Below are 45,321 nucleotides of genomic sequence, written 5' to 3'. Positions count from 1 at the left end.
TGCCGGCACTTAGCGGTGTCATAACAGAAAATCCCGAAAAGAAGCTAGCTATAGCCGTTACAATCAGTAGTATGAAAAACGATTTTCGTGCAATAGGAGAAAAGAAGAACAAGCCAATTGAGGTGGCGAGCCATGCAATGAAAAGAGACCAGTAGATTGCGATGTGACTTGGGATATATGAGCCGAAGCCGGCTGCTGCGGCTAAATCAAGTTCATCTGGAGATAACCACAGGTAATCGAAAAACGGCAGTAGCCAAAGCGCTACAAAAAATGCTGTTGATATCGCCACTATATACCTGAATAGAGATTTCATATTTTGTAGTGCACCTAACGTTTGGTTAAGGGGCGGGCTTTAGCCCGTCCCAGTGAGCGAAGCGAACGATTTGAACCACTAGTTAGGTGCTGCACAGAACCTAGTTGAATTGGCGGGCATATGCAATAACGTGCTCGGGAAACAGTTTTTCATAGAGGGCGGATGGAATGCCAAGGACATTGACCTCTATAAGCGATGAGTCAGCTTCAGCAGAGTAGTCGAGTATGCTTACCCCAGAGCACTGAATGACTACGCCTGCTTCGCTACGAACAGAAAGTTTGAGCGCAGATTGATTAGCGTGGTTTGTGATGCACTCACGTTGAATCGTGATGTAAGCATTTGATGGCGTGAAAGTACCGAACGCCACCCCCATAGGTGGATCGCCGCTCTCGAGTTCGGAGTAGCCAACTACTTCGTCTCTTGAATAAACAGCGTACTTGGCCATGTTTGCACCTAACTATTAATTAGGCGACATTCATGTCGCGTTTCCACGCGACACCTGTCGCATAACCTTCCTAATCGTCCTGCAAGTCCTTGTTTCGCTTGAGGGTGGTCGCGTGAAACGCGACAGCACCTAGGGAGAAACGCGACATGGATGACAGCAAGCCACCCTGCTGGATCACTGCACCAACAGAACCAAGCCAGAACCTATTCCATCCACCGCTGCGCTGTCCATGCGTCGCGGGCGAAATGCCATGTGGGGTATTTCCCACTGGAGAAACGGCGATCAAGACCTTCCCAAACCCACCCACAATTTCTGTTAACAGCGCTGTGGATAACCTTTGCAAAAGCCCTCTGCACCTAGCATTCAAGCGGGTCTCACAAGACCGTTCAGTTTTTGCCCAATGACGCTTTGCTGGCGTTATTGCCAGGTGGAATATCGCTTTTAATCAATCACTTGGCTCGGGTTTTGAACAGTAGGACAGGGCTGGAGTGTGTTGCCGGGTGTCGTGCACAGAATCTGGGGAAAGTGCTGTGGATAAGATGCGGGAAAACTCTTCCAGCCCAGGTGGGGCAAGGGCTGCGCGGGGCTGTTGGTTTTTCGTTCGATGTCGTGCGGTTGTCATGTTTCGTGGCTATAGTGGCCGGTCGATTTATCAGCCGCTGGAGCACTCCGATGTCCGATTCGCCTGAACGTCCCGCCCCGGTCAGTTTGTTGCAGGCCTTCTGGTTCTGGCTGAAGCTGGGGCTGATCAGTTTCGGTGGGCCGGCGGGGCAGATTTCGATCATGCATCAGGAGTTGGTGGAGAAGCGCCGCTGGCTGTCCGAGCGGCGTTTTCTGCATGCGCTGAACTACTGCATGTTGCTGCCGGGGCCGGAGGCGCAGCAGTTGGCCACTTATATCGGCTGGCTGATGCACCGCACCTGGGGCGGGGTGATCGCCGGGGCGCTGTTCGTGCTGCCGTCGCTGCTGATCCTGGTCGTGCTGTCCTGGGTCTATCTGGTATTCGGCGACGTGCCGCTGGTGGCCGGGATCTTCTATGGCATCAAGCCGGCGGTCACGGCCATCGTGGTGCAGGCGGCCTGGCGTATCGGCGGGCGGGTGTTGAAGAACGCCTGGTTGTGGGCCATCGCGGCGGCGGCCTTCGTTGCCATTTTCGCGTTGCAGTTGCCGTTCCCGCTGATCGTGCTGGGTGCCGCGCTGGTGGGGTACATCGGCGGGCGGCGGGCGCCGCAGCACTTCGCGGTCGGTGGTGGCCATGGCGAGAAGGGCGGGACGCATGCGCCAGCCTTGATCGATGACGATACGCGTCTGGCGCATACGCATTTTCGTTCCGGTCGCCTGGCGTTGATTCTGCTGCTTGGCGCGGTGCTCTGGCTGTTGCCCATGGGCCTGCTGACCCTGGCGTTCGGTTGGCAGGGCACGCTGACGCAGATGGGTTGGTTCTTCACCAAGGCGGCGCTGCTGACCTTTGGTGGCGCCTATGCGGTGCTGCCCTATGTGTATCAGGGCGCGGTGGGGCACTACGGCTGGCTGACGCCGACGCAGATGATCGATGGCCTGGCACTGGGCGAGACCACGCCGGGGCCGCTGATCATGGTGGTGGCTTTCGTCGCGTTCGTTGGCGCCTACGCTCAGCCCTTGCTCGGCGGCGATTCGGCTTTCGCTGCCGGTGCGTTGGCGGCGGTGCTGGTCACCTGGTTTACCTTCCTGCCGTCGTTCCTGTTCATCCTCGCCGGCGGGCCGCTGGTGGAGTCGACCCACGGCGAACTGAAGTTCACCGCGCCGCTGACCGGCATCACCGCCGCCGTGGTCGGGGTGATCCTCAACCTGGCGTTGTTCTTCGGTTATCACGTGCTTTGGCCCGAGGGCTTCGCTGGTACGTTCGATTGGGTGTCGGCGCTGATCGCCAGCGGGGCGGCGCTGGCCCTGTTCATGTTCAAGCGTGGAGTGATCGAGACCATCATCGGTTGCGCCGTGGTGGGCTTGGTGGTGCATCTGTTGGTTTGAGTGTTTGGCTTGCGGTCGGCTGGTGAGTTACGCGGCGCTTGAGGTGGGGGCGCGGTTGTTGGAGCTGTGTTCTGCGCCGCTAACCCACCCTACGGGTGCGCGCTGCTAGGGCTTTTGTGGGAGGGCTTTCGGCTCGGGCATCCTGCTTCGCTCTACCTCCTGCATCCATGTAGTCACAGCCGCGAGGCTTGGATAAGTCGCCGCTGAAGCGCCTCCCACAGGCCGGCCCCACTGCATCAATACGCTTTCTTTACGCCCCGGCGGCGGGGCGCCAATCGAATCTTTACGGCCAGCCTTTCGACAATGCTCGCGAGCGGACTTCCCGCATCGTGGAGCTTTGAACATGAACGCAATCGATGGTGTGTCGCTGATCCTGGTGGTCGGCCTCTTCGCCTACCTGCTGGTGGCCCTGCTCACCGCCGGGCGTGGTTGAGGAGACGGCCATGCATGATAACGACTGGCTGCTGCTGGCAGCCTTCTTCCTGCTGGTGCTGGCGCCAGCACCTTTTCTCGGACGCTACTTCTATCGTGTGATGGAGGGCCAGCGCACCTGGCTCAGCCCTGTGCTGCTGCCGGTGGAGCGCCTGTGCTACCGCGTGGCCGGCGTCGACCCGGAACGTGAGCAAAGCTGGCGCGGCTACGCCCTGGCGCTGCTGGCCTTCAGCCTGGTCTGCCTGTTGGCGCTGATGAGCATTCTGCTGCTGCAGGGCGCCTTGCCGCTCAACCCGCAGCAGGTGGCGGGGATGAGCCTGCCGCTGGCGTTCAACACGGCGGTGAGTTTCGTCACCAACACCAACTGGCAGGCCTACAGCGGCGAGGCGCAGCTCAGTTACTTCAGCCAGATGCTCGGCCTCGGCGTGCAGAACTTCGTCAGCCCGGCGGTGGGCCTGGCGGTGCTGGTGGTGCTGTGCCGGGGTTTGGCGCGGCAGTCCAGCGACCGCCTGGGCAACTTCTGGGTGGATATCACCCGCGCCGTGCTCTACGGCCTGTTGCCGCTTTGCCTGGTGCTTGCCGTGCTGCTGGTGTGGCAGGGCGTGCCGCAGAACTTCAGCGACTACATCTCGGCCACCACGCTGCAGGGCAGCGAGCAGAGCCTGCCGATGGGACCGGCGGCCAGCCAGATCGCCATCAAGCAACTGGGTACCAACGGCGGCGGCTTCTTCGGCGTCAACTCGGCGCATCCGTTCGAGAACCCCACGGCGCTGAGCAACCTGCTGGAGCTGGCATCGATCCTGCTGATCCCGGCGGCGCTGGTGTTCACCTTCGGCCACTACGTGCGTGATTTGCGCCAGAGCCGGGCGATCCTGGCTAGCATGCTGCTGCTGTTCGTCATCGGCCTGGGTATCTGTGCCTGGGCGGAGCTGCAGCCGAACCCGGCGCTGGCGGGGCTGCCCATCGAGCAGGTCGGCTCGCTTGAGGGTAAGGAGGCGCGCTTCGGCAGCTTCGCCTCGGCGCTCTGGGCGACCACCACCACGGCGGCGTCCAACGGTTCGGTGAACGCCATGCACGACAGCTTCAGTGCTATCGGCGGGCTGGTGCCGCTGGTCAACATGCTGCTCGGTGAGATCGTCTTCGGCGGCGTCGGCGCGGGCCTCTACGGCATGTTGTTGTTCGTGCTGGTCGCAGTATTCCTCGCCGGGTTGATGATCGGTCGCACGCCGGCCTACCTGGGCAAGAAGCTGGAGGCGCGCGAGGTACGCCTGCTGGTCGCCACGCTGCTGGTGATGCCGGTCGGTGTGCTGGTGCTCGGCGCACTGGCGGTGAGTTTCCCCGGGCCGGCGGCGTCCATCGGCAACCCCGGCCCGCATGGTTTCACCCAGGTGCTGTATGCCTACGGCTCCGGCACAGGTAACAACGGTTCGGCCTTCGCCGGCTTTGGCGCCGACACGACCTACCACGATCTGATGATCGGCCTGGCCATGCTGCTTGGGCGCTTCGGCTTCATTCTGCCGGTGCTGGCGATTGCCGGCAGCCTGGCGGCCAAACGCAGTGCGCCGTTGGGGCAGAACAGCTTCCCCACCCATGGGCCGCTGTTCGTGGTGCTGCTGACGTTGACCATCCTCCTGGTGGGTGGCCTGACCTTCATGCCGGCGCTGGCCCTGGGCCCGCTGGCCGAATACCTGGCGTTCTGAAGGAGAAACCGTGATGAATGCCCCCGTAACGGCGCAACGCAGCGCCAAATCATCCAATGGCCCCGCGCAAACCGGTCTGAGCTCGTTGTGGCGCCCGGCCCTCAAGCAGGCCTTCGTCAAGCTCGACCCGCGCCAGCTGGTGCGCTCGCCGGTGATGCTGGTGGTCGAGCTGACGGCGCTGGTCACCAGCGTGCTGTGCTTTGTCCCCAACCCTGCGGTGAGCACCGCCCTGGGCGTGCAGATCGCCCTGTGGCTGTGGTTCACCGTGCTCTTCGCCAACTTCGCCGAGGCCCTGGCCGAGGGCCGTGGCAAGGCCCGCGCCGACAGCCTCAAGTCCGGCAGTCAGGGCCTGATGGCGCGCAAGCAGGTCGGTGCGCAGTTCCAGTCCGTGCCGGCCAGCAGCCTGCGCAAGGGCGACGTGGTGCGGGTCGAGGCCGGTGAGCTGATCCCCGGTGACGGCGAGGTGATCGAAGGTGTCGCGGCGGTCAACGAGGCGGCGATTACCGGTGAATCTGCGCCGGTTATTCGCGAGTCCGGCGGTGACCGCTCGGCCGTCACCGGCAACACCCGGCTGGTGTCGGACTGGCTGCTGGTGCGCATCAGCGCCAACCCCGGCGAGTCCACCCTTGATCGTATGATCGCCCTGGTCGAAGGCGCGCGCCGGCAGAAGACGCCCAACGAGGTAGCGCTGGATATCCTGCTGATCGGCCTGACCCTGATCTTCCTGCTGGTGGTGGCCACGCTGCAGCCGTTCGCCCGTTTTGCAGGCGGCGACCTGCCGCTGATCTACCTGGCGGCGCTGCTGGTGACGCTGATCCCGACCACCATCGGTGGTCTGCTCTCGGCCATCGGCATCGCCGGCATGGACCGCCTGGTGCGCCTCAACGTCATCGCCAAGTCCGGCCGCGCCGTGGAGGCCGCCGGCGACGTGCACACCCTGCTGCTGGACAAGACCGGCACCATCACCTTCGGCAACCGCCGTTGCAGCGCCATGGTCAAGGCGCCGGGCGTCGCCACGCCGGAGCTGGCCGAGGCGGCGCTACTGGCCTCGCAGGGCGACGACACGCCCGAGGGCAAGTCCATCGTCGAATACCTGGCGTCGCTGCACCCGATGGACGTGCCCAGCCGGGACGGTATGACGCTGATCGCCTTCAGCGCCGAGACGCGCTTGTCCGGTGCCGACGTAAACGGCGTGGCCTATCGCAAGGGCGCGGTGGACGCCGTGCTGGCCTACCTCGGCCTCGGCCGTGACGAGTTGCCGGCGCCGCTGGCGCGCGAGGTGGAGAAGATTGCCCAGAGTGGCGGCACGCCGCTGCTGGTGGCCGGGGCCGGGCGTCTGCTCGGCGCCATCCACCTCAAGGACGTGGTCAAGCCGGGCATTCGCGAGCGCTTCGCCGAGCTGCGGGCCATGGGCATCCGCACCGTCATGGTGACCGGCGACAATCCGCTGACCGCCGCTGCCATCGCCGCCGAGGCGGGGGTTGACGACGTGATCGCCGAGGCCACGCCGGAGAAGAAGCTGGCGCGCATCCGCGCCGAGCAGGCCGAAGGCAAGCTGGTGGCGATGTGCGGCGATGGCGCCAACGATGCCCCGGCACTGGCCCAGGCCGACGTCGGCCTGGCCATGAACGACGGCACCCAGGCCGCCCGCGAGGCCGCCAACCTGGTCGACCTGGACAGCGACCCGACCAAGCTGATCGACGTGGTGCAGGTGGGCAAGGAACTGCTGGTGACGCGCGGCGCGCTGACCACCTTCTCGGTGGCCAACGACGTGGCCAAGTACTTCGCCATCCTCCCGGCGTTGTTCGCCGGCATCCACCCGCAACTCGGTGCGCTCAACCTGATGCAGTTGCACAGCCCGCAGAGCGCGATCCTCTCGGCCATCGTGTTCAACGCCCTGATCATCGTTGCGCTGATCCCGCTGGCGCTGCGCGGCGTGCGTATTCCCGCACTGGACGCCGGCCAGTTGCTGCGGCGCAACCTGCTGATCTACGGCCTCGGCGGGCTGCTCGCGCCTTTCGTCGGGATCAAGCTGCTCGACCTGCTGCTGGTGGGGTTGGGCTGGGTTTAACAGTGTTGTCTGAAGGTGCTGTAGGAGCGGATTCATCCGCGAAATGGTCGGGCACGATGCCAAGACAATCGCGAATGAATTCGCTCCTACACAAGCAACGAATCGATACCGGAGATTGATCATGTTCGAACATATTCGCCCCGCCATCACCACGCTGGCCTGCATGACCCTGCTGCTCGGGGTCGCCTACCCCTTGACCGTCACCGGTGTGGCGCACCTGGCTTTTCCCGATCAGGCCGCCGGCAGCCTGGTACGCGACGACACCGGCGAGGTGCGCGGCAGCCGCCTGATCGCCCAGGCCTTCGATGGTGATCAGTGGTTTCAGTCGCGCCCCTCGGCTGGTGACTACGCCACCGTGGCCAGTGGTGCCAGCAACCTGGCGGCCAGCAACCCGGAACTGCACACCCGCATCGAGCAGGCCAGTGCCAACCTGAACGGCCAGGCGCCGCTGCCGATGCAACTGGCGACCACCTCGGGCAGCGGCCTCGACCCGCACTTGTCGCCCGAGGCGGCCGCCTGGCAGGTGTCGCGCATCGCCCAGGCCCGTGGCCTGCCGGAAGTGCAGTTGCTGCGCCTGGTCGAGGCGCACACCGAGCGCCCGCTGTTCGGTCCGGCAGTGGTCAATGTGCTGGCCCTGAACCTGGCGCTGGTCGACAATCCGCGCTTCACGACTCAATGACGGGATTGCCATGAACGACAGCCTGCGCGCCGAAGCGCTGCTCGCCGACCTGCCCCGCGAGGGACGTGGCCGGCTCAAGGTGTTTCTCGGCGCGGCGCCTGGCGTGGGCAAGACCTACGCCATGCTCCAGGCTGCTCACGCACAACTGCGCCAGGGCATGTTGCTGCGCGCCGGGGTGGTGGAAAGCCACGGCCGCAGCGAGACCGAGGCGCTGCTGCTGGGTCTGCCACAGCAGCCAGCGTTGCGCCTGCCGTATCGCGGTCTGGAACTCAGCGAGATGGACCTCGACGGTCTGCTCGCCGACCCGCCCAAACTGGCGCTGGTCGACGAGCTGGCGCACAGCAACGCCCCCGGCAGCCGCCACGCCAAGCGCTGGCAGGACGTGCAGGAGCTGCTCGCTGCCGGCATCGACGTCTACACCACGGTCAACGTCCAGCACCTGGAAAGCCTCAACGACCGCGTGCGCGACATCACCGGCGTGCAGGTGCGCGAGACGGTGCCGGACTGGGTGCTGCAGGAAGCCGACGAGATCCAGCTGGTCGACCTGCCGCCGCGCGAGCTGCTCGAACGCCTGCGCGACGGCAAGGTGTACATGCCCGAGCAGGCGCGTGCGGCCATCGACGCCTTTTTCTCGCCGACCAACCTCACCGCGCTGCGCGAGCTGGCCATGCAGACTGCCGCCGCGCGGGTCGATGCCGATCTCGACCAGCGCTATCGCCAGCTCGGCCAGGCCGCGCCCAGCGTGCTCGGGCGCCTGCTGGTGGGGGTGGACGGCGACGGCGAGGCCGAGCGCCTGGTGCGCCACGCCTGCCGGGTGGCCGAGCGTCGTCATCTGCCCTGGTCGGTGGTGCATGTGGACGGCCGCCGGGCCATGGACGAGGAACAGCGCGGCCGTCTGCAAGCCGCGCTGCGCCTGGCCGAGCGCCTTGGCGGCGAGGTGGTGACGCTGCATGGCGACTCGGTGGCGCGCACGCTGCTCGACCACGCCCGCGAACGCCGCGCCAGCCTCATTCTGGTCGGCAGCAGCACGCGGCGTCTGCGCCGACGCTGGTTCGGTCGCGGCCTCGGCGAGCGTCTGCTGGCCGCCGGGGCCGGGCTGGAGGTGAGCGTGCTGGATGCGGCGGGTGATCAGCCACAGGCTGGTCGGCGCGCGCGTATCGCGCCGCGCTGGCGTGACTACCTGCTGGCCACACTGGCAACTGCCTGCGCCACGCTGATCTCCCTCGGCCTGGCGCGGGTGCTGGAGTTGCCGAACATCTCCCTGGTGTTCCTCGCTGCCGTGCTGCTGGTGGCGGTGCGCAGCAGCCTGGGGCCGGCGCTGGCGTGCTCGGGGCTGTCGTTCCTGGCCTACAACTTCCTGTTCATTCCGCCGACCCTGACCATGCAAATCCAGCGTCAGGAGGACGTGCTGACCCTGCTGTTCTTCCTGCTCATGGCCGGCCTGACCGGCAACCTGGCCAGCCGCCAGCGGCGCCAGGTACAGGTGCTGCGTCAGGCGCAGGGCGAGACCACGGCGCTGCTCGAGTTGTCGCGCAAGCTCACCATCGCCGCCGACCGTCAGGCCGTGCTGGCCGTGGCCGAGCAGCAACTGGGTGGCTGGGCGGGCATGCAATTGACCCTGCTGTCACGCAGCGCTGATGGGCAATGGCGCCATGAAGGGGGCCTGCACGCCGAGCTGCCCGACGCCGAGCGCGCGGCCGCCGACTGGGCCTGGCAGCACGAGCAGCCGGCGGGCCTCGGCACCGATACCCTGCCCGCCAGCCATTGGTGGTGGTGGCCGCTGTGCGCGGAGGAGGGGCCGCTGCTGCTGATCGGCCTGCAGAGCGCCGACGGCACGCCGCTGGCGGACGAGCGGCGGCGCCTGGTCGCTGCCCTTGGCCAGCCGCTGGCGCAGGCTCTGGCCCGTGCGCAACTGGCCGAGGAGCTGGAGGCGGCGCGCCTGCACGGGCAGACCGAGGAGCTGCGTAGCGCGTTGCTGGCCTCGGTCTCGCACGACCTGCGCACGCCGCTGACCGCCATGCGCGGCTCCATCGACAGCCTGCTGGCGCTGGGTGAGTCGATCCCCATGGCTGATCGTCGTGAACTGCTCGAAGGCACCCGCGACGAGGCCGAACGCCTTGATCGCTATATCCAGAACCTGCTCGACATGACCCGCCTCGGCCATGGCGGGCTCAAACTGGCGCGCGACTGGGTGGCGCCCAGCGACATCGTCGCCAGCGCCCTGCAACGCCTGCGCGCGGTGCTCGCGCCGCTGCAGGTCGAATGCGTGCTGCCGCCGGAGCCGCCGCTGCTGCACGTGCATGCGGCGCTGATCGAGCAGGCGCTGGTCAACGTACTGGAGAACGCCGCGCGCTTCTCTCCGCCCGCTGGCCGTCTGCGTGTGGCGCTGGAGTACGACGCGCAGGAGCTGCGCTTCGTCGTCGCCGATCAGGGCCCTGGCATTCCCGAGGCGGAACGGGCGAAGATCTTCGACATGTTCTATACCGCAGCGCGAGGGGATCGCGGCGGCCAGGGCACCGGCCTGGGCCTGGCGATCTGCCAGGGCATGGTCGGTGCCCACGGCGGTCGCGTCACGGTTGGCGAGGGCCTCGACGGCCGTGGCGCCAGCCTGACCCTGCACCTGCCATTGACCGCGCAACCGCAAGCCGCCGAGGAGGACTGATGAGTCAGGGGCCAAGCATTCTGCTGATCGACGACGAAGCGCAGATTCGCAAGTTCCTGCGCATCGCCCTCAGCGCCCAGGACTACCGGGTGCTGGAGGCGGCGAATGGCGAAGAAGGCCTGGCCCAGGCGGCGCTGCACAACCCGGATGTGGTGGTGCTCGACCTCGGCCTGCCCGACCTCGATGGCCAGCAGGTGCTGCGCGGCCTGCGCGAATGGAGCCAGGTGCCGGTGCTGGTGCTCTCGGTGCGCGCCAGCGAGGGCGAGAAGGTGCTGGCGCTGGATGGCGGTGCCAACGATTACGTGACCAAGCCGTTCGGCATTCAGGAATTTCTCGCCCGGGTGCGCGTGCTGCTGCGCCAGGGGCAGGGCCGCGAAGCGCTGCCGGCGAGCATCGCCTGTGGCGCGCTGAACATCGACCTGGCCTACCGCCGCGTCACTGTCGACGGCAGTGAGGTCGCCCTGACGCCCAAGGAGTACGCCGTGCTGGCGCTGCTCGGCCAACATCTCGGCAGGGTGGTGACCCAGCAGCAGCTGCTGCGCGAAATCTGGGGCCCCAGCCACATCGGCGACAGCCACTACCTGCGCGTGGTGGTCGGCCACCTGCGGCAGAAGCTCGGCGACGACCCGGCCGCGCCGCGCTACCTGATCACCGAAGCGGGGGTGGGCTATCGTCTGCGCGAGCCTGCCTAAAGCTCCAGCGCCAGGCGCAAACGATCCCGATGCTGCAGGCCATTCTCGAACAGCGGTTCGGGGTAGTGCTGCAGGAAGTAATCCGGCTCCACCGCCACCACGCGAAAGCCGGCGCGCTGGTAGAAGGTCAACTGGTGGCCGAAGCTGCCGGTGCCCAGCTCCAGGCGCTGCGCCCCGAGCTGCCGGGCCTGGTCGATGGCGTGACGTAGCAGCAGGGCGCCGATGCCCTGGCCCTGCCGCTCGGGCGCCACGGCGATATTCATCAACTCCCAGGTCTCGGCGCTCAGGGCCTTGATCACGTAGACGCCGACGATTGCCTCGTCCAGGCGTGCGACCACGCAATGGCCATCCTGCAGATAGCGGGCAATGATGGCGGCGCTGGGGTCGGCTTCCAGCAGCAGCGCCATCGGCGCCTGTTCGCTGGGAACCTTGTGCAGGCTTGGGATGGTCATGATGAACCTTCCTTGAATGAATTTTTGGTTATAAATAAATCATTATTTATTCTTTTTGTTTCGATTGGTTCCTGAGCATAGTGAGCACCACGCAAGCTACTGCCAAGGAGCACGATCATGAGCATCCGTCTGGGCGACATCGCCCCTGACTTCGAACAGGATTCCAGTGAAGGCCGCATTCGATTCCACGAGTGGCTGGGCGACAGCTGGGGCATCCTCTTCTCCCACCCGGCTGACTTCACGCCGGTGTGCACCACCGAACTGGGCTTCACCGCCAAGCTCAAGGATGAATTCGCCAAGCGCGGCGTCAAGGCCATCGCCCTGTCGGTCGACCCGGTGGACTCGCACCTGAAATGGATCGACGACATCAACGAGACGCAGAACACCGCGGTCAACTTCCCGATCATCGCCGATGCCGACCGCAAGGTGTCCGATCTCTACGACCTGATCCACCCGAACGCCAACGACACCCTGACCGTGCGTTCGCTGTTCGTCATCGACCCGAACAAGAAGGTGCGCCTGACCATCACCTATCCGGCCAGTACCGGGCGCAACTTCAATGAAATCCTGCGCGTGGTCGATTCGCTGCAACTGACCGACAACTACAAGGTGGCCACGCCGGCCAACTGGCAGGACGGTGAAGAGGTGGTGATCGTGCCGTCGCTGAAAGACGAAGCCGAAATCGCCCAGCGTTTCCCCAAAGGTTATCGCGCCGTGAAGCCCTATCTGCGTCTAACGCCACAGCCCAACAAGTAAGGATCGAGCATGCATGTCGTATTGCTCTCCGGCAGTCCTGCGGCGCGTTCGCGTACCGAAGTGCTGCTGGACCATGTACGCCAGCGTCTGGAAGTGCAGCAGGTGGAAGTGAGCCTGCTGCGGGTGCGCGACTTTCCCGCTGAGGATCTGCTGCATGCCCGCTTCGACAGCCCGGCGGTGCAGCAGCTGCAGGCTGTGGTGGCCAGCGCCGATGGCCTGGTGGTCGGCACGCCTGTGTACAAGGCGTCGTTCACCGGTGCGCTGAAGGTACTGCTGGACCTGCTGCCCGAGCGTGCCCTGGCACACAAGGTGGTATTGCCACTGGCCAGTGGTGGCAGCCCGGCGCACCTGCTGGCGGTGGACTACGCGCTCAAGCCGGTGCTGGCCGCACTGAAGGCTCAGGAAATGCTCTCCGGCGTGTTCGCCGTGGACAAGCAGATCGCCTACCCGGAAGGGGACAGGCCCGTGCAGATCGACGACGAGCTGCGCGCACGCCTCGACGAGGCGCTGGAACAACTGGGCGCAGCCCTGGCGCGACGGCCGCAGCCGATCGACCCGAACCTGCTCAACGACCGGCTGGTAAACGCCCGCTGGAGCATCTGATCCATCTGTAACACCCCGCCTTACTCGCCCGCCAACGGGCAAGCAGGTAGCCAACCAAGACATCACCGCAAAGGGAGAGCGCCATGCGCACCATTACTTTGCGTCGAAGCCTGGTCGCCCTGTTTGCCGCGGCCATTTCCTTCGGCGCCATCACTCACGCTCAAGCCGAGACGCTGCGTATCGGCTATCAGAAATACGGCACCCTGGTGCTGCTCAAATCCAGCGGCGCGCTGGAAAAACGCCTGGCCGAAAAGGGTATCGAGGTGCAATGGACCGAGTTTCCCGCCGGCCCGCAGCTGCTCGAAGGGCTCAACGTCGGCTCCATCGACTTCGGCACCACGGGCGAGACGCCGCCGGTATTCGCCCAGGCAGCCGGCGCCGATCTGCTCTACGTGGCCTTCGAGCCGCCAGCGCCGCTCAGCGAGGCGATCCTGCTGCCCAAGGATTCGCCGATCACCTCCGTGGCCGAACTCAAGGGCAAGAAGGTCGCCCTGAACAAGGGCTCCAACGTGCATTACCTGCTGGTGCGCGCGCTGGAGGAAGCCGGCCTGAGCATCACCGACATCACCCCCGTGTACCTGCCGCCCGCCGATGCCCGCGCTGCCTTCGAGCGTGGCAGCGTCGATGCCTGGGTGATCTGGGACCCCTTCCAGGCAGCCGCCGAACAGCAGCTGCAGGCCCGTACCCTGCGCGACGGCCAGGGTCTGGTGAGCAACCACCAGTTCTATCTGGCCGCGCGTCCCTTCGCCGAAAAGCACCCCGAGGTAGTGGTCGCTCTGGTGGACGAGATTCGCAAGACCGGCGAGTGGACTCGCGCCAACGTCGACGAGGTCACCGCCCAGGTCGCACCGCTACTGGGGCTGTCCCCCGAGATCACCCGTGCTGCGGTTGAGCGGCAGAGCTACGGCGCGCAGCTGATCACCCCGGAAGTGGCGAGTGCACAGCAGAAGATCGCCGACACCTTCAGTGATCTGAAGCTGATCCCCAAGCGCCTGAGCATTGCCGAGGTGATCTGGCGGCAGCCGGCCAAGGTCGCCCAGGCCCAGTAACCCGTAGGCCGGATTGCATTCGGGCTACGTCAACGCTTTCGCAAAAGGAGACCACTGCATGAGCCTCAATATCTTCTGGTTCCTGCCTACCCATGGTGATGGCAAGTACCTGGGCACCGCCGAAGGCGCGCGCGCCGTCGACCACGGCTACCTGGTCCAGGTAGCCCAGGCCGCTGATCGCCTCGGCTACGGCGGTGTGCTGATTCCCACCGGGCGCTCCTGCGAGGACTCCTGGCTGGTGGCGGCCTCGCTGATCCCGCTCACGCAGAATCTGAAGTTTCTCGTCGCCCTGCGTCCGGGGATCATTTCGCCGACCGTGGCTGCGCGCCAGGCGGCGACTTTGGATCGCCTGTCGAACGGCCGTGCGCTGTTCAATCTGGTGACCGGCGGCGATCCGGACGAGCTGGCCGGTGACGGTCTGCACCTGTCGCATGCCGAGCGTTACGAGGCTTCCGTCGAATTCACCCGCATCTGGCGCCGCGTGCTGGAGGGCGAAACCGTCGACTACGCCGGCAAGCACATCCAGGTGAAGGGCGCCAAGCTACTCTACCCGCCGATCCAGCAGCCGCGTCCGCCGCTGTATTTCGGTGGCTCGTCCGACGCAGCCCAGGATCTGGCCGCCGAGCAGGTCGAGCTGTACCTGACCTGGGGCGAACCGCCGGCTGCCGTGGCCGAGAAGATCGCCCAGGTGCGTGAGAAGGCTGCTGCGCAGGGCCGCCAAGTACGCTTCGGCATTCGCCTGCACGTGATCGTGCGCGAGACCGATGAGGAGGCCTGGGCGGCGGCAGATCGCCTGATCAGCCATCTGGACCAGGACACCATCGACCGTGCCCAAGCCTCGCTGGCGCGCTTCGACTCGGTCGGTCAGCAGCGCATGGCCGCCCTGCACGGCGGCAAGACCGACAACCTGGAAGTGTCGCCGAACCTCTGGGCCGGTGTCGGCCTGGTGCGCGGCGGCGCCGGCACCGCGCTGGTGGGCGATGGCCCGACGGTGGCGGCGCGGGTCAAGGAATATGCGGAGCTGGGCATCGACACCTTCATCTTCTCTGGCTACCCGCACCTGGAAGAGTCGTACCGGGTCGCCGAGCTGCTGTTCCCGCACCTGGACGTGGCCGCGCCTGCGCGTCCGGAAAGTCGCGGTTATGTCAGCCCGTTCGGCGAAATGATCTCCAGCGACATTCTGCCGAAGGCGGCTTCGGCGAGTTGAGGGTGGTGCAGTCACTGGTTGCCCCGCATTGCATCCGGGCTACGGACTGAATCGTAGGGTGCGCTGCGCGCACCGCGATGGACTGCGGTCTCATTGGTGCGCATGGCGCACCCTACGGATCGATGTTCCTCCGGCTCTCCCATTGATGGGGGAGAGGGGGGTTGTAGCCCGGATGAAATCCGGGAGCACAGGTTCGAGTAAACAGGACTCTTCGAGGCAAAAAATGCGCAACACGACCCTTAACAAACTGGCCCTGCGCGCCGCGCCCTGGGCCTTGCCGCTGGGGCTGCTGGCCGCCTGGCAACTGGCGGTGGCCAGCGGCTGGCTGTCCAGCCGCATCCTGCCCGCACCCAGCGCCGTGCTCGCCGCCGGCTGGGACCTGCTGGCCTCCGGCGAGATCTGGCGGCATTTGGCGATCAGTGGCCAGCGTGCCGGGATCGGCTTCGCCATCGGCGGCGGTATCGGCCTGCTGCTGGGCTTTATCACCGGTCTGTCGAAATGGGGCGAGCGCTTTCTCGACAGCTCGGTGCAGATGATCCGTAACGTGCCGCACCTGGCGCTGATCCCGCTGGTGATCCTCTGGTTCGGCATCGATGAGGCAGCCAAGGTGTTCCTGGTCGCGCTCGGCACGCTGTTTCCCATCTACCTCAACACCTACCACGGCATCCGCAACGTCGACCCGGCGCTGGTGGAGATGGCGCGCAGCTATGGCTTGTCCGGGTTCTCGCTGTTCCGTCAGGTGATCCTGCCCGGTGCGCTGCCGTCGATCCTGGTCGGCGTGCGTTTCGCCCTCGGTTTCATGTGGCTGACCCTGATCGTCGCCGAGACCATCTCGGCCAGCGCCGGTATCGGCTACCTGGCGATGAACGCCCGTGAGTTCCTGCAGACCGACGTGGTGGTGCTGGCGATCCTGCTCTATGCGGTGCTCGGCAAGCTGGCCGATGTCGCCGCCCGTGGTCTCGAACGCGTCTGGCTGCGCTGGCACCCGGCCTATCAGGCCAAGGCAGGTGGGCAATGACAGCGCTGCATAACATTCGTCGGGGCATCCCCCTTGCCATCGAGAAGATCGAGAAAGCCTTCGGCGAGCGCCAGGTGCTCAAGGGCGTTGACCTGCACATTCCCGTTGGCCAGTTCGTCGCCGTGGTCGGCCGCAGCGGTTGCGGCAAGAGCACCTTGCTGCGCCTGCTGGCCGGGCTGGATCAACCTAGCGGCGGTCAGCTGCTGGCCGGCAGTGGTCCGCTCAACGCGGTGCGCGATGACATCCGCCTGATGTTTCAGGACTCGCGCCTGCTGCCCTGGAAGCGGGTGATCGACAACGTTGGCCTGGGGCTTTCTGGCAACTGGCGCAAACAGGCCGAGGAAGCGTTGGCGGCGGTCGGCCTGGCGGATCGTGCCCATGAGTGGCCGGCAGCACTGTCCGGCGGGCAGAAGCAGCGCGTGGCTCTGGCCCGAGCGCTGATCCATCGCCCGCGCCTGCTGCTGCTCGACGAGCCGCTGGGCGCGCTGGATGCGCTGACCCGCATCGAGATGCAGCGCTTGATCGAGCGCCTGTGGCAGCAGCATGGCTTCACCGTGCTGTTGGTCACCCACGACGTCGCCGAAGCGGTGGCCGTAGCGGACCGGGTGATCCTGATCGAGGACGGCCAGATCGGCCTCGACCTCGACGTGCAACTGATTCGCCCGCGCCCACATGGCTCGCCGCTGCTGGCGGCGCTGGAAGCACGCGTGCTCGACCGCGTGCTGGCGCAGCCGCAGTTGCCGACGCCACCTGAACCCGTATCACCCCTGCCCACGCAATTGCGTTGGGCACTGTGAGGCCGTAGCCGGATGCCATCCGGGAGCGGTTATGCAATTTCCCCGGATTTCATCCGGGCTACATCAGTGGACCATCAGGAGAAACACCATGACCATCAAAGCCATCAACGTGCGTAACCAGTTCAAGGGCAGCATCAAGGAAATCGTCATCGGCGACGTGCTCTCGGAAATCGATGTGCAGACCGCCGCCGGCATCGTTACTTCTGTAATCACCACCCGTTCCGTGCGCGAGCTGGAACTGCAGGTTGGCAGTGAAGTGATCGCCTTCGTCAAATCTACCGAAGTGTCCATCGCCAAGTTGTAGGTGCTCGGCGCCGCCCAGCCCTCGGAGACGGGGGCTGCATGGCCTTTGGAAAGAAAAGGCAGTCTGGTTATAAGTGGTAAATAAAAAGATATTTTTCAGCTATATGATTTTTCTGCAAAATCGCGCCATCAAATAGCCTGCCTGCAGGCTCCTCTCTCGATAAGGACGCCTTAGATGCTGAAGAAGATCGTTCTGGCCACCGTGGCCAGCGCCACCCTGCTGACTGGCTCGCTGAGCCATGCCGCTGCCGATACCCCATTCCACAACGCCTCCTACGACATCGCCCGTGAGCTGTTCGGCGAGATCAATCCGCTGTTCGTCGAGCACTGGAAGCAGCAGAGCGGCAAGGAGGTGAAGATCATCCAGTCCTTCGCCGGTACCTCGCGCCAGGCGCAGGACATCATCCAGGGCAAGAAGGTCGACGTGGTCACCTTCAACCAGGTAACCGACGTGGACATCCTGGCCAAGCGCAAGCTGCTGCGCGAGGACTGGGCCGAGCAGTTCCCCAACAACAGCTCGCCGTACTACAGCACCACCGCCTTCCTGGTGCGCGAAGGCAACCCGAAGAACATCAAGAGCTGGGACGACCTGATTCGCGATGACGTGAAGCTGGTATTCCCCAACCCGAAAACCTCCGGTAACGCCCGTTACAGCTACCTGGGTGCCTGGCTGTTCGCCAACGAGAAATTCAACGGCGACCAGGAGAAGGTCAAGGCCTTCGTCGGCAAGCTGCTGAAGAACGTCGAGAACTTCCCCACCGGCGGCCGTGGCGCCACCGTCGCCTTCGCCCAGAACGGCCAGGGCGATGTGCTGCTGACCTTCGAATCGGAAGTGATCAATATCGCCAACGGCGAGGAATTCAAATCCGCCAAGCTGGACATCGTGGTGCCGGAGGTCAGCGTGCTGGCCGAATTCCCGGTGGCCATCGTCGACAAGGTGGCCGACGAGCGCGGCACCCGCGAGCAGGCCAAGGCCTTCCTCGACTTCCAGTACAGCAAGGACATTCAGCAACTGCTGACCCGCTACAACTACCGCGTGCACAACCCGGAAGTGGTCGAGGCGACCAAGGCGCAGTTCGCTCCGGTACGCCTGATCAACCCGACCGAGGTGCTGGGCACCTGGGACGAGATCACCGCCAAGCATTTCGACAACGGTGGTATTCTTGACCAGCTTCTAGCCTCCGGCCGCTGAGCGCTCGTCAACGATCTGCTGCGCGTCGGCCCTGCGGCGTTAAAAACAGGCTCGGAAAGCCGCTTGCGGCTAACGCACTTTAAGTGCGGCCCCGTAGGGGCGAACGGAGTGAGTAATGCTCATGTACAAAAGTACACTCCGCTCCCTCGCCTGTTTTTGCCTTGCAGGGCTCTAGCTCGCGAGATCTCACATGGGCTGTATTCGTCGTGGGCTATTGAGTTTCTGGTCCGTTGGCCGCCTTATTGGCGGCCAACTGCATTTGTAGAGCCGAGCTTTTCGTGAGTAAACCGACGCTGTTCTTCCTGCAGACTCCGCTGCTGCCCGGTTTCGGCCTGAGCTTCGGCGTCAGCGTGCTGTATCTCTCGCTGGTGATCCTGCTGCCGCTGTCGGCGCTGCTGCTGTACGTCAGCGACATGACCTGGGGCCAGTACTGGTTCGCCATCAGCGATCCGCGCGTGGTGCAGACCTACAAGGTGACCATCTCTGCCGCGCTCTACTCGACCCTGGCGGTGCTGGTGATCGGCCTGCTGCTGGCCTGGATCATCACCCGTTACGACTTCCCCGGCCGGCGCATCGTCGATGCGTTGGTCGACCTGCCCTTCGCCCTGCCGACCTCGGTCGCCGGTCTGACCCTCGCCGCGCTGCTGGTGCCCAATGGCTGGATCGGCCAGTGGCTGGGCTTCAAGGTGGCCTACGCCTACGCCGGCATCATCGTGGCCATGGTGTTCACCAGCATTCCCTTCGTGGTGCGCACCGTGCAGCCGGTGCTGCAGGATCTCGGCGCGGAGTACGAAGAGGCCGCGCGCACCCTCGGTGCCAGCCGCGTGCAGACCTTCCGCAAGGTGATCCTGCCGACCCTGGCGCCAGCACTGGTCACCGGTGGCTCACAGGCGTTCATTCGCAGCCTCGGTGAATTCGGTGCGGTGATCATGATCGCCGGCAACATTCCCTACCAGACGGAAGTCAGCTCGCTGATGATTTTCGTCCGTCTGCAGGAGTTCAACTACCCGGCAGCGGCGGCTATCGCTTCGGTGATCCTGCTTGCCTCACTGGTTCTTCTGTTTCTCCTGCAGGTCGTGCAGGGGCGTCTGTTCGCATGGCAACGGCAAGGTCGATGAAAAAGCCCCAAGGTTGGCGCCAATGGGCGCTGGTAGTTCTCGGTTTGGCCATGGTGGCGCTGATTCTGCTGGTGCCGCTGGCGCTGATCTTCAGCAAGGCGCTGGCTGGCGGGCTCGACCTGCTGTGGAGCAATCTGAACGAAGACTACATGCTCCACGCCATCGGCCTGACCCTGCTGGTCGCGGTGATCACCGTGCCGCTGAACCTGTGCTTCGGCATCTGCCTGGCCTGGTGCGTGACCCACTACGACTTCCGTGGGCGCAAGCTGCTGACCACCCTGATCGACATTCCCTATGCGGTGTCGCCGGTGGTCGCTGGCCTCTGCTACCTGGTGGTTTACGGCCTGGAGAGTTTCATTGGCCGCTGGTTCTACGATAACGGCATGCAGCTGATGTTCGCCTGGCCGGGCATCGTCATGGTCACCGTGTTCGTCACCGCGCCCTACGTGGCGCGCATCCTGATTCCGGTGATGCAGGCCCAGGGTCAGGACGAGGAAACCGCCGCCATGTGCCTGGGCGCTAGCGGTTGGCAGATCTTCCGCCGCATCAGCCTGCCGAAGATCAAGTGGGCGCTGCTGTATGGCGTGGTGGTGACCAACGCCCGTGCGGTCGGTGAGTTCGGCGCGGTGTCGGTGGTCTCCGGCAGCATCATCAACCAGACCCTGACCCTGCCGCTGTTGGTCGACCAGCTCAACAACGATTACAAACCCGCTGCGGCCTTCACTGCCGCCGGCCTGCTGGCGTGCATGGCGTTGCTGACCCTGTTCCTGAAAACCTTCATGGAGTGGCGCCAGCGCCGCCTGATGCAGCGCGCCGAGGCCTGATCAGGGTGGCATTGGCGGGCGACACCCCGCTATAGCCTTTATGACCTATCGCGGCTGAAGCCGCTCCCACGGGGAGAGGTGTAGGAGGGGCTTCAGCCGCGATGCTCTTCCGACGCCGCCACCTGCACCTGATTACGGCCACCATGCTTGGCCGCATACAGCGCCTTGTCGGCGCGCTCGCGTAGTTGTTCGGCTTGGCTGTGCACATCGGTGCCGGCGATACCGGCACTGAGAGTGCAGGAGAATTCGCCGCCGTCGGCGATGAAGCGCAACTCGGCGAAGCGTTCGCGAATCTCGTCGACGATCTGTTTGGCCTGCTGCGGCGTGCAGTCCGGCAGTACCGCGAGAAACTCCTCGCCACCATAACGTCCCAGGCTGTCGACCCGACGCAGGCGCTGGCGCAGCAGGTTGGCCAGGGCGCGGATGACGTTGTCGCCGGCGGCGTGGCCATGCTCGTCGTTGACCCGCTTGAAGTGATCGATATCCAGCATCACCACGCTGGCGCGGTCACCGCTGCGTAGCGCGCGCTCCAGCTCGATGGCCACCTGTTCCTTGATATCGCCATGCTTGAGCAGGCCGGTGAGACTGTCGCGGGCCAGGGCGTTGGACAGCAGGCGTGCGCGCTGAGCGCGGGAGAACACGGTGGCGACCAGGGCGTTGTCGGAAATCGGCTTGGTGACGAAGTCGTCGCCGGCCTTGATCAGCGCATTCATCTGCTTGCCGATATCGGTTTCCGCCGATAGGTAGATGATCGGGATGCGCAGCCAGTCGTCGTTGCAACGGATGATCTGCGCCAGCTCAGGGCCGGTACAGTCCGGCATGTTGACGTCGAGCAGCACTACCTCGGGATTGAAGTCGCGCAGATGCTCGAAGATCTGCGCCGGGTCCTGGAGAAATTCCACCAGCATGCCGGCATCGCGCAGCACCAGACTGTAGCGGCTGGCCAGATCGCGGTCGTCGTCGACGATCAACACCCGGTAGGGCTCGCCGCTCTGCTGGGCGAAGCAGCGTTCCAGGCGGCTTTCCAGTTGCGGAATGTCCACCGGCTTGGCGAAGAAACCCAGCGCGCCGGCACGCACCGCCTGCAACTGGGTGCCGAAGTCATCCTGGTGGGTCAGCACCAGCAGCGGCAGGGGCACTTCCAGGCGCTGTTGCACACGTGCGGCGTAGTCCAGGCCGCTGCAGTTTTCGTTGGCCAGGTTGACGTCGACGATCAGCGCGTCCGGTATCTGCCGCTCCAGGGCCGCATCGAGAGCGGCGATGGTGTTGAAGTGCTCGGCCTGATAGCCGAAGTTGTTCAGCGTCAGGCGCATGTTTTCGCCCACGGCCATCTCATCCTCGAGGATGTAGATCAACCGGGACTCGGTTTCTCCGCGTGGTGCCTGCTGCCTCTGCTGCTGCGGTGCGCCGGGTGCCTCGCTGCTTGAGGTCTGGTTGCCCAGGCATTGCAGCGCCGCGATGAATTCGTCGAGTTCGTGTTGCAGGCGTTGTTGGTGTTCCAGCCAGCGTTCGGCTTGTTGTTCCAGCTCGCGGGCTTGCTGGCCGAGCTGGTCGAAACCGAAGGTGCCGGCAGTGCCGGCGAGGCGGTGCAGCTGGTCGCGTAGCGTCTGCAACAAGGGGCCGCGCTGCTGGTCGCCGACCTGGCGCAGTTGCTCGCCCTGTTGCGCCAGCTGCGGCAGCTCCTGGCGCAGGCGTTCGGCAAACTGCTGGCCGAGTTGCTGCAGATGCTCCTGCAGGGTCTGAGGGATGGCGTTGCCGTCGCGTTTATCCATGCCGTTGGCTCCAGATCTGCCGGATCTGGGCGGCGAGCTGCATGGGATCGAAAGGTTTCACGATCACGTCGAGCGCGCCCAGGCTGCGGTAATGGGCCACTTCGCCGGGTTGCACCTTGGCCGTCATGAAGGCGACCGGCACCTCGCCGATGTCTACCAGTTCGCGCAGCCTCTCCAGCGTTTGCGGACCGTCCATGCCGGGCATCATCACGTCGAGCAGGATGAAGTCGGGCGCGAAGCCCTGCACCTGATCGAGCGCTTCCTGGCCGCTGGCGCAGCTCAGCACCTGGAAGCCGCCGACGGCTTCCAGAGCGACCTTGGCCACGGCCTGGATCGAGGGATCGTCCTCGACGTGAAGGATGCGCTTGAGCTCAGTCATGGCGGGTCTCCTTGGCGGGTAACAGACGGTTGAGCATGTGCAGGAAGTGTTGTCCATCATTGCGCGATTTGGCCAGTGTCGCACTCACCCCGGCCAACTCATGACCATCCATCTCGCTGGCCGAGAGCACGGCCACCGGTAGCCCTGGCCGCTGGCGCTGCAGTTCGTCGAGCAGCTCCAGGCCATTGCCGTCGGGCAGGCCTAGGTCGAGCAGGACCAGATCGAAAGACTGTTCGGCGAGCAGGCGGCGCGCTTCGGCGAGGCTGTCGGCGGGGACGAACTCGGCCAGCTCGCGGCCCTGTTCGGCGACTACCAGGCGCAAGTCGTGGTCGTCTTCCACGTGCAGCACGCGCGGGCTTTGCGGCAGATCCTGCAGGGCCTGGGCGAGGCTGGCGAGCAGGCGCTGCGGGTCGATCGGCTTGCTCAGCCAGTCCAGCGCAGGCGCCCCTTCCAGCGCCAGGCGGCCCTCCTCGCAGGCCGCGGAAACCACCAGAATCGGCAGCTCGCGATAGCGCGCGTCGGCGCGCAGTTCGTGTACCAGTAGCATGCCGTCGCCGTCCGGCAGGCGCAGGTCGAGGCTGATGGCGGCGGGTATTTCCTCGCGCAGACTGGCGCGGGCTTCTTCCAGGCTGTGGGCCAGGCGCACGCGATAGCCGGCGTTTTCCAGCAACTGGCGCAGCAGGTTGGCGATGTCCGGCTCGTCCTCGATCACCAGCAGGCTGCGCCGGCCGTCGCTGGAGGCGGGCAGGGTGGCTTCCACCAGCATGGGCAGCTCGAACCAGAAGCAGGCGCCCTGGCCTTCGACCGAGTCGAAGCCGATCTGGCCGCCCATGCGTTCGATCAGCTCCTTGCTGATCGCCAGGCCCAGGCCGGTGCCGCCCTTGCTGCGGCTGTCGCTGGCGTCGGCCTGGGAGAACTTGCTGAAGATGCGCTGGTGAAACTCGGCGGCGATGCCCGGGCCCTGGTCGCTGACCTCGACGCGCACGCGCGAGCCCCGCCGCTCGGCGCGCAGGCACACCTCGGCGCCGGGCGGTGAGTACTTCACGGCATTGGAGATGAAGTTGGCCAGCACCTGCTGCAGGCGCATGGCATCGGCGCGTACACGGGCCGGCAGGCAGTCGAGCAGGCGCAGCCTGACCTGGTGACGGTCGGCGTAGGCCTGGTTGCTGTCCAGCGCGTCCTGAAGCTGGGCGGCCAGCGAGCAGGGTTGCAGGTCGAACTGCATCTTGCCGGCTTCCAGCTTGTCCATGTCCAGCAGATCGTTGATCAGGTGGCTGAGGCGCTGGCTGTTGGCCTGGGCGATGCCCAGCATGGTGCGCATGCTTTCCGGCACCGCGCCGAGGGCGCCGCCGTTGATCAGGCCGAGCGAGCCGGCGATGGCCGTCAGCGGGGTACGCAGCTCATGGCTGACGGTGGAGATGAACTCGCTCTTGAGGCGCTCGATGCGCTTGGCCTCGCTCTGATCCATGGTGGTGCCGGTGATGCGCAGCGGGTAGCCGTTGGCGTCGCGCTGGATGTAGCCGCGCAGCAGCACCGGCAGTTCGCTGCCGTCGACGCGCAGCAGGCGACAGTCGATGGTGAAGTTGCTGGCACCTGAGGACAGCGCCTGCTTCAGACGGGCGCGCGCTGCCGGCAGGTCGTCCGGGTGCACCAGGCTTTCCCAGGCCCACGGGTCGTCGGCAAAGCCCGGCGGGCCCTGCTCCGGATGGCCGAGCATCTGCCAGCCGTGGGCCGAGGCGAAGAAGCTGCCGGCCTTGACCTCGATATCCCACCAACCGTCATTGCCGCCCTTGAGCGCGAGCGCCAGGCGTTCCTCGCTGCGGTGCAGCTGTTCGGTGATGCCTGCGGCCAGTTCCTGTACCTGGGCGCGGCGCAGGCTGAGGCTGCTGACCAGGCAGAACAGCAGCAGGCTGATGCTGCAGCCAAGCACCAGCAGCGCACCTTCGCCGCGGTGTTCGCGTTCGAGGTAGCCCGGTGCGTAGTGGAAGTCCAGGTGCCAGGTCTGGCCGAACATTTCGAGCTGGTGCTGACTGTCGGCTGGTTTCGCGTTCTGCGCCTGGTCGCGGCTGCTGTAGAGCCGCTCGGTGCTGCTGTTGATGGGGCCGGCGTACAGCTCGAAATCCAGTTCGCGCTTGCGTTCGCCGAGAATGCCATGCATCAGGTCGTGCACCCGGAACGGGCTGTAGGCGAAGCCGCGCAGCGCGGCCATGCGCTGTTCGGGGGTGTCCAGCGGTCGCTGCGGCCAGTACACCGGGACGTACAGCAGCAGGCCGGGTTGCACCGTGCCCTGGGTCTCCTGGAGCAGCGTCACGCGGCCGGAGAGACGGCTCTGGCCGCTGCGCCCGGCATCCAGCATGGCGGCGCGGCGTACCGGCTCGGAAAGCATGTCGAAGCCGAAGGCGACCAGGTTGCGCCCGGCGAAGGGCTCGATGAAGCGGATCACCGCGTAGCGCTCACGCTGGCCGGGCGGGTGCGTGCGGAAGTCGGGGAATCCCTCGGCGCGTATTTCGCTCTCGAATGCCGGCCGTTGCTGCGCCTCCAGCATCTGGGTAAAGCCCAGACCCTGGATGCCCGGGTAGCGCTCGTCCAGTCGCAGACGCTGGGCGTAGGTACGCCAGTCGGCACGACTGACCTCTTCGCTGGCATCGAGCAGGCCGGCGGCGCCGAGCAGGATGCTCTCCTGTTCCTCCATGCGCTTGACGATGTCCTGGCTCAGCTCCTCGGTAAGCAGTTCGAACTGGCGGGTGGCGGACTCGGTCTGGCTATGGCGCAGGTTGTACCAGGCCAGCAGCGTCGCCCCCAGGGCCAGCGCCAATACGGCCCAGGCCAGCAGATTGACGCGGCTGAACAGCGAGACGAGCAGGGCTCCCGTGGTTTTCATGGGCGCGCTCCGGCCAGCGGCAGGTCCAGCCAGAAGGTGCTGCCTTGCCCTTCCTCGGAGTCGAAGCCGATGCGTCCGCCCATGTGTTCGATGATTTCCTTGCTGATCGCCAGGCCCAGGCCGGTGCCGCCCTGGCGGCGGGTATCGCCGGCGTCGGCCTGGGCAAATTTGCTGAAGATGCGCGACTTGAAGTCCGGCGCGATGCCCTGACCCTGGTCACGCACGCTGATGCGTACCCAGCTGTCCGTGGGCACGGCCGCCAGCTCCACGCTCTGTCCGGCGGCGGAAAACTTGGCAGCATTGGCCAGCAGGTTGGCCAGCACCTGCTCCAGGCGTTGAGCGTCGGCGCTTACCTGGCAATCGATGCCTGGCAGCAGCAGAAGTTGCACCCGATGATGCTCGGCATAGGGCTGATTGCTATGCAGCACCTGCTGCAACAGCGGGCGCAGGGCCAGCGGCTGCAGATCGAAGCGCATCTTGCCGGCGACCAGTTTGTCGATGTCCAGCAGATCGTCGATCAGCTTGCGCAGCCGCTGGCTGTTGCTCTGGGCGATTTCCAGCATCTGCTGCATGTTCTGCGGCACCTCGCCAAGGGCACCGCCGTTGATCAGGCCGAGTGAGCCGGCGATGGCGGTAAGTGGCGTGCGCAGCTCATGGCTGACGGTAGAGACGAACTCGTTCTGCAGTTGCTCGCCGCGTTTGCGTTCGCTGATATCGCTGATGAAGCCGTGCCAGAGGGTTTCACCGTCGGGCAGGCGCTGCGGGGCGGCGCGCCCCTCGACCCAGAGCGGACCGTGCAACGGATGCAGGACACGGTATTCCTGATGCCAGGTGCTCAGGTTCGCGGCCGAGCGGGCGATGGCCGCGTGCACCTGCGGCGCATCGTCCGGATGCACGCGGGCGAGGACCGGGCCGGCATCCTGTCTGACTTCTTCAGGCGTGCAGCCGCAGATGTCACGGATGCCGGCGCTGGCATAGGGGAAGCAGCTGCTGCCATCGGCGCGCAGCAGGTACTGGTAGACCATGCCCGGCAGCTGGGCGGCGATGCGCTGCAGGCGTTGGCGCGCTTCCTCGCGCTGGCTGAGATCGTTGGCTACCAGCAGGTAGCCCTGGAGCGGCTGGCCTTCGGCGCGAATCGGCGAGAGATTCAGGCGCACCGGCAGGCTCTGCCCACTGCGTGCGCGCATCTGTCCTTCGGTGCTCTGCGGCCCGGCGGTAGAGGCGGCGCACAGGCGTTCGTACTGGCCTGGCTCGAGCAGCAGTTGCGGCAGGTACTGGTCCTTCAGATCCTCGGGCGGATAGCCCAGCAACTGCTGCGCTTCGTGGTTGCTGCGCAGCACTCGCCCCTGCGGGTCAAGCACCAGCACCGCGCTGCCGGCGTTGTCCAGCATGGCCTGGTGCATGGCGCTCTGTTCGGCCTGGCGGCGCGCCTGCAGGCGCAGCTCGAACAGCTCCCCGGTCAGTTGCGCCAGGTGCTGCAGCTGGGTGCGTTGGTGGTTGTCGAGCTGACGCGGTTGACGGTCGATCACGCACAGGGTGCCGAGCGCCAGGCCCTGGCCGTCGTGCAGTGGCATGCCGGCGTAGAAGCGGATATGCGGGTCTGAGGTGACCAGCGGGTTATCGCGAAAGCGTGCGTCATTCAGGGCGTTGTCCACTTCCAACGGTACGTCCGCGTGCACTGCATGGGCGCAGAAGGCGAGTTCGCGTGCGGTCTGTTCGGCATCCAGACCGATCCGGCTCTTGAACCACTGGCGCTGGGAATCGATCAGCGAGATCAGGGCGATAGGGGTGTCGCAGATTTCCGCAGCCAGCGCGGTGATGTGGTCGAACATCGCTTCGGCCGGGCTGTCGAGCAGCTCCAGGGCGTACAGGGCGGCCAGGCGCTCCTGCTCGTTGCTGGGAATCGGGGCTTGGCTCATGACTCACTCCCTGTGATCGGTAGTTCGAACCAGAAGGTAGCACCTTGGCCTGGAGACGAGTCGAAGCCGATATGCCCGCCCATGCGCTCGATGATTTCCTTGCAGATGGCCAGCCCCAGCCCTGTGCCGCCCTGTCGTCGGGTGTCACCGGAGTCGGCCTGGGAGAACTTGCTGAAGATGCGCGGTTTGAAGGCTTCCGGTATGCCGGGGCCGCTGTCCGAAACGCTGACGCGCAGGACCTCGCCGCAATGCTGCAGGCGCACCTCGACGCTGGTGCCCGCTGGCGAGAACTTGGCGGCGTTGGATAGCAGGTTGGCCATCACCTGGGCCAGGCGCTGGGTGTCGACCCGCACCTGGGCGTCGTCCTCGACCTGCAGACGCAATTCGACCTGATGCTGCTCGGCATAGGGCTGGTTGTGCAGCAGTGCCTGTTCCAGCAACGGCTGTAATGCGCGTGTCTGCAAGTCGAAGTGCATCTTGCCGGCAACCAGTTTGTCCATGTCCAGCAAGTCGTTGATCAGGGCGCTGAGACGCTGGCTGTTGCTGTGGGCGATGGTCAGCATGTGCTGCATGCTGTCGGGCACGGCGCCGAGGGCACCGCCGTTGATCAGGCCGAGCGAGCCGGCGATGGCCGTGAGCGGCGTACGCAGCTCGTGGCTGACGGTGGAGACGAACTCGCTCTTCATCTGTTCGGTGCGCTTGCGCTCGGCGATGTCGCGGATCACCGCGATGAAGCGGCGCTGGCTCTGGTGGCTGATCTGCGACACCGCCAGCTCCATGGCGAAGCGCTCGCCGCTCTGGCGCAGGCCCTCCAGCTCGCGGACTTGGCCCACTACCCAGGCTTCGCCGGTGCGCAGGTAGCGTTGGATGTAGCCGTCATGGGCACCGTGGTAGGGTTCGGGCATCAGCAGGCTGACGTTGCGCCCGGCCACTTCGCTTTGCCGGTAGCCGAATATCGCTTCGGCCGCATGGTTGAAGGTTTCGATACGGCCCTGCTCATCGATGGTGACGATAGCGTCGACCACGTTGTCGAGCAGGGTACGCAGGTAATGCTCGCGCTCGCGCACCGCGCGCTCGGCGGCGACACGATCGCTGAAGTCCTGGATCTGCGCGACGAAATGCACGGGCCGCCCCTCGCTGTCGCGTACCAGCGACACGCTGAGCAATACCCAGAGCGTGCACCCCTGCTTGTCCAGGTAGCGTTTCTCCATCTGATAGGCGTTGATCCGCCCGGCCACTAGATCGGCGACGTTCTGCCGATCGGCGTCGAGATCGTCCGGATGGGTGAGCTGCTCGTAGGTACAGGCCAGCAGCTCCTCGCGATCGTAGCCGAGCATGCGGCAGAGCTCGTCGTTGACCTCCAGCCAGCGGCCGTCAGGGCCGACCAGAGCCATGCCCTGTGGCGCGGTATTGAAGGCATTGAGAAAACGCTGCTGGCTCAGGCGCAGTTCATCTTCGATGGCCTGGCGTTCGCTGACGTCCCAGATGAAGCCGTCGACCCACAACAGCCGGCCCTGGCTGTCGTACTCACCGCGGCCCTTCTCGCGAACCCAGACGTTATGGCCATCGGCATGGCGCAAGCGGTAGGTCAGCTCGAAGCTTTCCTGGCGCTCGATGGCCTCGCCAGCGCGGTAGGTGATGGGTAGGTCGTCGGGATGCACGATGCTGGAAAAGCTGCGCACGTGGTTGTCGATGAAATCGCTGGCCGGGTAGCCGCAGAGATTGCGAATCTCCTCGCTGACGTAGCGCATGCTCCAGTCGGCATCGTTGGCGCAGCGATACACCACACCAGGCAGGTTGGCCACCAGGCCGCGGAAGCGGCTCTCGCTCTTCTGCAGCGCGCGGGTGGTCTGCAGCAGCTCGCTGATATCGCTGGCAATGCCGAGAAAACCGGTGATCTGGCCGCCTTCGTCGAACATCGCGCTAACCGTGAGGTTGACCTGGCGCAGGCTGCCGTCCTGGTGGCGATAGGTCCACTGGCGGGTTTCCGGCTCGCCGCCGCGGGCGTTGTGCACGAAGACTTCGAAGCCCTCCACCGGGTGACCGGCGGCCTCGCTCAGCTCGGCGGCGCGAGCCTGGATTTCTTCCGCTAGGTGAAACATCGCCGGGGTGCGATGGCCGACCATTTCCTCGGCGCTGTAGCCGAGCAGGCGTTCAGCGCCGGAATTGAACAGGCTGATGGTGCCGAAGGTGTCGGTGGCGATGATCGATACGCCGGTGGCTGAGTCCAGAACCGCTTGCAGGTAGGCGCGTGCCGCGCGCACGGCACGCTCCTGCTGCTGGCGTTCCAGAATGGCGCCGACCCAGCGGGCGAACAGGCCGAGGAAGTCGCGGTCGGCGGCGTCGAACGGCCGCTTGCGTGGCTCGGGGTTGGCGAAAGCCAGGGTGCCGAAGGGCTTGCCGGCCACGCGCACGGCGGTGCCGATATAGCTTTCCAGGGCGAACTGGCGGTAGCAAGGGTGGCGCCTGTGTGGCGACTCGCCCATGTGCCCGATGGCCAGTGATTGGTCCTGCTGCAAGGCCAGGCTGCAGTAGGTGTCGCCCAATTCGAACAGCTGGCCGTCAGAGAGGGCACCTTCGGGAGAAACCTGCACCAGTACCTGGTACTGCTCGCCGTCGATACGGCTGATGATGCCCAGCGGCATGCCGAAATGCTCGGCGCCCAGACGCAGCGCCTGGCGCAGTTGCTCGGTGCGGCTCAGGCTGGGCAGAGCAGCGATCTCGTTGAGCGCGCGCAGTGCCGCCTGCTGGCGTTGCATCAGGCGCTGCGTGCTGCGCCGGGTGCTGCGTAACAGAACCAGTAGCAGGGCTTCGGCCCCGCACCAGGCAAGTAGCCATTTGATCACCAGCCAGCGTTTGTCGCGCTGGTGCAGGTTGTATTGATCGCTGACGTCGTACCAGATCAGCGCGACCGCCAATGGCTCTGCAGCGGGGTCGTGACGTTGCCGGTAGCTGCTCAAGGCCACCTGATTGACCAGGTAGTGCCGTTCGCCGTCGTCCAGCAGGCGTACGGCATCGCCCTCGGTTGGGGCGGGCAGTCGCTGTTGCTGTTGCCAGGCCAGTATCTGGGGCCGCGAATGATCCATCAACTGCCAGCGCTGGGTATCGCCGGCCAGGCCGCGTAACTCTTCGCCGCTGCCCGAACTCAGCAGCAGGTCTTCGCGCAGCAGCAGGGCCACGCCGCTGTCGAACTCGCGGTCCAGTTGGGCGAGATCCTCGAGCACGCCCATGGCCACTTCGATGGCGCCGACCTGCAATGACCCACGCTCGCCTTCGGCCAGCAAAGGGGCGATGGCGCGCATGCCGATGCTGCCACGGGTCAGGCCCAGACCTGCCTGGCTGCTGGCGCTGCGCAGCGCCTCCAGCACCATCGGGCGCCAGCCGACCTGCAGGTCGCCGAAATGCTCGGGTTCGTGTACCCGCAGCAGCACTTTGACGTCTGGCGCCAGGTGCACGTACAGGCGAAACGGCTGGTGCGCCTGCAGGCTGCGCCAGCGCGGCGCCAGGCGGGTGTAGAGCTGGCTGCGGATGCTGGCCAGGCTTTGCAGGTCGCTCGCCGGCAGGGCGTGGGCCTGGCGTACCAGCTCCGTCACCCAGGCATCGGCAGCGATGGTTTCGGCCAGCAGCTGCGTACGTTCCTGCAGCCCATGCTGGGTGCTGTTCAGGGCCATGCGCTGAATGTCTGCCTGTTTGCTGATCTGCAGTTGCCAGAGCGCTTCGCGCTCGCTCAGTGCCTGGCTCCCGAGAAAGGCGAAGAACAGCGCCAGGCACAGGCTGCCACCGATGACTATCCAATGGCCCGCATCTCGGCGGTCGGCATCCCGGCGCCCGGCGCTGAGTCGACCGAACCAGCGATGACCCAACCTCGGTATACTCATTCGTCGCGCCTCAGCTCAGCCCGGCCAGGCGGCGCAGGCGTTGTACTTCCTGACTGTCGGCACTCTGCAGTTCGACGCTGGCCAGACGCATGAGAATCGGCTCGCGCCGGGCGGTGCCGGGCGCCAGGCCGTAACAGGCACCGATCAGTTCACGCAGCCCGATGGGCAGGCGCCAGTCTGCCTTGAGGCGGTTGGCCAGCTCGCCGCTGTATTGGCGCAGGGCTTGTTGCAGTTGTTCCTCGCTCAACGGTAGACCGAGGTTGCGCCAGATCTGTGCCTGCTGCAGCACGGCCAGCTCGCCCATGCGCTGTAACAGGGCGGCGCTGTGCAGGGGTGTCGGGTCCAACTGACAGGCCTTGGCCAGGACACCGACCCTGTTCAGCAGGTCCAGCTGCGTCTGCAGCAGGTTCTGCCCCAGGGTTCTCAGATCAGCGTCCTGCAGGCTGGCGACGGGGCGCAACGCCAGGCCCTGAATAAGATTCAGCGCGGTGGCCGCACCCAGTCGGCGCACGGCATCGGGCAGGCTGACGCAAGGCTGCCCGCTGCTGTTGTAGAGGCTGCTGTTGGCCGCCGCGATCAGCCGCGCCTGCACCGCCGGGTCCTGCTGCCAGTGTTCGCCGAGTTGCTCCAGAGTGCCGGGGGTGGCGGCTGCGTCGCGTAGTTGCTGACAGAGCTCGTCGCGCAGTGGCAGATCGATCTCCTCATCGGGCAAGGCGCCGAGATGGTGAAGAAAGTCCTCGTCGTTGGCTGCCGCCACGCGAGGTTCATCGTCCTCGGGGAGCAGGTTGCGCAGGCAGTCCAGAACCTTGGGCACCTGGAAGGGTTTGCTGATGAAGGCGTTGATGCCCAGGGCGCGCACCTCGAGCACGCTGCTGCGGTCGGCGCGTGCGGTGATCATCACCAGCGCCACGTCACGGTCCTGGCTGCGTACCGCCTGCAGCAGAAGAGTGCCGCTGCCGTCCGGCAGGTTCCAGTCGGCGATCACCAACTGAGCCGGTTCGCGCTGCCAGGCCGAGATGGCGTCTGCCACGCGCACCTGGCAGTCGACTCGAGCGCCGGGGCGCAAGCTAAGGACGATCTGCTTGAGTAGATCGGCGATCCAGGGATCGTCTTCGAGAATCAGTACGCGCATGCTCAGCTCCTGGGGCTGGACTGGCTATCCTTCGCTTCGCTCAGCGTAGTGGTGTCGACGGTCCTGGCAGGTACCGGTTGCGGGCGGCCGAAGTGATAGCCCTGGCCATAATTGCAGCCTAGCTCGCGCAGGAAGTCCGCTTGAGCCGGTTGTTCGATACCTTCGGCGAGCACCTTGAGGCCCAGACTCTGGCCCAGGGCGATCACCGCGCGGGCGATGGCGGCATCCTCCGGGTCGTCAGGCAGGCCGCGCACGAAGCTCTGGTCGAGCTTGAGCTTGTCCACTGGCAGGCGCTTGAGGCGCGCCAGGGAGCTGTAGCCAGTGCCGAAATCATCGATAGCCAGGCGTACGCCCAGGGCGCGCAGACTGAGGAGCAGTTTCTGCGCTGCATCCGGGTCTTCCATGATCGCGCTCTCGGTCACTTCCAGCTCCAGCTGCTCTGCCGGCAGGCCGGTTTCTGCGAGTACCTGCGCCACTTTCACATCGAGCTCGCCGCGGCTGAACAGGCGGCTGGAGACGTTCACCGCAACGAAATCCAGCGAATAACCTTCAGCATTCCAGCGCACCATCTGCTGGCAGGCCTGCTCCAGTACCCAGGTGTCGATGATGCCGATCATGCCGTTGTCCTCGGCAATCGGGATGAATTCGCCGGGAGGAATCAGCCCGCGTTGCGGATGCTGCCAGCGCACCAGTGCTTCCATGCCCACCTGGCGACCGTCGCGCAGGTCATGCAGCGGCTGGTAGTAGACACGCAGCTCCTGATTATCCAGGGCATGGCGCAGGCTGCTGGCCAGTTCCACGCGCTGGCGGGCGTAGTCGGTCAGCTCCTGCACATAGAAGGCATAGCCTTCGCGGCCGCTGCTCTTGGCCTTGAACAGCGCCGAGTCGGCGTTACGCAGGATCTGCTCGACGCTATCGGCATCTTCGGGGAACAGGCTGATGCCGATGCTGGCGCCGATGTAAAGCTCGTGGCCGTCGAGGCGAAAGGGTGTTTCCAGGCTGCGCAGCAGGCGTTGTGCAAGCTCGGCAGCCTGAGCGGCGTCGGCGCAATTTTCGCTGAGCAGGCCGAACTCGTCGCCACCCAACCGGGCCAGCGTGCTGCCGCTGGGCAGGCCTTGATGCAAACGCTCACCGACGCCCTTGAGCAATAGATCGCCGACGTTGTGGCCGAGGCTCTCGTTGATGTGCTTGAAGTGGTCCAGATCGATCAGCAGTACCGCGCCGCGCAGCTCCTCGAGCTTGCTGCGTTCCAGTGCATGGGCGACACGCTCGGTGAACAGCAGGCGGTTGGGCAGGTTGCTCAGGGGGTCGTGGTGGGCCAGATAATCCAGCTCGCGCTGCGAACGCTTGAGTGCGGTGATGTCGGAGAACACCGCCACATAATGGCTGACGCGCCCCTGCTCGTCGTGGATGACGCGGATGCACTGCCACTGCGGATAGATTTCGCCGCTCTTGCGCCGGTTCCACACTTCACCGCTCCAGGCGCCACGGTTCTGCAGGGCGTGCCACAGGCTGTGGTAGAAGGCGGCGTCATGACGGCCTGATTTGAGCAGGGTGGGGTGCTGGCCGAGAATCTCCTCGCTGCTGTAGCCGGTGATGCGGCTGAAAGCGGGGTTGACGTGAACGATCCGCTGCTCGGCATCGGTGACCAGTACCCCTTCCTGGGTGGCATCGAACACCGCTGCAGCCTGGCGCAGGCTGTCGTCAATGGCGCGCTGCTGGGTGATGTCGCTGGCGATACCGATGAAGCGCTGCGGCTGGCCGTTTTCGTCACGCAGCAGGCGGCCGCGAGAGTGAATCCAGCGATAGCTACCATCGGTATGGCGCAGGCGGTAGATGTTTTCGTAGGGCTGGTCGCTCAACTCGGCGTTGAGTGCATGCAGGGCGCGCTCCACGTCATCCGGATGCAGGCGCGCGGCCCAGTCCTCGCGGGTATCGCCCAGGGTTTGCGGGGTGAGGCCGAGAAGCCTGGCGTAGCCTTCGGAGAAGAATACCTTGCGTCTGGACACGTCCCAGTCCCACAGGCCGTCACGTGTGGCATCCAGTGCCAGGCGCAGACGTTCCTCGTTACCGACCAGCTCCAGGCGTGCATGGCGGTACTGCAGGGCATGACGGTACAGCACCAGATACAGCAGTGAACTGGTGAGCACGACGAAGACCAGGCCCTTCAGGGATTGCAAACGCTCCTGTTGCGCCACGGACAGGCCGAGGGCGGTCAATAGATGATCGCTGAGAAGAATCCACAGAGCGGCGAGCAGCAGGTAGCCCAGGGTCAGACGCAAGGCGGCGGTGTCGATACGCATGGGCAAGCGGCAGCGCTCCCGGTAAATGCTGGGCAGTATAGATGCTTCACTGCTGAAACATTCTCATCTAAAAGACCAACTGGTTTTCTGGCATGGGTCAGGGATAATGTGAGCAGGTTCGTCCTTGTAGGACAAGCCGCGTTCCCCCTTCAAGAGGCACAGCGCCCATGTGGTACAACGGTTTACTCGACCTGTCGGTCTGGCAGCTGGTGGCTGCGACTTTGCTGATGACACACGTGACCATCGTCAGCGTGACTGTCTATCTGCACCGCTACTCTGCGCACCGTGCACTGGAACTGCACCCCGCGCTCAAGCATTTCTTCCGTTTCTGGCTGTGGCTGAGCACTGGCCAGAACACCCGCGAGTGGACCGCGATTCACCGTAAGCATCACGCCAAGTGCGAAACCGTCGATGACCCGCACAGCCCGGTCATCAAAGGTCTGGGCACCGTGCTGCGCAAAGGTGCCGAACTGTATCAGGAAGAAGCGAAGAACCAGGAAACTCTGCGTATCTACGGCAAGAACTGTCCGGATGACTGGATGGAGCGCAATGTCTACAGCCGCTACCCGATTGGTGGCGTGACATTGATGGCGATCATCGACCTGGCGCTGTTCGGCGTACTGGGCATGACCGTCTGGGCGATCCAGATGATGTGGATTCCGGTATGGGCCGCAGGTGTCATCAACGGTCTTGGTCACGCTGTCGGCTATCGCAATTTCGAATGCCGCGATGCCGCTACCAACCTGGTGCCCTGGGGCATCCTGATCGGCGGCGAGGAGCTGCACAACAACCACCACACCTATCCCAACAGCGCCAAGCTGTCGGTGAAGAAGTGGGAGTTCGACATGGGCTGGGCCTGGATCAAGCTGTTCAGCTTCTTCGGTCTGGCTCAGGTGCAGCGTGTCGCGCCCATCGCCCATCGGGTCGAGGGCAAAGGCAGCCTGGACATGGACACCGCCATGGCCATCCTCAACAACCGTTTCCAGATCATGGCGCAGTACCGCAAGCTGGTGATCGCTCCGCTGGTCAAACAGGAAGTGGCCAAGGCCGACGAGTCCGTTCGTCACCTTTTCCGCCGTGCAAAACGTCTGCTGTCGCGTGAGCCGAGCCTGCTGGAAGAGCAGCATCATGCGCGCATCAGCGAGCTGCTGGCGCAGAGCCAGGCACTCAAGGTGATCTATGAGAAGCGCTTGGCACTGCAGCAGATCTGGGTCAAGACCAGCAGCAATGGCCACGACATGCTCGAAGCCATGAAGCAGTGGGTGCACGAGGCCGAGGCCAGCGGTATTCAGTCGCTGCGTGAGTTCGCCGAGCAGCTCAAGACCTACTCGTTGCGGCCTTCCAGCGCGGCAGTCTGAGTTCCGTTCGTTACCTGCAAAGGCCCGCCGAACTGGCGGGCCTTTGTGTTTGTCCAACAGCTCGCACTATGCTCATTTCACTGCACGGCGAGGGAAGGGATGGCCGCTTTAATGGACGATCAAGGCAACGCTGTTTCCGAATTGGAAGAACTGACCTTGGCTCTACTGCACAGCCGTGCCGAAGTGGAGCGCCTGGGCGCGCGCGAGCAACTGTTCAGCAGCTTGCTTGGCAGCGTCAACGCCGTGCTCTGGGCCTTCGATTGGAACGAGCAGCGGATGATTTATGTCAGCCCTGCCTATGAGCGAATCTTCGGTCGTTCCGCCGCGCTGCTTCTGGCCGACTATGGCGAGTGGCGCAACAGCATTTATCCGGACGATATCGACTACGCGGCCGAAAGCCTGGCCAAGGTGCTGGAAACCGGCGCGGTGGAGTCTCGCGAGTACCGCATCATTCGCGCTGATGGCCAATTGCGCTGGCTCAGCGACAAGTGTTTCGTCAGCCCCCGGCTGGGCACCGAGCAGGGCAGCGTGATCGTCGGTATCGCCGAAGACATTACCGAGAAGAAGCGTCTGGAAGGCGAGCTGCATCGCCTGGCCACCACCGATGTGCTGACCCAGAGCAGCAACCGCCGGCACTTCTTCGAGTGCGCCCGCCGCGAGTTCGAGCACGCGCGCAAGTTCGGCAGCCCGCTGGCCTTCCTGCTGCTCGATCTCGACGACTTCAAGAAGATCAACGACCAGTACGGCCACCAGGTCGGCGATGAAGTGTTGCGGCGCCTGGCGCATTGCGGCAGCAATGCCTTGAGGCGCGGCGATCTGTTCGGGCGTATCGGTGGTGAGGAGTTCGCGGCGCTTTTCCCTGGCTGTGAGCAGGATGTGGCCATGCAGGTGGCTGAACGACTGCAGCGCGAGGTGCAACGCCTCAGCTTTCGGCATGAGGGCACCAGCTTCGGCATCACCGTCAGTCAGGGCCTGACCAGTCTGCTGGCAACTGATGCCAACCTCGATGCGCTCTACGCACGTGCCGACGCAGCGATGTACGTGGCCAAGCGCCAAGGCAAGAATCAGATCGTCCTTGGCTGAGGTTATGGCGATTTTCCGCCTGGTAACGGGTTCTCATAAGCGGAAATTTGCCTATTTTCATTGTCATTGCATGGTCACTGCCCTGCAGGAAAAATGTAACCTATTGTCTTAGAAGCCTCGTGGGCTTGCTGTCAGAGACTGGCGCGTTATCTGCATAGGGTCCGGCAGATGCCGGCTAGGATGTCGGCGCAAAATAACAACGACGAGAGAGCATTCACCATGCACCACTCTGCCCGCCTCATTTCGGCCGCCTCGCTGCGTTCGCCGTTGTTCTGTTCTTCCTGAGTTTTTCGTGTCCCCATTCGAGCCAGGCTTTATTCTGTCCTGGCTTGTGGGGGCGTATGCCCCATTCGTGCCGGCCTGCCTCTTCGTGCCGAAGTCTGTGCCGGACGATGCGTCACCTTAAACACACTGGAGAGACACATAATGAGAAAGACCTCCCTGGCACTGGCCGTAGCCGCCAGCACCCTGGGCCTGAGCCAAGTAGCCTTCGCCGATTTCATCGGTGACAGCAAAGCCAGCCTGACCATGCGCAATTTCTACTTCGACCAGAACACCAAGAACACCACCAACAATAATGGTGAGGCCAGCGAGTGGGGCCAGGGCTTCATTCTCAACTACCAGTCCGGTTTCACCGAGGGTACCGTTGGCTTTGGTGTCGATGCAGTCGGCATGCTGGGCGTGCGTCTGGATGGCGGTGGTCGTAACACCAAGGCCGGTCGTGACCGTACTCCTGGCCAGCTGTTCCCGTTGGAAAGCGACGGCAGCGCTGTCGATGACTTCAGCAAGGCTGGCGCGACCGCCAAGGTCCGCGTATCCAAGACCGAGGGTCGTGTCGGTACTCTGATGCCAAAACTGCCGATTCTGGTCTCCAACGACGGTCGTCTGCTGCCGCAGATGTTCGAAGGTGGCATGATCACCTCCAACGAAATCGACAACCTGACGCTGACCGCTGGCCAGATCGAGCACGCTGTTAGCCGTGCCTCGAGCAACAGCACCGGCTTGTCCGTCGCTGGCGGTAGCGAGGCCAGCAACAAGTTCTACTTCGCTGGCGGTGACTGGAAGATCAATAGCGACCTGACGGCGCAGTACTACTACGCCAATCTGGAAGACTATTACAAACAGCATTTCGCCGGTCTGGGCCACAACCTGGCGCTGGGCGAAGGTAGCCTGAAGACCGACCTGCGTTACTTCCGTACCACTTCCGATGGCAAGAACGGCAAGGAAGCGGGTTACTCCGTAGGCGGTTACACCCGCAACGGTAACGGCAAGATCGACAACAACACCTGGAGCGCTGCCTTCACTTACAGCCTGGGTAGCCATGCTGTGATGCTGGGCCATCAGCGTGTATCCGAAGACAGCAACTTCGTGCAGCTGAACCAGGGTGGTATCGAAGGCTCCTCGGGTGCGAGCGTCTACCTGCTGACTGACCGCCTGGTGAACAGCTTTACCCGTGCCGGTGAGCGTACTACCTTCGGCCAGTACAGCTATGACTTCGCCACTCTCGGCGCTCCGGGTCTGAAAGCTTCCGTGGCTTATCTGAAGGGCACCAACGTCAAGGTTGCCGGTGGCAATGATGCCAAAGAGTGGGAACGTGACATCGCTCTGGACTATGCATTCCAGGATGGCGCTCTGAAAGGTCTGGGCCTTGGCTGGCGCTACGGTGTTCTGCGCGGTAACGTCCCTGGTCAGTCCGACGCCGACCAGAACCGTCTGATCGTCAGCTACACCCTGCCGCTGATGTAAGGCGAGAGATTTTCGGGAGGCCTAAAGGTCTGATGTCCCGAAAGCTGAACGAAAAATGCCCGCACCCTTTGGATGCGGGCATTTTTTATGGGCGACTGGTGACGGCTCAGCGTGCGTCTTCAGCTGGCGCTGCCGAGGTGGCGAGAATGGCGCTGGCCAGTGCCATATCGTCGGCTTCCTGCAGTTGCGGGTTGGCGCTGCGCAGTTGCTGCATTGCCGCTTCCAGATGCGGGCCGCGAATTTCGCCGTTACTGGCGACGAAGCTGCTGGCATCCTCTTCGGCCGCCGCAACCAGCTTGCGATCCTTGAAGGTCAGATAGGTCGAGGCGGTGGTCGCGCCCGAGGACAGAATGTCGCGCAGCAGGCCATCGGCTGCTGCGGTCTGGGCGATCAGGCAGGCACTGAACGCCAGTGCGGCACGGCTCGTTACACGCATGATGAAACTCCTTTAGGGTGGTTCCTATCCTAGGAGTCGCACAAGCCGCTGGTGGTTCCTTGATGGCGATGGCTGGTTGCCAGGCCGGTCAGTTGCTGAGCTTGCGTGCTCGCTGCTGATGACGCCGCCAAAGCAGCGCCGAGAGCATTGCCAGTACGCCGAACAGTAGAAATTGCCAAAGCCAGGGCAGGTCGGGGAACAGGTAGGTCAGTGCGCCGACGCCGACGGCCACCAGACCGATCCACAGCAGGTAGCCTCCGGCGCCGAACACCTCGAGAATCAGCAGCAGGGTGGCCAGGGCCAGCCAGTCCCAGAACGACAGGTGTTGCAGGTAGGTGATCATGGGAGGACGCGGCTACCCATACTCAGACTGTTTGCTGATCGCCCTTCGGTGTGCATCGCATAGACTCCATTGCCAGATCTCTCAATCTAAGCACAGTCGACTGGGCTCTGCCGCCGACCCCTTCGCAAGGTGGGCAGGTGCCAGGCAATCCGTGGGAGTCAGGACATGTTTGAGCGTTCGCTGATGCCGTTTTTGCTTGCCGCTCTATTGCTGGCAGCGCAGGGCGCCGTGGCCGGTGAGCTGCTGAATGCCCTGCACCGTGCAGCGCCACAGTTGGAAATGCGTGCGTTGCAAGGTGCGCTACAGGCGCTGCGGTGTGCCGAGCGTGAAGGCGCGGGTGAAGCCAGGCGGTTGGCGGTGATCGATTACTCGCGTTCCTCGCTGGAGCGGCGCCTATGGGTTTTCGATCTGACGCACAGGCGTCTGCTGCAGCGTGAGTTCGTGGCTCATGGTCGCCAGTCCGGCGAGCTGTTTGCCGAGCGTTTCTCCAATCTGCCCGGTAGCCATCAGTCCAGCCTGGGTATGTTTCGCGGTGGCGAAAACTACAGGGGGCGGCACGGCCATTCGCTGCGCCTCGATGGCCTGGAGCCCGGTTTCAATGACCAGGCGCGTGCCCGTGCGCTGGTGATCCATGGCGCCGATTACGTGGCGCCGCAGTGGGCGGAGAGATACGGCCGCATGGGGCGCAGCCTGGGCTGTCCGGCGGTACAGCAGGAGGTGATTCGTGGGCTGGTGGAGCAGCTCAAGGATGGCCAGTACCTGTTCGCCTGGCACTCACAGTTGGCCGACGACCGCTATCGCGACTGCAGGAGCATCAGCGTTGCTCGCTCTGTGGAGTGACGCGCAGTACTTCCTCGATGGTGGTCAGCCCGGCCGCGACCTTTTGCGCGCCGGACAGCCGCAGGCTGCGCATGCCGTCCTTGAAGGCGGCGCGGCGCAGGGCGGTAAGGTCGGTGTCGGCGTTGATCAGCGGCTTGATCGCGTCGTTGATCAGCATGATTTCGTAGACCCCGGCGCGGCCGCGATAGCCGGTTTCACGGCATTCCAGGCAGCCGACGGCGTGGTGTGCCTGAGTCGGCAGCGGTGAGCTCCAGGGCCGGGTCAGGCCGTTCCAGGTGTCTTCGTCCAGTTGCACCGGTGCCTTGCAGTGCGGGCACAGGGTTCGCACCAGGCGCTGCGCCATGACGCCGAGGATGGTGGCCTTGAGCAGGTAATGCGGCACGCCCAGTTCGAGCAGGCGGGTGATGGCGCTGGGCGCGTCGTTGGTGTGCAGGGTGGAGAGCACCAGGTGGCCGGTCAGCGCCGCCTGGATGGCCATTTCTGCGGTTTCCAGATCGCGGATCTCACCGATCATGATGATGTCCGGGTCCTGGCGCATCAGTGCGCGTATCCCGCTGGCGAAGTTCAGGTCGATGTTGTGCTGCACCTGCATCTGGTTGAAGGCGCCTTCGATCATCTCGATGGGGTCTTCGATGGTGCAGACGTTCACCTCCTCGGTCGCCAGCTGCTTGAGCGTGGTGTAGAGCGTGGTGGTCTTGCCCGAGCCGGTAGGGCCGGTGACCAGGACGATGCCGTTGGGCTGGGAGGTCATGCTTGCCCAGCGGCGCAGGTCCTCGGGGGAGAAGCCGAGTTGATCCGGGCTTTTCAGCAGCACTTCAGGGTCGAAGATCCGCATCACCATCTTCTCGCCGAAGGCGGTAGGCAGGGTGGACAGACGCAACTCGACTTCATTGCCATCCGGGGTCTTGGTCTTGACCCGGCCGTCCTGCGGTTTGCGCTTCTCGGCGATGTTCATGCGGCCGAGGTTCTTCAGGCGGCTGACCACGGCCATGGTGACCTGGGCGGGGAACTGATAGACGGTGTGCAGCACGCCGTCGATGCGAAAGCGTACGGTGCCCTGCTCGCGGCGTGGCTCGATATGGATATCGCTGGCGCGTTGCTGGAAGGCGTACTGGAACAGCCAGTCGACGATGTTGACGATGTGCGCGTCGTTGGCGTCTGGTTCCTGATCCTGGGCGCCGAGGCTGAGCAGTTGCTCGAAGTTGCCGACGCCGCTGATCTTCTGGTCGGTGGAATTGGCGCCGCTGACCGAGCGCGCCAGGCGATAGAACTCGGTGGTGAAGCGCTGGATATCGCTGGGGTTGGCTACCACGCGCTTGATCGGGCGCTTGAGCACGTGCACCAGGTTGGCTTCCCAGCTATGCACCAGCGGCTGACTGCTGGCGATGGTGACGCTCTCGCTGTCCACCGCCACGGCGAGAATCTTGTGGCGTTGGGCGAAGGCGTAGGACATCAGCGGGGTGATGGCCGGTACGTCGATCTTCAGCGGGTCGATGCGCAAGTAAGGCTGGCCGGCGAAGTTGGCCAGCCAGGTGGTGAGGGTTTCCAGGTCGAGTTTCTTGCCCGGCCTTTTCTGATCGTCCACCTGCTGTGCGGCGAGAAACTCCAGCGGGTGCTGGGTATTGTTCAGCGAGCTGCGACGGATCGCCAGGCACTGCTCAGCCACATCCTGATCGACCCGGCCCTGGGCCACCAGCTCGCGCAGCAGGTCGCCAAGATCCAGTACACGGTCAGGGGCAGTAGCGGTGAAGGCGGACATGCGGGCTCCTCGGGATTGTCCTGAACAAAGGTAGCAGGTCGCTTTTGCAGCGCTCTACCAGCGGACTAGGATGCCCGAAAAGCCGCACAAGGGCGAAGCGCCTGACGTGATCGAGCGCCCGCTTCAGGCCACCTCCGTCACCAGGCTGTGATCCAGGTGCTGCCAGGTCACCTCCCATACGCATACCAGGCCGCGCAGTTTCTGTGCCAGTACGCCGGCTCGATGCAGCGAAATGCCGGGCAGGCGCAGGCTGATATGCAGGTCGTCCTGCAGGCGCTCCATGTGCAGGGCCTCGGGTAACAGCTGCAGTTGGGCGAACAGACCGAGCAGCCGGCACAGCACATCGGCTTCGGCGTCGGTGCGCAGTTGGTATTCGACACAGGCATCGGGGCGATCCTGCCAGGGATCGCGACGATTGTGGGCGGCGGGGAACGGAGTGGTATCAGGCATGACGGTGGCTCAGGCAGGTTTTGCCTAAGTTTCCGCCTTCCTCCGGCAAAAGTTCTGCCTTGTTTGCTGTGTTAATTGGGCTTTCATGGATAGAATTTCCCAAATAGATCACTAGCCAGGATTTTTTATGTCTATCGCTCTGGATGCCTACGATCAGCGCATTCTTGCTTTGCTACAGGAGGACGCGGGTCTCTCCACGGCGGAGATCGCCGAGCGTGTCGGTCTGTCACAGTCGCCCTGCTGGCGACGTATCCAGCGGCTCAAGGAGGAGGGGGTGATCCGCAAGCAGGTTACGCTGCTCGACCGCAAGCGCATCGGCCTGCACACGCAGGTGTTCGCTCAGGTCAAGCTCAACGCTCATGGTCGCTCCAACCTGACCGAGTTCGCCGAAGCCATGCGCGAATTTCCCGAGGTGCTGGAGTGCCACGTGCTGATGGGGGCGGTGGACTTCATGCTGCGCATCGTCACCCGCGATATCGAGGCTTATGAGCGCTTCTTCTTCGAGAAGCTGTCGCTGGTGCCTGGTATCCAGGAGGTGAACTCCATCGTTGCGCTGTCGGAGATCAAATCCACCACCAGCCTGCCGCTCGTCTAAGGAAACACTGGAAAAGCCGTCATGCCCGCGCAGGCGGGCATCCAGAACCTACGAGTCACCTGGGCTCCCGCCTTCGCGGGAGTGACGATAAATGGCTTTTTCAGAACATCCCTAAGGCTTGATCACCACCGGAGGCGACTGCTCGACGTTGCGCCTGCCAGGTGGCGTGAGGCCCATCGACACATAGATGCTGGTCAACTGATCCACACCCATCTCGGCGGGGCGTATCCACTCTTGAGGGACGTAGAGCAGACCGCCCCCAACAGGAATCGGCGCGGTGGGAATGAGGATGGCGCAGTAGGCGCGGCCTTCCAGCTCGACTGTTTCGGAACTCGGGCGCAGGGCGAGCACGGCAGCGCCATCGCCGCCGAAGAAGCACCAGACCGGGGCCATGGTGGTGATATCCGGGTTCTTGCTCTTGTCCAGCAAGCCAACGAAGCGGTCGGCCAGGTTGTAGAAGTTGCCGATCAGTGGTGTGCGCCGCAGGGTGCGGTCGAGCAGCCAGGACAGCGGACGGCGCAGGCCCAGTTGCACGGCCAGGCCCAGGGGATAGAGGCTGGCCAGCAGCACCAGGCTGCCCAGCAAATAAGCCATATAACCGTTACTGGAGAAAGGCTGGCCAAGGACGGCGAACAGCTGACCGATCAGGGTCGAAGGGCCGACCAGGCGGTTGAGCAGGCTGAATATCCAGGCCAGCAGAGCCAGGGTCAGCACCAGTGGCAGCAGCGCCAGCAAACCGGTCAGCCAGGTGGTAACGACGGATTTCAGGCTGCTTCTGATCATGCCTCGGTTTCCTTGATGAACTAGCCGGCGACTTTACGCCAGGATGGGTGGCCTGGGCAGTCGCGTTCGCACTGCAGACCATGCAAATGGCTATAGCGATATTCATCAGGCTAACCCGCTTTCATGACGCGCAGAACGTGCTGAGCCAATATGTGCGTCGCTTTGTGGTGACAGGAAAGGCGTGCCTCAAGATGACAAGCAAAAAAAGCCCGGCACTAAGGCCGGGCGGAGTGGGTACACGAGGTACCGAAGTAGCAGCGTTGGTTTGAGCGGCTACATGCCGAGCAGATTCGGCAGGGCCATGGACACGGCGGGGATGTAGGTAATGATCATCAGGAAGCTCAGCAACAGCATCAGCCACGGCCAGGCCGCTTTGATCACCGAGGTCAGCGGCATCCCCGTCACCGCCGAGGTGACGAACAGGTTCAGTCCCACCGGTGGCGTGATCAGGCCGATCTCCATGTTCACCACCATGATGATGCCCAGGTGGATCGGGTCGATGCCCAGTTGCATGGCGATCGGGAACAGGATCGGCGCCAGGATCAGGATGATCGCCGACGGCTCCATGAAGGCACCGGCGATCAGCAGCACGATGTTCACCACCAGCAGGAACTGCCACGGCTGCAGGCCCAGATCCACCACCCAGGCGGTGATCTGTTGCGGGATTTGCTCGGTGGTCAGTACGTGGGCGAAGAGCATGGCGTTGGCAATGATGAACATCAGCATGATGGTCAGCTTGCCGGACTCCAGCAGCACCCTCGGGCACTCGCGGATGGTCAGGTCCTTGTACACGAACAGGGCGACGAAGCCTGCGTAGACCGCTGCCACGGCCGCGGCCTCGGTCGGGGTGAACATGCCGGTGTAGATACCGCCGAGGATGATCACCATCAGCAGCAGGCCCCAGAACGCCTCACGCGCGGCGCGCAGCCACTCGCGGAAGCTGGCGCGCGGCAGTGCCGGCAGCTTCTTGATACGCGCGACGATGTAGATCGCGATCATCAGGGCCAGGCCGAGCATCACGCCCGGGATCACGCCGGCCATGAACAGCTTGCCCACCGACTGCTCGGTGGCGGCGGCGTACACCACCATCACGATCGACGGCGGAATCAGGATGCCCAGGGTACCGGCGTTACAGACGATGCCGGCGCCGAACGCCTGCGGATAACCGGAGCGCACCATGCCGGCGATGGCGATGGAGCCGACTGCCGCCACGGTGGCTGGCGAGGAGCCAGACAGCGCGGCGAACAGCATGCACGCCAGCACCGCGCCGATGGCCAGGCCGCCACGGATGTGGCCGACGCAGGCGTTGGCGAAGTCGATCAGACGCTTGGCCACGCCGCCGGT

At 64.4% G+C, this 45,321-nt stretch carries 38 protein-coding genes; 22 read left to right on the top strand and 16 right to left on the bottom strand.

What is annotated here, in order from left to right:
* Together BLR77_RS25765 and BLR77_RS24585 are read right to left on the bottom strand one after the other, a co-directional pair.
* A partial coding sequence (locus tag BLR77_RS25765; RefSeq protein WP_238380626.1) for a hypothetical protein occupies window positions 1-313 on the bottom strand: 313 nt, incomplete at its 3' end.
* Window positions 314-413: 100 nt separating this feature from the next.
* Window positions 414-758: a hypothetical protein gene (locus tag BLR77_RS24585; protein ID WP_238380625.1), complete on the bottom strand. Its 345-nt coding sequence runs from the start codon at window positions 756-758 to the stop codon at window positions 414-416.
* 672 nt (window positions 759-1,430) lie between these two features.
* Here BLR77_RS24585 and chrA point away from each other — a divergent pair.
* The 7 genes from chrA to BLR77_RS24550 all read left to right on the top strand — a co-directional run bounded on the left by chrA (window position 1,431) and on the right by BLR77_RS24550 (window position 11,001).
* The gene (gene chrA, locus BLR77_RS24580; RefSeq protein WP_074682730.1) at window positions 1,431-2,765 is read left to right on the top strand and encodes a chromate efflux transporter; all 1,335 of its coding nucleotides are present in this window, start codon (window positions 1,431-1,433) and stop codon (window positions 2,763-2,765) included.
* A 343-nt stretch (window positions 2,766-3,108) separates the two neighbouring features.
* Entirely contained in the window at window positions 3,109-3,198 is a 90-nt protein-coding gene (gene kdpF, locus BLR77_RS24575; protein WP_017676012.1) for a K(+)-transporting ATPase subunit F, read from the top strand.
* A 10-nt stretch (window positions 3,199-3,208) separates the two neighbouring features.
* The gene (gene kdpA, locus BLR77_RS24570) at window positions 3,209-4,897 is read left to right on the top strand and encodes a potassium-transporting ATPase subunit KdpA (RefSeq protein WP_074682728.1); all 1,689 of its coding nucleotides are present in this window, start codon (window positions 3,209-3,211) and stop codon (window positions 4,895-4,897) included.
* Window positions 4,898-4,910: 13 nt separating this feature from the next.
* Complete coding sequence (gene kdpB, locus BLR77_RS24565; protein ID WP_074682726.1) at window positions 4,911-6,968, top strand: potassium-transporting ATPase subunit KdpB; 2,058 nt, start codon at window positions 4,911-4,913, stop codon at window positions 6,966-6,968.
* A 121-nt stretch (window positions 6,969-7,089) separates the two neighbouring features.
* Window positions 7,090-7,647: a potassium-transporting ATPase subunit KdpC gene (gene kdpC, locus BLR77_RS24560; RefSeq protein ID WP_074682724.1), complete on the top strand. Its 558-nt coding sequence runs from the start codon at window positions 7,090-7,092 to the stop codon at window positions 7,645-7,647.
* Window positions 7,648-7,657: 10 nt separating this feature from the next.
* Complete coding sequence (locus tag BLR77_RS24555; RefSeq protein WP_074682722.1) at window positions 7,658-10,309, top strand: sensor histidine kinase; 2,652 nt, start codon at window positions 7,658-7,660, stop codon at window positions 10,307-10,309.
* Complete coding sequence (locus tag BLR77_RS24550) at window positions 10,309-11,001, top strand: response regulator (RefSeq protein WP_074682720.1); 693 nt, start codon at window positions 10,309-10,311, stop codon at window positions 10,999-11,001. The genes BLR77_RS24555 and BLR77_RS24550 overlap by 1 nt, the downstream gene beginning before the upstream one ends.
* On the opposite strand, the gene BLR77_RS24545 is transcribed toward BLR77_RS24550, so the two are convergent.
* Window positions 10,998-11,453: a GNAT family N-acetyltransferase gene (locus tag BLR77_RS24545; RefSeq protein WP_074682718.1), complete on the bottom strand. Its 456-nt coding sequence runs from the start codon at window positions 11,451-11,453 to the stop codon at window positions 10,998-11,000. The genes BLR77_RS24550 and BLR77_RS24545 overlap by 4 nt on opposite strands.
* Window positions 11,454-11,570: 117 nt before the next feature.
* On the opposite strand from BLR77_RS24545, the gene BLR77_RS24540 reads away from it, so the two are divergent.
* The 10 genes from BLR77_RS24540 to cysW all read left to right on the top strand — a co-directional run bounded on the left by BLR77_RS24540 (window position 11,571) and on the right by cysW (window position 20,320).
* Entirely contained in the window at window positions 11,571-12,209 is a 639-nt protein-coding gene (locus tag BLR77_RS24540; RefSeq protein ID WP_074682716.1) for a peroxiredoxin, read from the top strand.
* Between the two features lie 9 nt (window positions 12,210-12,218).
* Window positions 12,219-12,812, top strand: a complete 594-nt coding sequence (gene ssuE, locus BLR77_RS24535) for an NADPH-dependent FMN reductase (RefSeq protein WP_074682714.1) — start codon at window positions 12,219-12,221, stop codon at window positions 12,810-12,812.
* Window positions 12,813-12,895: 83 nt separating this feature from the next.
* A complete protein-coding gene (locus tag BLR77_RS24530) occupies window positions 12,896-13,861 on the top strand; it encodes a sulfonate ABC transporter substrate-binding protein (RefSeq protein ID WP_074682712.1) in 966 nt (321 codons plus the stop codon).
* A 58-nt stretch (window positions 13,862-13,919) separates the two neighbouring features.
* Window positions 13,920-15,068, top strand: coding sequence for an FMNH2-dependent alkanesulfonate monooxygenase (ssuD, locus tag BLR77_RS24525; protein ID WP_074682710.1), 1,149 nt, complete (start codon window positions 13,920-13,922; stop codon window positions 15,066-15,068).
* Window positions 15,069-15,291: 223 nt separating this feature from the next.
* Window positions 15,292-16,086, top strand: coding sequence for an aliphatic sulfonate ABC transporter permease SsuC (ssuC, locus tag BLR77_RS24520; RefSeq protein ID WP_074682708.1), 795 nt, complete (start codon window positions 15,292-15,294; stop codon window positions 16,084-16,086).
* On the top strand, window positions 16,083-16,883 hold the full coding sequence (gene ssuB, locus BLR77_RS24515; protein ID WP_074682706.1) for an aliphatic sulfonates ABC transporter ATP-binding protein: 801 nt from the start codon (window positions 16,083-16,085) through the stop codon (window positions 16,881-16,883). Before ssuC ends, ssuB begins: the two co-directional genes overlap by 4 nt.
* 88 nt (window positions 16,884-16,971) lie before the next feature.
* Window positions 16,972-17,187, top strand: coding sequence for a TOBE domain-containing protein (locus tag BLR77_RS24510; protein ID WP_003242436.1), 216 nt, complete (start codon window positions 16,972-16,974; stop codon window positions 17,185-17,187).
* Window positions 17,188-17,361: 174 nt separating this feature from the next.
* A complete protein-coding gene (gene cysP / locus BLR77_RS24505) occupies window positions 17,362-18,378 on the top strand; it encodes a thiosulfate ABC transporter substrate-binding protein CysP (RefSeq protein ID WP_074682704.1) in 1,017 nt (338 codons plus the stop codon).
* Between the two features lie 278 nt (window positions 18,379-18,656).
* Window positions 18,657-19,496: a sulfate ABC transporter permease subunit CysT gene (gene cysT / locus BLR77_RS24500; RefSeq protein WP_074682702.1), complete on the top strand. Its 840-nt coding sequence runs from the start codon at window positions 18,657-18,659 to the stop codon at window positions 19,494-19,496.
* A complete protein-coding gene (gene cysW, locus BLR77_RS24495) occupies window positions 19,493-20,320 on the top strand; it encodes a sulfate ABC transporter permease subunit CysW (RefSeq protein WP_074682700.1) in 828 nt (275 codons plus the stop codon). The genes cysT and cysW overlap by 4 nt, the downstream gene beginning before the upstream one ends.
* Window positions 20,321-20,412: 92 nt before the next feature.
* On the opposite strand, the gene BLR77_RS24490 is transcribed toward cysW, so the two are convergent.
* From BLR77_RS24490 to dibA, 7 genes are read right to left on the bottom strand one after another with little or no spacing between them, the layout of a single operon-like run.
* On the bottom strand, window positions 20,413-22,092 hold the full coding sequence (locus BLR77_RS24490) for a diguanylate cyclase (RefSeq protein WP_074682698.1): 1,680 nt from the start codon (window positions 22,090-22,092) through the stop codon (window positions 20,413-20,415).
* Complete coding sequence (locus tag BLR77_RS24485) at window positions 22,085-22,471, bottom strand: response regulator (RefSeq protein WP_021490645.1); 387 nt, start codon at window positions 22,469-22,471, stop codon at window positions 22,085-22,087. The genes BLR77_RS24490 and BLR77_RS24485 overlap by 8 nt, the downstream gene beginning before the upstream one ends.
* Window positions 22,464-25,352 (bottom strand): CHASE domain-containing protein, encoded by a 2,889-nt coding sequence (locus BLR77_RS24480; RefSeq protein WP_074682696.1) that lies wholly within the window; start codon window positions 25,350-25,352, stop codon window positions 22,464-22,466. Before BLR77_RS24480 ends, BLR77_RS24485 begins: the two co-directional genes overlap by 8 nt.
* A complete protein-coding gene (locus BLR77_RS24475; protein ID WP_074682694.1) occupies window positions 25,349-27,271 on the bottom strand; it encodes an ATP-binding protein in 1,923 nt (640 codons plus the stop codon). The genes BLR77_RS24480 and BLR77_RS24475 overlap by 4 nt, the downstream gene beginning before the upstream one ends.
* Window positions 27,268-31,149 carry a PAS domain S-box protein gene (locus tag BLR77_RS25910; RefSeq protein WP_074682692.1) on the bottom strand — a complete coding sequence of 1,294 codons (3,882 nt, stop codon included), beginning with the start codon at window positions 31,147-31,149 and terminating at the stop codon, window positions 27,268-27,270. Before BLR77_RS25910 ends, BLR77_RS24475 begins: the two co-directional genes overlap by 4 nt.
* 10 nt (window positions 31,150-31,159) lie before the next feature.
* The gene (locus BLR77_RS24465; RefSeq protein WP_074682690.1) at window positions 31,160-32,281 is read right to left on the bottom strand and encodes an HDOD domain-containing protein; all 1,122 of its coding nucleotides are present in this window, start codon (window positions 32,279-32,281) and stop codon (window positions 31,160-31,162) included.
* Between the two features lie 2 nt (window positions 32,282-32,283).
* Window positions 32,284-34,584, bottom strand: a complete 2,301-nt coding sequence (dibA, locus tag BLR77_RS24460; RefSeq protein WP_074682688.1) for a phosphodiesterase DibA — start codon at window positions 34,582-34,584, stop codon at window positions 32,284-32,286.
* A 167-nt stretch (window positions 34,585-34,751) separates the two neighbouring features.
* On the opposite strand from dibA, the gene desA reads away from it, so the two are divergent.
* The 3 genes from desA to BLR77_RS24445 all read left to right on the top strand — a co-directional run bounded on the left by desA (window position 34,752) and on the right by BLR77_RS24445 (window position 38,771).
* Window positions 34,752-35,942 carry a delta-9 fatty acid desaturase DesA gene (desA, locus tag BLR77_RS24455; RefSeq protein ID WP_074682686.1) on the top strand — a complete coding sequence of 397 codons (1,191 nt, stop codon included), beginning with the start codon at window positions 34,752-34,754 and terminating at the stop codon, window positions 35,940-35,942.
* Window positions 35,943-36,053: 111 nt separating this feature from the next.
* Window positions 36,054-37,025 (top strand): GGDEF domain-containing protein, encoded by a 972-nt coding sequence (locus tag BLR77_RS24450; protein ID WP_074682684.1) that lies wholly within the window; start codon window positions 36,054-36,056, stop codon window positions 37,023-37,025.
* Between the two features lie 426 nt (window positions 37,026-37,451).
* Window positions 37,452-38,771: an OprD family porin gene (locus tag BLR77_RS24445; protein WP_074682682.1), complete on the top strand. Its 1,320-nt coding sequence runs from the start codon at window positions 37,452-37,454 to the stop codon at window positions 38,769-38,771.
* A 106-nt stretch (window positions 38,772-38,877) separates the two neighbouring features.
* Here BLR77_RS24445 and BLR77_RS24440 read toward each other — a convergent pair whose 3' ends face one another.
* Together BLR77_RS24440 and BLR77_RS24435 are read right to left on the bottom strand one after the other, a co-directional pair.
* Complete coding sequence (locus tag BLR77_RS24440; protein WP_074682680.1) at window positions 38,878-39,207, bottom strand: DUF2388 domain-containing protein; 330 nt, start codon at window positions 39,205-39,207, stop codon at window positions 38,878-38,880.
* An 88-nt stretch (window positions 39,208-39,295) separates the two neighbouring features.
* The gene (locus BLR77_RS24435; protein WP_074682678.1) at window positions 39,296-39,550 is read right to left on the bottom strand and encodes an NfeD family protein; all 255 of its coding nucleotides are present in this window, start codon (window positions 39,548-39,550) and stop codon (window positions 39,296-39,298) included.
* A 165-nt stretch (window positions 39,551-39,715) separates the two neighbouring features.
* On the opposite strand from BLR77_RS24435, the gene BLR77_RS24430 reads away from it, so the two are divergent.
* Window positions 39,716-40,390 (top strand): murein L,D-transpeptidase catalytic domain family protein, encoded by a 675-nt coding sequence (locus BLR77_RS24430; RefSeq protein WP_074682676.1) that lies wholly within the window; start codon window positions 39,716-39,718, stop codon window positions 40,388-40,390.
* Here BLR77_RS24430 and BLR77_RS24425 read toward each other — a convergent pair.
* Both BLR77_RS24425 and BLR77_RS24420 read right to left on the bottom strand, forming a co-directional pair.
* On the bottom strand, window positions 40,365-42,149 hold the full coding sequence (locus tag BLR77_RS24425) for a type IV pilus assembly ATPase TfpB (protein WP_074682674.1): 1,785 nt from the start codon (window positions 42,147-42,149) through the stop codon (window positions 40,365-40,367). The two genes, BLR77_RS24430 and BLR77_RS24425, sit on opposite strands and share 26 nt — an antisense overlap.
* Before the next feature lie 123 nt (window positions 42,150-42,272).
* Window positions 42,273-42,599, bottom strand: a complete 327-nt coding sequence (locus BLR77_RS24420) for a hypothetical protein (RefSeq protein ID WP_074682672.1) — start codon at window positions 42,597-42,599, stop codon at window positions 42,273-42,275.
* 127 nt (window positions 42,600-42,726) lie between these two features.
* On the opposite strand from BLR77_RS24420, the gene BLR77_RS24415 reads away from it, so the two are divergent.
* The gene (locus BLR77_RS24415) at window positions 42,727-43,194 is read left to right on the top strand and encodes an Lrp/AsnC family transcriptional regulator (RefSeq protein ID WP_074682670.1); all 468 of its coding nucleotides are present in this window, start codon (window positions 42,727-42,729) and stop codon (window positions 43,192-43,194) included.
* 111 nt (window positions 43,195-43,305) lie between these two features.
* Here BLR77_RS24415 and BLR77_RS24410 read toward each other — a convergent pair whose 3' ends face one another.
* Window positions 43,306-43,977, bottom strand: coding sequence for a DUF502 domain-containing protein (locus BLR77_RS24410; protein ID WP_074682668.1), 672 nt, complete (start codon window positions 43,975-43,977; stop codon window positions 43,306-43,308).
* A 273-nt stretch (window positions 43,978-44,250) separates the two neighbouring features.
* Window positions 44,251-45,321: C4-dicarboxylate TRAP transporter large permease protein DctM (gene dctM / locus BLR77_RS24405; protein WP_074682666.1), on the bottom strand; the 1,071-nt coding region annotated here is incomplete at its 5' end.

It is taken from the genome of Ectopseudomonas alcaliphila (assembly GCF_900101755.1).
In the GTDB taxonomy this organism is placed as follows: domain Bacteria; phylum Pseudomonadota; class Gammaproteobacteria; order Pseudomonadales; family Pseudomonadaceae; genus Aquipseudomonas; species Aquipseudomonas alcaliphila.
The sequence above is the reverse complement of the archived record's forward strand: the minus strand, read 5'-3'. Positions and strand labels throughout refer to the sequence as shown.

Bases quoted from the DNA above. Each gene is read 5' to 3' on its own strand.
- BLR77_RS24585 (WP_238380625.1), bottom strand. From the start codon at position 758: ATGGCCAAGTACGCTGTTTATTCAAGAGACGAAGTAGTTGGCTACTCC.
- chrA (WP_074682730.1), top strand. From the start codon at position 1,431: ATGTCCGATTCGCCTGAACGTCCCGCCCCGGTCAGTTTGTTGCAGGCC.
- kdpF (WP_017676012.1), top strand. From the start codon at position 3,109: ATGAACGCAATCGATGGTGTGTCGCTGATCCTGGTGGTCGGCCTCTTC.
- kdpA (WP_074682728.1), top strand. From the start codon at position 3,209: ATGCATGATAACGACTGGCTGCTGCTGGCAGCCTTCTTCCTGCTGGTG.
- kdpB (WP_074682726.1), top strand. From the start codon at position 4,911: ATGAATGCCCCCGTAACGGCGCAACGCAGCGCCAAATCATCCAATGGC.
- kdpC (WP_074682724.1), top strand. From the start codon at position 7,090: ATGTTCGAACATATTCGCCCCGCCATCACCACGCTGGCCTGCATGACC.
- BLR77_RS24555 (WP_074682722.1), top strand. From the start codon at position 7,658: ATGAACGACAGCCTGCGCGCCGAAGCGCTGCTCGCCGACCTGCCCCGC.
- BLR77_RS24550 (WP_074682720.1), top strand. From the start codon at position 10,309: ATGAGTCAGGGGCCAAGCATTCTGCTGATCGACGACGAAGCGCAGATT.
- BLR77_RS24545 (WP_074682718.1), bottom strand. From the start codon at position 11,453: ATGACCATCCCAAGCCTGCACAAGGTTCCCAGCGAACAGGCGCCGATG.
- BLR77_RS24540 (WP_074682716.1), top strand. From the start codon at position 11,571: ATGAGCATCCGTCTGGGCGACATCGCCCCTGACTTCGAACAGGATTCC.
- ssuE (WP_074682714.1), top strand. From the start codon at position 12,219: ATGCATGTCGTATTGCTCTCCGGCAGTCCTGCGGCGCGTTCGCGTACC.
- BLR77_RS24530 (WP_074682712.1), top strand. From the start codon at position 12,896: ATGCGCACCATTACTTTGCGTCGAAGCCTGGTCGCCCTGTTTGCCGCG.
- ssuD (WP_074682710.1), top strand. From the start codon at position 13,920: ATGAGCCTCAATATCTTCTGGTTCCTGCCTACCCATGGTGATGGCAAG.
- ssuC (WP_074682708.1), top strand. From the start codon at position 15,292: ATGCGCAACACGACCCTTAACAAACTGGCCCTGCGCGCCGCGCCCTGG.
- ssuB (WP_074682706.1), top strand. From the start codon at position 16,083: ATGACAGCGCTGCATAACATTCGTCGGGGCATCCCCCTTGCCATCGAG.
- BLR77_RS24510 (WP_003242436.1), top strand. From the start codon at position 16,972: ATGACCATCAAAGCCATCAACGTGCGTAACCAGTTCAAGGGCAGCATC.
- cysP (WP_074682704.1), top strand. From the start codon at position 17,362: ATGCTGAAGAAGATCGTTCTGGCCACCGTGGCCAGCGCCACCCTGCTG.
- cysW (WP_074682700.1), top strand. From the start codon at position 19,493: ATGAAAAAGCCCCAAGGTTGGCGCCAATGGGCGCTGGTAGTTCTCGGT.
- BLR77_RS24490 (WP_074682698.1), bottom strand. From the start codon at position 22,092: ATGGATAAACGCGACGGCAACGCCATCCCTCAGACCCTGCAGGAGCAT.
- BLR77_RS24485 (WP_021490645.1), bottom strand. From the start codon at position 22,471: ATGACTGAGCTCAAGCGCATCCTTCACGTCGAGGACGATCCCTCGATC.
- BLR77_RS24480 (WP_074682696.1), bottom strand. From the start codon at position 25,352: ATGAAAACCACGGGAGCCCTGCTCGTCTCGCTGTTCAGCCGCGTCAAT.
- BLR77_RS24475 (WP_074682694.1), bottom strand. From the start codon at position 27,271: ATGAGCCAAGCCCCGATTCCCAGCAACGAGCAGGAGCGCCTGGCCGCC.
- BLR77_RS25910 (WP_074682692.1), bottom strand. From the start codon at position 31,149: ATGAGTATACCGAGGTTGGGTCATCGCTGGTTCGGTCGACTCAGCGCC.
- BLR77_RS24465 (WP_074682690.1), bottom strand. From the start codon at position 32,281: ATGCGCGTACTGATTCTCGAAGACGATCCCTGGATCGCCGATCTACTC.
- dibA (WP_074682688.1), bottom strand. From the start codon at position 34,584: ATGCGTATCGACACCGCCGCCTTGCGTCTGACCCTGGGCTACCTGCTG.
- desA (WP_074682686.1), top strand. From the start codon at position 34,752: ATGTGGTACAACGGTTTACTCGACCTGTCGGTCTGGCAGCTGGTGGCT.
- BLR77_RS24450 (WP_074682684.1), top strand. From the start codon at position 36,054: ATGGACGATCAAGGCAACGCTGTTTCCGAATTGGAAGAACTGACCTTG.
- BLR77_RS24445 (WP_074682682.1), top strand. From the start codon at position 37,452: ATGAGAAAGACCTCCCTGGCACTGGCCGTAGCCGCCAGCACCCTGGGC.
- BLR77_RS24440 (WP_074682680.1), bottom strand. From the start codon at position 39,207: ATGCGTGTAACGAGCCGTGCCGCACTGGCGTTCAGTGCCTGCCTGATC.
- BLR77_RS24435 (WP_074682678.1), bottom strand. From the start codon at position 39,550: ATGATCACCTACCTGCAACACCTGTCGTTCTGGGACTGGCTGGCCCTG.
- BLR77_RS24430 (WP_074682676.1), top strand. From the start codon at position 39,716: ATGTTTGAGCGTTCGCTGATGCCGTTTTTGCTTGCCGCTCTATTGCTG.
- BLR77_RS24425 (WP_074682674.1), bottom strand. From the start codon at position 42,149: ATGTCCGCCTTCACCGCTACTGCCCCTGACCGTGTACTGGATCTTGGC.
- BLR77_RS24420 (WP_074682672.1), bottom strand. From the start codon at position 42,599: ATGCCTGATACCACTCCGTTCCCCGCCGCCCACAATCGTCGCGATCCC.
- BLR77_RS24415 (WP_074682670.1), top strand. From the start codon at position 42,727: ATGTCTATCGCTCTGGATGCCTACGATCAGCGCATTCTTGCTTTGCTA.
- BLR77_RS24410 (WP_074682668.1), bottom strand. From the start codon at position 43,977: ATGATCAGAAGCAGCCTGAAATCCGTCGTTACCACCTGGCTGACCGGT.